The 57,671-nt window shown below is 51.9% G+C and carries 52 protein-coding genes (1 of these 52 running past the window's edge); 18 read left to right on the forward strand and 34 right to left on the reverse strand.

The window, feature by feature from the left end; genetic code table 11:
• Positions 1 to 189: 189 nt before the first annotated feature.
• Both F456_RS0115430 and F456_RS22770 read right to left on the reverse strand, forming a co-directional pair.
• The gene (locus F456_RS0115430) at positions 190 to 2,844 is read right to left on the reverse strand and encodes a cation-translocating P-type ATPase (protein ID WP_018977950.1); all 2,655 of its coding nucleotides are present in this window, start codon (positions 2,842 to 2,844) and stop codon (positions 190 to 192) included.
• A 121-nt stretch (positions 2,845 to 2,965) separates the two neighbouring features.
• Positions 2,966 to 4,468, reverse strand: coding sequence for a DUF4153 domain-containing protein (locus tag F456_RS22770; protein ID WP_018977951.1), 1,503 nt, complete (start codon positions 4,466 to 4,468; stop codon positions 2,966 to 2,968).
• A 144-nt stretch (positions 4,469 to 4,612) separates the two neighbouring features.
• On the opposite strand from F456_RS22770, the gene F456_RS0115440 reads away from it, so the two are divergent.
• Positions 4,613 to 6,460, forward strand: a complete 1,848-nt coding sequence (locus tag F456_RS0115440; RefSeq protein WP_018977952.1) for an ABC transporter substrate-binding protein — start codon at positions 4,613 to 4,615, stop codon at positions 6,458 to 6,460.
• 226 nt (positions 6,461 to 6,686) lie between these two features.
• Positions 6,687 to 7,727, forward strand: a complete 1,041-nt coding sequence (locus tag F456_RS0115445; RefSeq protein WP_018977953.1) for a zinc-binding alcohol dehydrogenase family protein — start codon at positions 6,687 to 6,689, stop codon at positions 7,725 to 7,727.
• Positions 7,728 to 7,821: 94 nt separating this feature from the next.
• On the opposite strand, the gene F456_RS0115450 is transcribed toward F456_RS0115445, so the two are convergent.
• Positions 7,822 to 8,844, reverse strand: a complete 1,023-nt coding sequence (locus F456_RS0115450; RefSeq protein WP_018977954.1) for a potassium channel family protein — start codon at positions 8,842 to 8,844, stop codon at positions 7,822 to 7,824.
• Positions 8,845 to 9,022: 178 nt separating this feature from the next.
• Between F456_RS0115450 and F456_RS0115455 the strand changes: the two genes are divergently transcribed.
• On the forward strand, positions 9,023 to 9,535 hold the full coding sequence (locus F456_RS0115455; RefSeq protein WP_018977955.1) for a DUF4178 domain-containing protein: 513 nt from the start codon (positions 9,023 to 9,025) through the stop codon (positions 9,533 to 9,535).
• Between the two features lie 78 nt (positions 9,536 to 9,613).
• Here F456_RS0115455 and F456_RS0115460 read toward each other — a convergent pair whose 3' ends face one another.
• The 6 genes from F456_RS0115460 to putP all read right to left on the reverse strand — a co-directional run bounded on the left by F456_RS0115460 (position 9,614) and on the right by putP (position 14,949).
• Positions 9,614 to 10,024, reverse strand: coding sequence for a DUF350 domain-containing protein (locus tag F456_RS0115460; RefSeq protein ID WP_018977956.1), 411 nt, complete (start codon positions 10,022 to 10,024; stop codon positions 9,614 to 9,616).
• Entirely contained in the window at positions 10,024 to 10,713 is a 690-nt protein-coding gene (locus F456_RS0115465; protein WP_018977957.1) for a hypothetical protein, read from the reverse strand. Before F456_RS0115465 ends, F456_RS0115460 begins: the two co-directional genes overlap by 1 nt.
• Positions 10,714 to 11,907, reverse strand: a complete 1,194-nt coding sequence (locus tag F456_RS0115470; RefSeq protein ID WP_018977958.1) for a glutathionylspermidine synthase family protein — start codon at positions 11,905 to 11,907, stop codon at positions 10,714 to 10,716. It abuts the gene before it with no gap.
• Positions 11,904 to 12,623, reverse strand: coding sequence for a hypothetical protein (locus F456_RS0115475; protein WP_018977959.1), 720 nt, complete (start codon positions 12,621 to 12,623; stop codon positions 11,904 to 11,906). The genes F456_RS0115470 and F456_RS0115475 overlap by 4 nt, the downstream gene beginning before the upstream one ends.
• 42 nt (positions 12,624 to 12,665) lie before the next feature.
• Positions 12,666 to 12,878, reverse strand: a complete 213-nt coding sequence (locus tag F456_RS0115480; RefSeq protein WP_018977960.1) for a hypothetical protein — start codon at positions 12,876 to 12,878, stop codon at positions 12,666 to 12,668.
• Positions 12,879 to 13,494: 616 nt separating this feature from the next.
• The gene (gene putP / locus F456_RS0115485) at positions 13,495 to 14,949 is read right to left on the reverse strand and encodes a sodium/proline symporter PutP (RefSeq protein WP_018977961.1); all 1,455 of its coding nucleotides are present in this window, start codon (positions 14,947 to 14,949) and stop codon (positions 13,495 to 13,497) included.
• Between the two features lie 280 nt (positions 14,950 to 15,229).
• Between putP and F456_RS0115490 the strand changes: the two genes are divergently transcribed.
• Complete coding sequence (locus F456_RS0115490) at positions 15,230 to 16,741, forward strand: peptide MFS transporter (RefSeq protein ID WP_018977962.1); 1,512 nt, start codon at positions 15,230 to 15,232, stop codon at positions 16,739 to 16,741.
• Between the two features lie 465 nt (positions 16,742 to 17,206).
• Here F456_RS0115490 and rhaM read toward each other — a convergent pair whose 3' ends face one another.
• From rhaM to F456_RS24865, 7 genes are all read right to left on the reverse strand, one after another.
• The gene (gene rhaM, locus F456_RS0115495) at positions 17,207 to 17,533 is read right to left on the reverse strand and encodes an L-rhamnose mutarotase (RefSeq protein ID WP_018977963.1); all 327 of its coding nucleotides are present in this window, start codon (positions 17,531 to 17,533) and stop codon (positions 17,207 to 17,209) included.
• A 177-nt stretch (positions 17,534 to 17,710) separates the two neighbouring features.
• Positions 17,711 to 18,805 (reverse strand): dual-specificity RNA methyltransferase RlmN, encoded by a 1,095-nt coding sequence (gene rlmN, locus F456_RS0115500; protein ID WP_018977964.1) that lies wholly within the window; start codon positions 18,803 to 18,805, stop codon positions 17,711 to 17,713.
• A gap of 220 nt (positions 18,806 to 19,025) precedes the next feature.
• Positions 19,026 to 20,321 (reverse strand): glycosyltransferase family 2 protein, encoded by a 1,296-nt coding sequence (locus F456_RS0115505; RefSeq protein WP_018977965.1) that lies wholly within the window; start codon positions 20,319 to 20,321, stop codon positions 19,026 to 19,028.
• On the reverse strand, positions 20,314 to 20,460 hold the full coding sequence (locus F456_RS24560; RefSeq protein ID WP_018977966.1) for a hypothetical protein: 147 nt from the start codon (positions 20,458 to 20,460) through the stop codon (positions 20,314 to 20,316). The genes F456_RS0115505 and F456_RS24560 overlap by 8 nt, the downstream gene beginning before the upstream one ends.
• Positions 20,461 to 20,478: 18 nt before the next feature.
• Complete coding sequence (locus F456_RS0115515) at positions 20,479 to 21,354, reverse strand: GGDEF domain-containing protein (protein WP_018977967.1); 876 nt, start codon at positions 21,352 to 21,354, stop codon at positions 20,479 to 20,481.
• Positions 21,355 to 21,357: 3 nt separating this feature from the next.
• Positions 21,358 to 22,326 (reverse strand): glycosyl hydrolase, encoded by a 969-nt coding sequence (locus tag F456_RS0115520; RefSeq protein WP_157060108.1) that lies wholly within the window; start codon positions 22,324 to 22,326, stop codon positions 21,358 to 21,360.
• A 236-nt stretch (positions 22,327 to 22,562) separates the two neighbouring features.
• Positions 22,563 to 24,095 (reverse strand): HD domain-containing phosphohydrolase, encoded by a 1,533-nt coding sequence (locus tag F456_RS24865; RefSeq protein WP_018977969.1) that lies wholly within the window; start codon positions 24,093 to 24,095, stop codon positions 22,563 to 22,565.
• Positions 24,096 to 24,298: 203 nt separating this feature from the next.
• Here F456_RS24865 and F456_RS0115530 point away from each other — a divergent pair, with 203 nt between their 5' ends.
• From F456_RS0115530 to F456_RS0115545, 4 genes are all read left to right on the forward strand, one after another.
• Positions 24,299 to 25,213 carry a TIGR01777 family oxidoreductase gene (locus F456_RS0115530; protein ID WP_018977970.1) on the forward strand — a complete coding sequence of 305 codons (915 nt, stop codon included), beginning with the start codon at positions 24,299 to 24,301 and terminating at the stop codon, positions 25,211 to 25,213.
• Between the two features lie 151 nt (positions 25,214 to 25,364).
• On the forward strand, positions 25,365 to 26,720 hold the full coding sequence (locus tag F456_RS0115535; RefSeq protein ID WP_018977971.1) for a hydroxysqualene dehydroxylase: 1,356 nt from the start codon (positions 25,365 to 25,367) through the stop codon (positions 26,718 to 26,720).
• Between the two features lie 92 nt (positions 26,721 to 26,812).
• Entirely contained in the window at positions 26,813 to 27,589 is a 777-nt protein-coding gene (locus tag F456_RS0115540) for a sporulation protein (protein WP_018977972.1), read from the forward strand.
• 162 nt (positions 27,590 to 27,751) lie between these two features.
• Positions 27,752 to 28,690 carry an SDR family NAD(P)-dependent oxidoreductase gene (locus tag F456_RS0115545; protein WP_018977973.1) on the forward strand — a complete coding sequence of 313 codons (939 nt, stop codon included), beginning with the start codon at positions 27,752 to 27,754 and terminating at the stop codon, positions 28,688 to 28,690.
• A gap of 86 nt (positions 28,691 to 28,776) precedes the next feature.
• Here the strand turns inward: F456_RS0115545 and F456_RS0115550 are convergent, their stop codons facing one another.
• Positions 28,777 to 29,772 carry an LLM class flavin-dependent oxidoreductase gene (locus F456_RS0115550; RefSeq protein WP_018977974.1) on the reverse strand — a complete coding sequence of 332 codons (996 nt, stop codon included), beginning with the start codon at positions 29,770 to 29,772 and terminating at the stop codon, positions 28,777 to 28,779.
• Positions 29,773 to 30,142: 370 nt separating this feature from the next.
• Between F456_RS0115550 and F456_RS0115555 the strand changes: the two genes are divergently transcribed.
• Positions 30,143 to 31,834 carry a methyl-accepting chemotaxis protein gene (locus F456_RS0115555; RefSeq protein ID WP_018977975.1) on the forward strand — a complete coding sequence of 564 codons (1,692 nt, stop codon included), beginning with the start codon at positions 30,143 to 30,145 and terminating at the stop codon, positions 31,832 to 31,834.
• A 190-nt stretch (positions 31,835 to 32,024) separates the two neighbouring features.
• Positions 32,025 to 32,666, forward strand: coding sequence for a uridine kinase (gene udk / locus F456_RS0115560; RefSeq protein ID WP_018977976.1), 642 nt, complete (start codon positions 32,025 to 32,027; stop codon positions 32,664 to 32,666).
• A 119-nt stretch (positions 32,667 to 32,785) separates the two neighbouring features.
• Here udk and F456_RS0115565 read toward each other — a convergent pair whose 3' ends face one another.
• A complete protein-coding gene (locus F456_RS0115565) occupies positions 32,786 to 33,142 on the reverse strand; it encodes a nucleotide excision repair endonuclease (protein WP_018977977.1) in 357 nt (118 codons plus the stop codon).
• 204 nt (positions 33,143 to 33,346) lie between these two features.
• On the opposite strand from F456_RS0115565, the gene F456_RS0115570 reads away from it, so the two are divergent.
• Positions 33,347 to 34,747 carry a DUF2252 domain-containing protein gene (locus F456_RS0115570; protein ID WP_018977978.1) on the forward strand — a complete coding sequence of 467 codons (1,401 nt, stop codon included), beginning with the start codon at positions 33,347 to 33,349 and terminating at the stop codon, positions 34,745 to 34,747.
• A gap of 209 nt (positions 34,748 to 34,956) precedes the next feature.
• On the opposite strand, the gene ypfJ is transcribed toward F456_RS0115570, so the two are convergent.
• From ypfJ to F456_RS0115585, 3 genes are all read right to left on the reverse strand, one after another.
• Positions 34,957 to 35,814, reverse strand: coding sequence for a KPN_02809 family neutral zinc metallopeptidase (ypfJ, locus tag F456_RS0115575; RefSeq protein ID WP_018977979.1), 858 nt, complete (start codon positions 35,812 to 35,814; stop codon positions 34,957 to 34,959).
• A 240-nt stretch (positions 35,815 to 36,054) separates the two neighbouring features.
• Complete coding sequence (locus F456_RS0115580) at positions 36,055 to 36,939, reverse strand: EcsC family protein (RefSeq protein WP_018977980.1); 885 nt, start codon at positions 36,937 to 36,939, stop codon at positions 36,055 to 36,057.
• A 72-nt stretch (positions 36,940 to 37,011) separates the two neighbouring features.
• Positions 37,012 to 38,541: a sigma-70 family RNA polymerase sigma factor gene (locus tag F456_RS0115585; protein ID WP_018977981.1), complete on the reverse strand. Its 1,530-nt coding sequence runs from the start codon at positions 38,539 to 38,541 to the stop codon at positions 37,012 to 37,014.
• Positions 38,542 to 38,723: 182 nt separating this feature from the next.
• Here F456_RS0115585 and F456_RS0115590 point away from each other — a divergent pair, with 182 nt between their 5' ends.
• Positions 38,724 to 41,429, forward strand: a complete 2,706-nt coding sequence (locus tag F456_RS0115590; RefSeq protein ID WP_018977982.1) for a putative bifunctional diguanylate cyclase/phosphodiesterase — start codon at positions 38,724 to 38,726, stop codon at positions 41,427 to 41,429.
• A gap of 172 nt (positions 41,430 to 41,601) precedes the next feature.
• Here the strand turns inward: F456_RS0115590 and F456_RS0115595 are convergent, their stop codons facing one another.
• Both F456_RS0115595 and F456_RS0115600 read right to left on the reverse strand, forming a co-directional pair.
• Positions 41,602 to 42,147 (reverse strand): GyrI-like domain-containing protein, encoded by a 546-nt coding sequence (locus tag F456_RS0115595; protein ID WP_018977983.1) that lies wholly within the window; start codon positions 42,145 to 42,147, stop codon positions 41,602 to 41,604.
• Between the two features lie 109 nt (positions 42,148 to 42,256).
• A complete protein-coding gene (locus F456_RS0115600) occupies positions 42,257 to 43,192 on the reverse strand; it encodes a helix-turn-helix transcriptional regulator (RefSeq protein ID WP_018977984.1) in 936 nt (311 codons plus the stop codon).
• Positions 43,193 to 43,529: 337 nt separating this feature from the next.
• Here F456_RS0115600 and F456_RS0115610 point away from each other — a divergent pair, with 337 nt between their 5' ends.
• From F456_RS0115610 to F456_RS0115620, 3 genes are all read left to right on the forward strand, one after another.
• Positions 43,530 to 44,153: a DedA family protein gene (locus F456_RS0115610; RefSeq protein ID WP_018977986.1), complete on the forward strand. Its 624-nt coding sequence runs from the start codon at positions 43,530 to 43,532 to the stop codon at positions 44,151 to 44,153.
• 94 nt (positions 44,154 to 44,247) lie between these two features.
• A complete protein-coding gene (locus tag F456_RS0115615; RefSeq protein ID WP_018977987.1) occupies positions 44,248 to 44,541 on the forward strand; it encodes a putative quinol monooxygenase in 294 nt (97 codons plus the stop codon).
• A 207-nt stretch (positions 44,542 to 44,748) separates the two neighbouring features.
• Positions 44,749 to 45,732, forward strand: coding sequence for a catalase family peroxidase (locus tag F456_RS0115620; RefSeq protein ID WP_018977988.1), 984 nt, complete (start codon positions 44,749 to 44,751; stop codon positions 45,730 to 45,732).
• 135 nt (positions 45,733 to 45,867) lie between these two features.
• Here F456_RS0115620 and F456_RS0115625 read toward each other — a convergent pair whose 3' ends face one another.
• Both F456_RS0115625 and F456_RS0115630 read right to left on the reverse strand, forming a co-directional pair.
• On the reverse strand, positions 45,868 to 46,794 hold the full coding sequence (locus F456_RS0115625) for a TIGR02452 family protein (RefSeq protein WP_018977989.1): 927 nt from the start codon (positions 46,792 to 46,794) through the stop codon (positions 45,868 to 45,870).
• Between the two features lie 45 nt (positions 46,795 to 46,839).
• A complete protein-coding gene (locus F456_RS0115630; RefSeq protein ID WP_018977990.1) occupies positions 46,840 to 47,802 on the reverse strand; it encodes an NUDIX domain-containing protein in 963 nt (320 codons plus the stop codon).
• Positions 47,803 to 48,022: 220 nt separating this feature from the next.
• Here F456_RS0115630 and F456_RS0115635 point away from each other — a divergent pair, with 220 nt between their 5' ends.
• Complete coding sequence (locus F456_RS0115635) at positions 48,023 to 48,868, forward strand: YkgJ family cysteine cluster protein (RefSeq protein WP_018977991.1); 846 nt, start codon at positions 48,023 to 48,025, stop codon at positions 48,866 to 48,868.
• A 192-nt stretch (positions 48,869 to 49,060) separates the two neighbouring features.
• Here F456_RS0115635 and F456_RS24045 read toward each other — a convergent pair whose 3' ends face one another.
• From F456_RS24045 to F456_RS0115650, 3 genes are all read right to left on the reverse strand, one after another.
• A complete protein-coding gene (locus F456_RS24045) occupies positions 49,061 to 49,222 on the reverse strand; it encodes a DUF3934 family protein (RefSeq protein WP_018977992.1) in 162 nt (53 codons plus the stop codon).
• A gap of 184 nt (positions 49,223 to 49,406) precedes the next feature.
• On the reverse strand, positions 49,407 to 50,987 hold the full coding sequence (locus F456_RS22780; protein WP_018977993.1) for a histidine kinase N-terminal 7TM domain-containing diguanylate cyclase: 1,581 nt from the start codon (positions 50,985 to 50,987) through the stop codon (positions 49,407 to 49,409).
• A gap of 244 nt (positions 50,988 to 51,231) precedes the next feature.
• Positions 51,232 to 52,248 (reverse strand): SDR family oxidoreductase, encoded by a 1,017-nt coding sequence (locus tag F456_RS0115650; protein ID WP_018977994.1) that lies wholly within the window; start codon positions 52,246 to 52,248, stop codon positions 51,232 to 51,234.
• A 278-nt stretch (positions 52,249 to 52,526) separates the two neighbouring features.
• Between F456_RS0115650 and F456_RS0115655 the strand changes: the two genes are divergently transcribed.
• Positions 52,527 to 53,705 (forward strand): hypothetical protein, encoded by a 1,179-nt coding sequence (locus tag F456_RS0115655; protein ID WP_018977995.1) that lies wholly within the window; start codon positions 52,527 to 52,529, stop codon positions 53,703 to 53,705.
• A 666-nt stretch (positions 53,706 to 54,371) separates the two neighbouring features.
• On the opposite strand, the gene F456_RS0115660 is transcribed toward F456_RS0115655, so the two are convergent.
• Positions 54,372 to 54,959, reverse strand: coding sequence for an NAD(P)H-dependent oxidoreductase (locus F456_RS0115660; protein ID WP_018977996.1), 588 nt, complete (start codon positions 54,957 to 54,959; stop codon positions 54,372 to 54,374).
• Positions 54,960 to 55,080: 121 nt separating this feature from the next.
• Between F456_RS0115660 and F456_RS0115665 the strand changes: the two genes are divergently transcribed.
• Entirely contained in the window at positions 55,081 to 55,509 is a 429-nt protein-coding gene (locus F456_RS0115665) for a MarR family winged helix-turn-helix transcriptional regulator (RefSeq protein WP_018977997.1), read from the forward strand.
• Positions 55,510 to 55,611: 102 nt separating this feature from the next.
• On the opposite strand, the gene F456_RS25030 is transcribed toward F456_RS0115665, so the two are convergent.
• From F456_RS25030 to F456_RS0115685, 5 genes are all read right to left on the reverse strand, one after another.
• Positions 55,612 to 55,950, reverse strand: a complete 339-nt coding sequence (locus F456_RS25030; RefSeq protein ID WP_308423388.1) for an NADPH-dependent FMN reductase — start codon at positions 55,948 to 55,950, stop codon at positions 55,612 to 55,614.
• On the reverse strand, positions 55,926 to 56,162 hold the full coding sequence (locus tag F456_RS25035; RefSeq protein ID WP_268238760.1) for an NADPH-dependent FMN reductase: 237 nt from the start codon (positions 56,160 to 56,162) through the stop codon (positions 55,926 to 55,928). The genes F456_RS25030 and F456_RS25035 overlap by 25 nt, the downstream gene beginning before the upstream one ends.
• A gap of 72 nt (positions 56,163 to 56,234) precedes the next feature.
• Positions 56,235 to 56,735 (reverse strand): SRPBCC domain-containing protein, encoded by a 501-nt coding sequence (locus tag F456_RS0115675; protein ID WP_018977998.1) that lies wholly within the window; start codon positions 56,733 to 56,735, stop codon positions 56,235 to 56,237.
• 2 nt (positions 56,736 to 56,737) lie between these two features.
• On the reverse strand, positions 56,738 to 57,058 hold the full coding sequence (locus F456_RS0115680; protein WP_026293920.1) for an ArsR/SmtB family transcription factor: 321 nt from the start codon (positions 57,056 to 57,058) through the stop codon (positions 56,738 to 56,740).
• 289 nt (positions 57,059 to 57,347) lie between these two features.
• On the reverse strand, positions 57,348 to 57,671 hold the 3' portion of the coding sequence (locus F456_RS0115685; RefSeq protein ID WP_018978000.1) for an LLM class flavin-dependent oxidoreductase. Its footprint extends 741 nt past the window's final position; 324 of the gene's 1,065 nt are visible here — the last part of the coding sequence; the start codon falls outside the window, past its right edge — the gene reads right to left on this strand; its stop codon occupies positions 57,348 to 57,350.

Here is a 57,671-nt window from a genome sequence, read left to right on the forward strand (position 1 = left end):
CGGTCGCGTGTTGAAATCGAGAAAAGGGATTAAATTTTATTGGAATTTTCTCGATTTCAAAGGCGAACGCTGGCGCTCCTTCACTGAATTTCCTCTTCCGCTCATTGGATTCTCACAAAAAAAGACTTTCTCGACACGTTGAGGAGGCCCTCCAATAGGGCCTCCTTCTTCCTTGTGCTTAGACAGATTTCAGACCTGCTCCTTGCCGCGCAGCATACGTACACGGATGACTTTGATGATTTCCATTAAGATTACGGAAGCCAGCGCCAGACCGGCTGCAATCAGCCACTGGTTTACGCCGAACTCGTCAGGGATCGAGAAGATTCCTCGTACCCCCGGCAGCAGCGTCACCGCATACAGCACAAAGCAGAACAATACTGCGCCCAATACATATTTATTGGAGAAGAATCCGGCACCGAATGCGGTCTGAACCTGCGACCGGGCTGCAAACGTCTGCAGCGTGCGGGCCAGGATGAGCGTTGTGAACGCCATGGCCACACTGATCTCCGGCGATTCTTGAAGTCCGATATACTGCGAGACGATAACTGCTGCGCCGATGAGTACCCCGCGCGTGATGACAGTCTGCAGTGTACCTCCGGCGAAGATCCCTTCGTTGATATCCCGCGGCTTGCGGCGCATCACGTCCGGCTCAGCTTTTTCCATGCCGAGCGCGATTGCCGGCAGCGAATCGTTCAGCAGGTTGATAAACAGCAGCTGAAGGGCCGTAAACGGATTGATCCAATCAAAAATTAGTGCAAACAGAATTGCAATGATTGCGCCCAGGTTGCCCGAGAACAGATAAGCGATCGACTTTTTAATATTGTCGAATACCGTACGACCAACTTCTACCGCACTGACGATCGAAACAAAGTTGTCGTCGGTCAGCACCATAGCGGCAGAGTTTTTAGCCACGTCTGTTCCGCTGCCCATCGCTACGCCGATATCGGCCTGTTTGAGCGCAGGAGCATCATTGACACCATCGCCTGTCATGGCCGTAATCTGGCCTTTCTTCTGCCAAGCCCGCACAATCCTGATCTTGTTCTCCGGCGAGACACGGGCGTACACGGCGATACGCTCAAGCCGGTTGTCCAACTCCTCTTCCGACAGAGCATCCAGCTCCCGACCGGTCAGCGCCTCGTCGCCTTCCTCCATCAGTCCGATATCTCGGCCGATGGCCTGTGCCGTCGTCTTATGGTCACCGGTAATCATGACCGGACGAATACCGGCGCTTCTCGCTTCTTCGATCGCTCCGTACACTGCATCCCGCGGCGGATCGATCATCGCGGTCAGACCGACGAAGACCAGATCATTCTCGTCGTCTTCGTTTACGGAGGCGCCGCTTCCAATCTCCTTATAACCGAATGCCAGAACACGCAGCGCCCGGTTGGAGAATTCTTCATTTCGTTCGCGAATCTGCTCCAGCCACGTATCCGTAAACGGTTCTTCCCGCCTATCAATCAGGATGCCGCTGCAGCGGCTGAGCAGTACATCGGGACCACCTTTAACAAGCAGCAGGCGGCGGCCGTCGATCGTGTGCACTGTCGACATGAGCTTGCGGTCGGAGTCAAACGGAATCTCGTCCTCGCGCTCGTACGTCCCGCGTACATTTTCATGGCTGCGATTCTTTTTCGAACTATAGGCGAGCAGCGCCGTCTCCGTCGGATCGCCGATCTCCTGCCCGTCTTCGTTAATACGGGAATCGTTGCACAGTACGGCGATTCGCATCAGCCACTGTTCAGATTCCGTCCATTCCGCAGGATCGTCCGGAACCTGCCCTTCGCGTCCTTCCGGCACGTAATCGTCGACAACCGTCATCTTGTTCTGGGTGAGCGTGCCGGTCTTGTCGGTACAGATTACGCTGGTCGATCCCAATGTCTCGACCGCTGGCAGACGGCGTATAATGGCATGGCGCTTGGCCATCTTGTTCGTTCCGACCGCCAGCACGATCGTCACGATCGACGACAGCGCCTCCGGAATAGCTGCAACCGCAACCGCAACCGCAAACATAAATGCATTCAGAATAGCGCCTGTCATATCATCGGTATCGGCAGAGAACCATTCGCGCCCTGCCTCAACGCTGAAGATGATGACACATAGAATTAGAATGAAAATACCCAACTTCTTGCTGAAGCTCTCCAGCTTGCGCTGCAGCGGCGTCTGTTTCGCTTCCGCACTTTCCAGCAGCCCGGCAATCTTGCCGATCTCCGAATTCGCGCCTGTCCCCGTTACAATCATCGTTCCTCGGCCGTATACGATCAGCGCACCGCTGAAGACCATATTTTTGCGGTCGCCGATTCCCGACTCTTCGTCGATGATCTCCACATGCTTTTCCGCCGGTTCTGATTCACCGGTCAGCATACCTTCATCCGCCTTCAGCGAGCCGCTCTCCAGCAGCCGACCGTCAGCCGGTACATAATCGCCGGCTTCCAGCAGTACGATATCGCCGGGCACAACCTCCCTCGCCTCGAGCGTCTGCACATGTCCGCCCCGCTTAACCTTGGCCGACGGCGCAGACATCTGTTTCAGTGCATCAAGCGAATTTTCGGCTTTGCGGGTCTGTACGACGCCGATGATCGAATTCATAATCAGCACCGCAAAGATGATGACCGATTCGATGACTTCGCCCAGAGCCAGCTGAACGATTGCGGCAGCCAGCAGCACAATGACCATCGGATCTTTGAAAGACTCGAGAATCAGTTTCCCTATCGAGTCTTTTTTCTTCTCCTTGAGTTCATTGTAGCCATGCTCCTCCAGTCTCCTGCCTGCCTCTCCCGGGTCCAACCCTTCCGGGCGGGATTTCAATTCCTCCAGCGTTTTTTCCCGACTTATACGGTAAAAATCCACAAAATCCCTCCTCACCATTCGGAGCGGCCGACTTATGTAAAACGAAATGGATGAGCCGACCGCTCTCTCCCTTCATGTTTACCCAGAAGAGAGGAGCTGGATTCTTATTTTTGCACACCTTCTAATTCATTAGGTTCTTAAGCAGATCCCGAGCATGCCGATCCGACAGATTCCACGACTGCCAGGTTAGCGTTTCGCCAATTTCAAGCCGTGCTTTTTCCTTCAACAGACGATTCAACTCCCCATCTCCGTACTGCCCGTATTCGACGAGCACAGGTACCGCATCAGACGACAAATTAAGCAAGTAATCAAGATCTGCGGAAACCTCGTTCTTCTCATGCCGTTCCAGGTTAAGCCGTGCAATGACTCGATCCATGCATGCATAGTTGAGTGCCAGATAGGCGCAGAGTCCAAGCACAACCATCCAGCGTCCCAGCGGCAGGCTCCTAAACCGAACACATAGTGCAAACAGAATCAGCAGCAGAAAGAGAAAGATCATGAAGGCATGCACAAGAAAGCGCAGCCGCGTATAGCCGTAAATCTCCTCGTACAGCAGCAGTCGGGAAAAAGCGGAACCCAGCATTGCCACCGAGCAGAACACAAGCAGATAAAGCAGTCCGTCCAGCATCCTGCGAATGATTCCTTTACCGCGCGAAGTCGCATACAAACCGATCAGCAGCATAGCGAAATTGATAAATGTGACACCGATCAGCTCACCGAATCCGCTGCGGGCATATTCTGCATAGGAAGCCGATTCCGGGAGCACGCCCTGCCAGGCACCGAACAAATATGAAAATTGAAACCCGACGAACAGCACGTAAACCAGATTAAGCACGATCAGCAGCGTAAGTATAACAAGTGCTCCAAGCTTCGCCGGCTCCCATTCCCATTCCGCCATTTGTGGCCCTTGTATCGGCGGTTGACGGCGCGGAAAGCGAAACCCTGCCAGATAAGCGAAAAAGAACAGCCCAGACACCAAAGCCCACAGCACTCTCCACATCCCGTTTCCGATCGTTAATTTATCAAACAGATTTGGGATTTCGCCTGCGATTGTCCGCAGTACCCCATCCGCCGAAAAGAGCAGGAAAAGCACAACTGCCAGCACCGGTACGGCGAGCAGCAGCCCGTACAGCACTTGTTTGAACGCTGTCTTGCCTTGTTCTTCCTTTTCGCCTTCTTGCGCTATGGCGCTGCGCCGCCAGACAGCAAAAGCATCCGGAATATGCAGGGTCGTCTGCTTCAGCACATGTCCAAAAGCATCGGTAATAAGCGCCGGTTCGTACCAACTTCGCCTGCGATCCCCCAGCATGTAAGTAAGATGCCAAGCAATCAGTATCGGCAGTGCAAACAAATTCAGTGTAAAAAAGACTGGATTATCGAACAACGCATACGTTAGCGATAAAGACAGGACGGCAGCAAACAGCAGTATTCCCGGCCGATCCGCCGAACGTGCCGCTTCCCGTCCAAACGTCCAAAAATAAGCGTAGAACAGCAGCAGAAACATCGGAACCGACACACCCGGCATAACGCCGAAGAATAGCAGTTGGTGCAGCCCGCCCAGCGCCAGCGCAGCTAAGATCGGCAGCAGCGGCTTCGTTTTCTTTTCCATCAATAATTCGTTCATTGCCATACTCCTCCATCGTTGGGCCGGTTTCGCCGGCGCACTGTATTCTTTTTCCATTCTAGATGATAAAATAAGAAGATATATAGAAAGGTTTTGAGCTCTTTTTTCTTATTTTATAAAAGGGATCGAATAGGGAGGATGGCAATGAAACGGCACAAACAATTTCTGCTGCTGCACGAGCGGTACGGAGAAGAAGGCTTTGGCGCTGAAGGCGCCCAGTTAACATTGGCGGAAATAGCGGAAACGCTGGACTGCACGCATCGAAGCGCTCTAACCGTCATCAGAGAAATCGCAGAAGCCGGCTGGATCGTCTGGTCTTCCCATCGGGGGCGAGGCAAGCGGTCGGGGCTCTCTTTTTGCGTAACGCCTCAAGAAATTGCAGCGGAATCCGTTGCCGATGCGATCGGGCGAGGCGACATTCGAGGTATTGCGGGTGAGCTTGGCGACGGCGATCCGCCGCCGGCGATGAGAGAAAGGCTTAGGGATTCGCTGCGCGCTTACTTCGGCCACCATTCCGAGACATCAACCGGCAGGCAGATCGACACCCTGCGGTTTCCGATTCGCCAGCAGCTGCACTCGCTTGATCCGCTGCGTATGAACCTGCTTGCCGAATCGTTCGTCGCCGGACACGTCTTCGACGGATTAGTTCGGCAGGAACACGGCTCGGATCATATTCTGCCGGCGCTTGCCCATCACTGGGAGTGCGGAGAAGACGGACGACTGTGGACTTTTTATCTCCGCAAAGGAGTGTCATTTCACGACGGAAAAATACTGACTTCCGAAGATGTGACGTATACGTTCGAGCGGATGCGCAGACTGCCGGAAAGAGTGCTGTACGGCTTCATGTTCCGGAATATTGAAGCGGTATCGGCAGCCGGACCACTCGTCGTAAAAATCCGCCTAAGAAAGGCACATACCCTGTTTCTGTCCTTTCTCTGTACAAGCCGGGCGGCAATCCTACCGAAAAACGCACTGCGGCAAGACGAGACCGCGTTCGGTCTTCGCCCGATCGGCACCGGACCGTTCCGGGTATCCGAGTTCGGACGCGACTTGTGCGTATTGGAGGCTTTCACACCTTACTATTTGGGAAGGGCGCATCTTGATCGCGTAGAGATCGTCAATATACCGTGGAGGATACAAGGCGGAGAGTGGAGCGGGAGCGAAAGCGATTCGCCGTTCCATATCCTGCCCGGGGGCGGGCCGGAGATTCCTGAGGCGGCGAGAGCCTCTTTGCGAAGTGAAGAAAGCGGCGAGGAACGCAGCAGCGGGTCGACAGTCGGAAATCCTAAGCAGAACCGTACGGCAGCCGAATTTGCTCAGGCAGAGGGCGCTTCGGGGGACGGCAAGAGAGAAAACGCAGGTCACGGCGAAGGTTGGAGCCGAGCCCATGCGGAAGTATTCTCCCGTAAGTTCGTAACATGCAACACGAAGAGCGGCCCGCTGCGCGATCCGGCGCTGCGAGCCGCCGTTATGGCTGCACTGACGGAACAGGAAGCTGCCCCAGCTGCGGAGCATGCGGCATGTCCGCAGCTCCGGCTGCTCACAATTCCGCAGTATCGCCAAGATGCTGCTCTCATTCGAGAGCGGCTGGAGCGGTACGGCTATTCCTGCCGGGTTATCATCGTTACGGTAGACGACTTCAAAGGCCGGACTCGGCTGGCGACCGACCTGCTTCTATTCTCGCTGATTCGCGATCGTGACGAACAGCTGCGGCTGTTTGATCTGTATCTCACCCTGTCCGAACATTCGGATTCGAAAACGCGGCTCTTTATTCGGAATGCTCTGCGCCGCGCATCTGCCAAATCGACACCTCGACAGCGGGCTGTGGAACTTGACGGCATTGAAGCCTACTTGATCGCCGGACACCAGCTGTGTGTGCTGTATGAGACACCGCTGCAGACCGGTTATCTGCCGAGTGTCCGCGGCGTCAGCTTTGGGGCGCAGGGCTGGATCAATCTGCGGACCGTGTGGTTTCCAGCAAGAAATGAATGACAAAAGACAAAGATTAGACCGCTCAAATTCTGAGAACAGGATGGTTCTGTTTCGACCTCCCACAGCTGCAGGATCAGTATGTGTTTAAAGATTGTCAGTCGATGCGGTGAACTTTATTGAATGGCTTTGGTTCTCACGATGTTTCTATATTACGCGAATATGCGTATTTACAAGGAGGATTCCGTTCTTCACTTATCCGAATATAAGTTAAAGGGAGGAATGCAGCATGACAAACACAGTATCCATGAAAGCTGTAGCTTTAAAAGAATACCTGCCGATCGAGCACCAGGACAGCCTAATCGACGTGGAGCTAGACAGACCCTCGCCCCAGGGACGCGACCTGCTCGTCCGCATCAAAGCTGTGTCGCTCAATCCTGTCGATGTAAAGATCCGCGCGCCGAAAGCCCGCAAGGAGGAACAGCCGCGTGTAATCGGTTGGGATGCCGCGGGAATCGTAGAGGCGGTTGGCGAAGACGTGACGCTGTTTCGACCGGGTGACGAAGTCTATTATGCTGGCAGCATCAAACGCTCCGGCAGCAATGCACAGTTCCAACTGGTCGACGAACGGATTGTCGGCCGCAAGCCGAAAAACCTCGACTGGGCCGAAGCCGCAGCGCTGCCGCTGACGACAATTACGGCCTGGGAAGCGATTTATGACCGCCTCGGTGTATCGAAGAATCCGGACCACAACGCCGGCAAAAGCATTTTGATCATCGGAGCGGCCGGTGGCGTGGGCTCTATGGCTACCCAGCTCGCCAATCTGGCAGGCCTTACCGTCGTCGGTACGGCTTCACGGAAAGAATCTGCCGATTGGGCATTGAAGCATGGTGCGCATCATGTCATTACGCATTACGAGGACTTTGTTCCACAGATCAAAAAGCTTGGCCTGAACGCGCCAGAATATATCCTGTGCTTGAACAGCACCGACAAGCATTGGGACAACATGGTGGAAGCACTGGCTCCTCAAGGGATAATCTGCTCCATCGTTGAAACCGAGCATCCCATCGAATTAACCATGCTTAAAGATAAGAGCGGCACGTTCGTTTGGGAATTCATGTTCACCCGTTCCATGTTCGAGACGAAAGACATGATCGCTCAGCATGAACTGCTGGACAATATAGCTGAACTCGTTGAAAAAGGTCAGGTATACACGACGCTCACCGACCGCCTGTCACCATTCAACGCGGCAAATATGCGGGAAGCTCATCGCCGGATCGAAAGCGGCAGTATGATCGGAAAACTGGTTGTGGAAGGTTTCGACGAGTAAAACCACTTATGACAAATCCAATAAAACCCCGCATCATTTCAGACAAAAAAAGCTCTGGCCAAAAAACAGGCCGGAGCTTTTGATTATGCATTCGTTAGGACCTTTTTCCCGCAATCTTCCGGTGCGTCTCCGCATCGGCCACCACATACAGCTTGGCTTCCGCCGGAAGCGGAGCGTCCAGCTTGCGGTTGATCGCGAGATCGTCACGGTCGGCAATCAGCGTCGCGCCCTGCATCAGCAGTGCATCGAAAGCATCGCGATACGTCTTCCACGAGCTGTCTACGGCCACTTCATACAGGTCGCTTCCATTGCCCCGGCTGAGCAGCTGGCTGATGACGTCGGAGCTGCCTTCCTGCAGCGCGGCTCGAACCGCCAGTCTCGATATGGCGTCATGCGACAGAATAAACTCGTTAACATGCGCATGCCGAAAGTTTGGAACATGCTGCTCCTGTGTGATCTCGACCGTCGTATGCACATCGGGCGCAAGCCGCTCAATACTGGATACGACCAGCAGCGACTTCCCATCGACCAATGCCGATTCTTCGATCCGCTCGTCCGCGAATACGATTGCTGCCCGGCAGTTCGCAATGCTTGCCTTGTTCAGCACATCGTCCGCAGCGGGATCGCCGCTGACAAAATGCACCTGCTCCATATGCTCAAGCGGATGCCGTACCGAATCGTCGATCAGCACGATATGCGCCCGAGGATCGTAACACAGAATTTCCTCGATGGCCGATTTGGCTTTTCTACTCCAATTCACAATGACAACATGATTCTTGCCCTGAAAGTTCAACAATCCGGCTCCTCTCTTACGCTGTATTTCCGCAAAGGAATCGACAACTTTGCCGATGACCAGACTGAGCAGGCCAATTCCGAAAATATACAGAAAAATAGTGAATATTTTGCCTTCGGCCGACTCCATAAAATAATCGCCGTATCCGACCGTCGCCATGGTAGTCAGCACCCAATAGAAGGCATTGAACCAATTTCCGAAAGTTTCCGGTTCGATCGAATAGGCTGCAGAGGCGCTGAACAGCACAAAGCCGCTAATAATAATTCCGATTGTCGTCTTACTCAAATGCATCAGCTTTGTTGAAAGCCGGATAAATAAATGCACGTCCGCTCCCCCTTGCTTGGAATTGCACCGCAGATCGTCTACGATAAAGCTTAAAAGCTTTTCGAAACGCGGTCCTTCAAATTACGTACTGACAGATAAGCTTGCATATCCGAACGGCGTGGGCGCAGACGCTCTCAAAACGCACGCCCCGCTTATCCTAAGGTTGGAGGTTACATTCATGTCCATGTTCAAACGCATTCGCAACATTTTTGCCAAACCGGAAGCCCCAAGACGGGAACCCGGCATCCTCGATATCGGTCCCGGCGACATCTGCGAAGTATCGCTGGTCACCTATGAAGTTGTCGGACGCACCCGGAACAGCCGCCGCAACAGCGTTGTGCTGACTTTGCGTGATGGAGCCAACTTGTCTTATCTGGTCATTGAAGAGCGCGAAGAGAACAAGTATGCGCTGTACCATCCGATCGACGGGCGTCTCAATTCGATCGAAGAAGTTCCGACGACGATGGAGCTCGACGGTACCGTCTACCATCTCGAAGAACAATACAACGGGCATGTCACGACAACCGGACGCACCCCATTCATGCAGGGCGGCGATCAATCCGTCTGGCAGTATCAGTCCGACAATATGAAGCTGCTGCGTATTGAATGGATGGACGGGCGTTTCATGCTGTACGAAGGCGAAGATATTCCGCCGGCCGACGCTCGCGTCATCCGCGGCGGAGGTGCCTGAATAGCTTCAAATTCACTCATTCGGTCAGCCCGACAAGGCTGCTCCCGCCAAAGCGGAAGCAGCCTTTTTGTCGAACTGTTAAATAATCAAACTGCTGATCGAGATCGCTGTCCCGATAAACACTGCGCACAGCATAAGGCCGACGGCCACATTGCCTTTTTGCAGCTGATCGGCAATTTTGAACTTTGGCGTAAGCAGCTCGAACACCCAATACACAATGACGAGGCAGACTTGTCCGACTACAAACCACAGCGCCATATGCCAGATCGACGTGTTGGTGTAAGCGGAAATGCCGAGAATGATACCTGTCGAGATAAATTTACCGGCGAGCGCAAGCCCTACCGCTACATTGCCTTTTTTTAATTCGTCCATATCGTTGAACGGCGTTTTGATGAAGAAAATCAGCATACCTACTACCTGCAGTACAATAATCGCAATCAGACTGATCACCAAGTTGTACAAAACAATCCAATCAAACTCGAAGTCCATTAGTTCGCCCACCCCCGAAATTTCGCATATGCCAAATCATATTCTTCAAAGTCGTGCACTTCTTCCAAAACGACGGAAGCCGTTTTAGCTTCTTTCAGTTTACCGTAACGCGTCTCGTTGATCGGCTGCTTCATCCGGTTTCCCGAAGGCAGTTCCAGCACGACAAAGTGACGAGCATCTCCTTGATATTCAGTCTTGTATACGCCGACCACATCGACATCTGTCCTGACTGATACCTTCAGCCTCTCCAGGTCTTCCAGCGCCGCAGCTTCGTTCGGATACGACTTGAGCGTTGTCCAAGCGGATAAACGGACATCGTTGCGACCTTCTTCATCCGTAGTCAGCTGAGCGTTCATGTACTGCAGGGTCCAGACTTTTTGCCCCGTTGCGTAATTGTTGTCGTTCGGCAGCAGCTCGTTGTCCGGAAGAATGGTCATGTCGCTCCCGATCAGATCGCCGACCTCGCCTTCCTGAATCCGGTAATCCCACGGTACGGTATTTGTTCCCGGTCCTTCGTCCGCATTCGTGCTCAGCACAGAATTGTTGTTTGAACAGGCACCCAATACCAGTACGAGCAGCAGCAGAACAGGCAGCAGCCGTTTGGCTCGTACGCTTCGCGGCGCATGTTCCCCGCGTTTCTCCGCTTGGCCGCCTCGAACTGCGGACATCTCATTGATATCTCGCCGCATTCATCTCACTCCCAACGCAATAAAATGACTGGCATTGCCGGTAATCAATCCGCCGGCGCGGCCCAGCATGCCGCATGGAACGCCGTTGATAACAAACATGCCGGTGAGCAGATGGAGCTCTCCTTCGGCTGTCGTCACGCGCGGCAGATCCGCTCTTTTTTGATATACGACCGGAAAGAGAGCGCTCGTATCGTAACCTTCTTCGTCCTGAAGTTCCAGTTCGCCTCCGCCTCCGTACATGCGTACGGAACCGCCTTCACGGCCGAACATCGACTTGGAGACGTAATCGCCGGAGAACAGCGGTTTGTTATATGTAGGCAGCATGTACCGACCAATCGCTTCGCGCTCTTCGTCGTTGTACAGCATACCTAGTTCGTGCAGGCCCCAGACCACAGCCATCATGCCTTTGGACTGCAGCAAAATGGCATGTGGATGATTGAAAAGCTTGAGCTGCCCGCTCTCGACCGCATAAGCCAATGCTTCTCCTCCGTCGTCTACCGACATCCATTCCTTCGGATACAGAGCGAACATTCGGGAGATCGGATTGCCTTCGGCATCCTTCACCAACCCGTCGTCGATTGACAGATCCAGGCAGTCGACCAGCCGCATATCGCGGCCGCTGTGCTTCACCAGCGCTTCGATCGTACCGGAGTCTTCCAGGTGCTCGCCGTATGCGATACAAGCTGCAGTTTCCGGCTTCTCTGCTTCCCAGGCTAAGCGTACCTGTTCAGGCATTCCGCCGTTCATATTTTGAATGCCGGATTGCTCGCACATCCAAGGCGTGGCGATCGAAGCTTCCACATAACCGGTGGGCGTGTCCGCATTCAGCTCCAGCAGCTTGATTCCGCTGTCCTTGGTCACGGCAAAGTCAAACCGCGCATAGCGGCTGACGACCGGTCCATCTGCCATTGGGGCTTGATCGAGCATATTCCACAGTACCGGCGGAATGCCGATCAGCTCGTAGAGATCTCGGCGGCGATGCACATAGCGGACCGCCTTGTCGAACACATCCCACAGCCGGCGTGATGCCTCTTCCAGCTCCGTATAGACGGTCTTGTCTATCGCGGCGGCCTGATCGATCCAGTATCGCTCGTCTTCGTAATTCGCCCAGGTAAAACCCAGTTCGCGCAGCTTCTCAACGCGAGCGGCGCGATCCGGTGACGGCTCCCCAACAATTTCGAATAGACTGCTCATCCGCCGAAAAATCCTCCCGATTTCGAGCCCGACGAGTTCGAGCCCGAGGAGCTGAGGCCGCTCGATCTGCCGCCTACGCTGCCTGATCCGGCCGATGTGGAGCGCCGGGTAATCTTGCCTGTCGAGTTCGACGTTTTCGGCCGTACGGACGATCCGGCTACCGGACGATTCTGGAAGCTCCCGCTGTTATAAGAACGCGGCGTATACGGCCGATTGGTGCCTGCATAATAGCCGCCCCGGTTGTTGTACCACCCCCGCGAGGAATAAACACCGGCATTATTGAACAAGAAATGATACAGCAGCAGATCGCTCCAGCCAAAGCCCGACCCGTAACCGCCATAATAATTGTTGACGACCGTTGTTCCATCGCCATTCTCGGAGGACGGAGGCGCCGTCTGTTCCTGTTCCTGCAAATCCTCCTGCGTAATCGGCAGACTCCAATCGATCGCGGGGTCGAAATACTGTTTGACTTCATCGGACGACCATTCAACCAATTTCGGCTCTGTAGAGCCCGAAGACGTATTCGAAGCAAGCGCTCCTGCCGGCACAAGCGCCGTATTGGCGATCAGTGCCAGACCCAGCGACGTCGAAAGTACCTTGATCGGCCGACGGGTAACCGGTTCAGACGCTTGGCCGCGACTGTCGGTCTTTTTGCGGGAAGTCCGCTCCGGTTCGATCGACTTCCGATCTTCGTGTTCGTTGCTTTTGTGATCCACCTTTCATTCCCTCCCTCTAAACCAAACGTCTCTGCTCTGTCTTCAGCCGTGCATCGGTACAAGCAGAAGTTCCAGCTTGCCCGTGTCGATGTTCAAACGTCCTTCGACGGCTTCATACTCTTTACCCTGTACGACGAGATAATTGGCATGTTCGAGCGCCGCTACCATGTTCATGCTCCAAGAGCGCTCTTCGATCTGCCGCAGCTCTCCTCCAACCATTTTTTCAAACAAAATGACACCGATATCCTGCTGCATTCAATACTCCCCTCTTCTCCATTGGATAGTTTGTTGAAATGCGGTCTGTCAAAATCAACCGCCATGTCCATATGGACACGGTCTGTATAGACGTACGTCTCTTCTATACGTGCTCCCCAAAGATTCGTTGCGCAAAGTCTCAGAGACGTCCTTCTTTTCCCGATATTCCCATTCAGCATACGATTTCTTGGTGCTTGAGACAATACCTGAGGAAACCTTCGAAACCTTTTAGGTCACACACAGGTTCTACACCTACCCTGCATTTACCCATCATCATACGATTCAAAAGACAAAAGACGCATACGCTCCGGGCGCGTGCGTCTTTCCAGGTTGTTGAGAAAGTCCTATTCGCTTTGGAAGCTTAATGGCTGCGAGAGAAATTCGTTCCGGTCGCGTGTTGAAATCAAGAAAAAGGATTAAATTTTAGTGGAATTTTCTCGATTTCAAAGGCGAACGCTGGCGCTCCTTCACTGAATTTCTCCCTTCGCACATCCGCTTCACTTTGAATCAAACTTTCTCGACACGTTGAAAAGACGCATACGCTCAGGGCGCATGCGTCTTTCTTTGCTTTTAAATGCCGATATTTTTAATTTCCGCTGTCGCTGCACGCTTCTCTTCAGGCTTTGCGCTGCATGGAAGAAAAACTTGTACCCGCCCGGCCGCCTGTCAGCAGACTGACAACGACGATAGCAATCAGACTTATCGCAAATCCGGGAACAATCTCATACAGCATACTCTTGAGCGCCGGAACGTTGGACCAGATAATAACCGTAATTGCACCTGCGGTCATCCCCGCCAATGCCCCCCAGCGGTTCATCGACTTCCAGTACAAGCTCAGCAAAATGACCGGTCCGAACGAAGCGCCAAAACCGGCCCAAGCATAACCGACCAGCGTCAGAATCGTATCATTCTTCGTGTAAGACAGCATCAGGGCCACTACCGCTACGGCCAACACAGCCAGACGGCTAAATGTGGTCAGCTCGCGATCAGACGCGCTGCGCCGAAGCAGCAGACGGTACAGATCCTCGGTCAGTGAGCTGGATGTGACCAGCAGCTGCGAGGAAATGGTGCTCATTACGGCGGCGAGCAGCGCCGCCAGCAGGAATCCGGTAATAAACGGATGGAACAGAATACGGGACAGCTCGATGAAGATGGTCTCGGGATCGCCCAGAGTTAGGCCTTGGCGTGAGAAGTAGGCTGCTCCGATCAAGCCGGTCAGCATGGCGCCGCAGACCGAAAATATCATCCAGCTCATCCCGATCTGACGGGCACGCTTGATCTCTTTGACCGACGAAATCGCCATAAACCGGACAATGATATGAGGCTGTCCGAAGTAGCCGAGTCCCCATGCGAGCAGGGAGACAATACCCAGCGTGGTTGCATCTTTCAATGGGTCAAGCAGCGACGGATCCAAGGCGCGAATCTCGTTCAGCGTACTTCCCGTTCCTCCGTTGCGAATCAATGCAGTAACCGGGACAAGAACCAACGCCAGAAACATAATGATTCCTTGAACAAAGTCTGTCCAACTTACAGCAAGGAAGCCGCCGAACAGCGTATAGGCGATCGTAACGCCGGCTACAATCCACAACCCCGTTCGATAATCGAGACCGAAGCTGGACTGGAACAGTACCCCGCCCGACACCATGCCTGACGAAATATAGAAGGTGAAAAAGATGATGATAACCAGCGCGGATACAAGCCGGATGATACGGGTTCCGTCGCCGAATCGATTCTCTAAGTAAGACGGAATCGTCATGGCGTCGCCCGCCTCTTCCGTATATGTCCGCAGACGCGGTGCCACATACAGCCAATTGGCATAAGCGCCGATCGTAAGACCAACCGCGATCCATCCTGCGCTTAAGCCCTGTGAGAACATGGCTCCCGGCAATCCCATGAGCAGCCAGCCGCTCATGTCCGAAGCTCCGGCACTCAGTGCGGTCACGGCCGGGCCGAGGCTTCTGCCTCCCAATACATAGTCGGACAAGCTCGACGTACGCTTGTACGCCATCCAGCCGATTAACAACATCCCCGCCATATAAATGACAAGCGATATCCAGATTTGCGAATTCACTATAACTTTCCTCCGGTTTCTTTGCTGACTCTCTTTCGTAAATCCATTTTTAGATCGTAATAGATTTACTGCGGTATCGCAATAAATTTATGAAGAAAATGATGTGACATTGATCAAAAAAGTGTTCGGTATGATATGATCGATTTCGCTGCAAAAATAATTGATCGGATTGGCAGTACAATCAAACCGATTAATGTCGGACTTTGATGTGTATTCCTTGTCCTATTGGTTATGTAAAGATGGTAATATGATCTTATACCTAAGTATTTGGAGGAATTCGATGAAAGGAAACATGGAAAAAAACGCCGAAGCCACCCGGCAGGCAGTAGTGAACAGTGTACCGCAGCGGGGGTTTTTCGGGCATCCTAAAGGACTGCTGACGCTGTTCTTTACGGAGTTCTGGGAGCGTTTCTCGTATTACGGTATGCGGGCGCTTCTTCTGTATTACATTTACGATACGACCATGAACGGCGGATTGGGCTTTACCCAGTCGACCGCGGTCGCGATCATGTCGATCTATGGATCGCTTGTCTATATGTCCACGATTATCGGCGGCTGGCTGGCGGATCGAATGCTCGGCAAGTCCCGCTCTCTGTTCTACGGCGGCGTATTAATTATGCTGGGACATGTCGTGCTGGCTTTTCCCGGCGGAGCGAATACGCTGTTCGTTTCAATGGGGTTAATCATTATCGGTACGGGCATGCTCAAACCGAATGTATCGAGTGTCGTCGGCGAGATGTATGCGGATAACGACAATCGTCGTGATGCCGGATTCAGTATTTTCTACATGGGCATCAACTTGGGTGGGTTTATCGCTCCTCTGATTGTCGGCACGGTTGGACAGAAGGTCGATTACCATCTCGGCTTCTCCTTGGCCGCAGTCGGTATGTTGGCGGGACTGCTGGTCTATCTGTTTACGCGCAAAAAATATCTTGGATTGGCCGGTACGACGGTTCCTAATCCACTGACCCGCGAAGAGCGGAAAAGCATCCTCACCCGAATCGGCCTCGGTACGCTGGTTATTGCAGCAGTAGTAGCGATTGCCGCTTGGCAGGGTTGGCTGACTATTCAATCGTTCACGATTACGATCAGCGTTCTCGGTGTGCTGATTCCGATCGCTTATTTCACCGTTATGTATCGAAGCGGCAAAACGACAGATATCGAACGCTCCCGACTGCTCGCTTATATTCCGCTGTTTATCGCGGCGGTCATGTTCTGGTCAATCCAAGAACAAGGCTCGACGATCCTCGGCGTGTACGCCGATCAGCGGACGCAGCTCGACTTTGCTGGATTTCGGATTGAACCGTCCTGGTTCCAATCGGCAAACCCGCTGTTCATTATCGTATTGGCACCGATCTTCGCCTGGATCTGGACAGCGCTAGGTGACCGACAGCCAAGCGTTCCAGTCAAATTCTCGTTTGGTCTGCTGTTCGCTGGCCTATCATTTCTCGTCATCCTGCTGCCGGCCCATTTCGGCGGTGGTGGACTCGTAAGCCCGCTGTGGCTCGTGCTCAGCTATTTCGTCGTCGTGCTCGGCGAGCTGTGCCTATCGCCGGTTGGTCTATCAACGACGACTAAGCTGGCGCCGGCCGCATTCTCCGCTCAGGCGATGAGCCTGTGGTTCCTCGCTCCGGCGGCGGCGCAGGCGATTAATGCCCTGATCAGCCAGCTGTATTCGGAAGAGAACGAGATGCTGTACTTCGGCATTATCGGCGGTGCGTCGGTTGCACTTAGTATTGTGCTCTTCCTCCTTGCCCCGATCATCCGAAAAGCGATGAAAGGAATTCATTAATCATTAGGGTTAGCAGAAAAAGAGGCCTTTCCACAGGAAAGGCCTCTTGCTATCGAGAAAGTCCTATTCGTTTTGCAAGCTCAATGGCTGCGGGAGAAATTCGTTAGCTGATGCTTACGATGTGCCTTTCTTCGAAAGGCTTTAGGTCGCGTGTTGAAATCGAGAAAATGGATTAAACTTTACAATTGGGTTTTCTCGATTTCAAAGGCGAACGTTAGCACTCCTTCACCGAATTTCTCCCTTCGCCTCCTCGTTTCACTCGAAATCTGACTTTCTCGACACGTTGAGGCCTTTCCACAGGAAAGGCCTCTTTGTCCTGAGGTTTATGATCGGATAGCCGCCTATCTGCTGCGATACATTTGCCGCCATTAACGCCCCAGCAGCTTGTCTCAATCAGATGAACGGTTTCGTTTGGTGGAATCGCACTTAAACCGTGTACGTTTCCACCAAACGAAATCCGACTATTCAAGTGAGACAAGCTGCTAGGTGAAAGACTTCCTTCAACTCTCGCGCTACCGGGCTGTTGTCCGGATTCGTCTCCATAATATCCTTCATATAATCCCACCATTTCCGGCAGATTTCTGTATCTGCCGACTTGGCCCACAGCTCTTCGTCTTCGATTTCCAGATAAGCAAACAGACTGTCCGTCTCTGCATCCAGAAAAATCGAATAGCTCAGCATGCCGTGCTCCTTCAGCATGCTCTCCATCTCCGGCCATAGTTCATCATGACGACGGCGGTATTCTTCATGGTGCTCCCTGAACACTTTCATTACCGAAGCTTTACGAATCATCTTCCTCTTCCTCCCTATACAAGTGTAGTTTGCAGGTGTGTTCGCGACTCTAAAGGAAGTATAGCGCTTTCAAACCAAGAAAACGAATCGGCAAAAAGCACGCCCTTGATGGACGCGCTTCAAATCCTGCCGATCCCGCGATGCTCTTCCACTTCAATTGAAGAACATCCGATGAAATTATACTGCCGCGCTTGTTCCTTTGCGGGCTTTCTCGTCTTTGCGGATCTGCTTGCTGCGCAATTGACCGCATGCCGCATCAATGTCGGTGCCGTGTTCCATGCGTACCGTTGCGTTGATTCCGCGCTTCTTCAGTACATCGTAGAAGCCGTTGATTGCTTCCGGCGTACTGCGCTGATACTGGCTGTGTTCATCGACCGGATTATAAGGAATCAGGTTGATGCTTGCCAGATCCTTGAATTCGTCCAACAGGTCGGCCAGCTGTTCGGCCGTCTCGCGGCTGTCATTTACTTCGCTGAGCAAAATGTACTCAAACATGATCCGGCGGCCCGTTGTATCGAGATAATAACGGACGGCGTCCATCAGCTTCTCAAGCGGGAACGCGCGGTTGATCATCATAATCCGCGTACGCAGGTCATTATTAGGTGCATGCAGCGAGATCGCCAGATGCGTCTGGGTGCCAAGATCTGCAAAGGCGCGAATCTTGTCCGGAATACCGCTCGTCGAAACGGTGATCCGCTTCGCTGCGATTGCCAGACCTTTGCGGTCCTTGACGACGTCGAGGAAGTGGATCAGATGCTCGAAGTTGTCGAATGGCTCGCCGATACCCATCACAACAATGTTGGTTACCTTCTCGTTCTTGCCTGCCGCATCCAAATAATGCTGTACGGTCATGATCTGCTCGACGATCTCGCCCGCCGTCAGATCCCGGCTTTTCTTGATCAGACCGCTGGCGCAGAAGCTGCAGCCGATATTGCAGCCGACCTGTGTCGTTACACAGACGGACAGTCCGTATTTCTTGCGCATCAGAACCGTTTCGATCAAGCTGCCGTCGTGCAGCTGCAGCAGGAACTTAACCGTGCCGTCAGACGCTTCCTGCTTGACGAACTGAGTCATTGTATTAAGCGAAAATCTTTCCTGCAGCAGTTCCAGGCAGGCGGCATTAACAGCTGTCATCTGCGAGAAATCGCTCACTCTTTCCGTATACAGCGCCTTCCAAATGTGTGCGGCACGGGATTTCTTCTCCCCGTTCTGCGTTAGCCATTCGGACAGCGCCTCCAAAGTTAGTCCATAAATGGACGGTTTGCTGTTCATGGTGGGTTACCCTCTTTTCAAAACCGTGATCCGTCGGATCCGGTACGTATAGATATGCTGTATGTCTTGCAGACCAGAGAATCGGAAAATTAAAATTCTTTCTTATTGTCCCAAATTTCAAACGCAAGCACAAGCGGATTATTGAAGCATTGGGCGAAAAAACAACCTCCAAAACCTGCCGCTGTACACGGAAGGCTCTGAAGGTTGGCAGGAAACGTTCTTAACCGAAACGCTGTGTTTTGTACCACTTCGTTTTACGACCTGTCAGCTTATTGACCGTAAGGTTCCATACCGCTTTAAGAGACAGGACGATAAAGAGCTGTGAATACGTGAAGTAAGACAGACACGACAGGATGAAATTTCTCGTCGTACTCTGACCGATATCGGAAGCGAGCGCCAGGTTGATCTGCAGCACGTACAGGTAATACATGAGAGCGCCCGACATCATCAGGTAGACGTAGAGATCTTCCGCAAAACGAAACGGAGAGGTCAGCGACGAATCGAACAAGCTCAATACAACGAAGATCAGATTTATGACGAGAATAAAATCCGATGCCAAGATAGCAAGCATAAACCAAAGATAACCCATCGCATAATATAGAACCAACAGTTGGACTCTCCAAGGGGAACCATTGAACAGGTGTTTGATATTGGTCATAATGACGTAGAAATTCCCCTGCGCCCACCTGGTTCGCTGCTTAATATATACGTTCAGATCTTCAGGTTCCTGCTGATAGGCTTCAGCCCGTGAGGCAAGAGCAATCAGTTTGCCCCGCTGCATAATTTCGAAAGACACCGCCGTGTCTTCCGTCAGCGCATTGACATCCCATCCGCCAATTTCACGAATCAGGTCCGACTTGATAATAAAGTTGGTTCCGGGAATCGTTCCAATTCGGAACAGCTGCCACATCCCCGTGTGATAAATCCGCTGTACCGTTACCAATTCAAGATTTATAAATTGGGAGAGAAGATTTTGCCCCCTGTTGCGCGCCTTGTTGCGTCCAAAGACTGCTCCGTAACGCTCGGGATCTTCCAGTGCTTTTGTAATCAGGAAGAACAGTGTATTGCGTTCGGGCGCCGCATCCGCATCAAAGATACAGATCCATTCTCCGGTCGCCTGCTCCAATGCGTCGTTCAAAGCTCCGGATTTGCCTCCGGTCCCTTTTCTCTCGAAAACAGTAAAATTACGATCCTGATAAGGGGCCATCTTCTTGAGTCGGTATAGACGATTAGCTGTCGTATCGGAGCAGTTGTCCGCAATTACAATCAATTGGAGTTTTTCGGGAGGGTAATTCAGATTAAGTACGTTTTCCGCGGTTGCGGCGATAACCAATTCTTCATTATGTGCGGGGATTAATACGGTTACGGTGGGGAAATGGCTCATGTCCTGCGAGGCGTCCCATTTTTCTTTGCGTTCTTTCATCAAAAAGCGGATCGCTCCTGCCATGAATACGATCGACTGGAGAACGGCCGCCCAGATGCTCAACATCACAAACAGCATCAGTCCGTCACTCATGGGACTTCCCCCGGTCGTAGCTTCGATTGACAGCGGCTCTAAACCAAAGCGTCATACCTGTGAGAACCAGCACACATGTCATCAAAAACAAATTCACTCCGCTGCACAGCGGGAGGAACCATTCAATGTAACTTGTCATTTCATCTCCCTCTTCCGCTTAAATATATTCGCCGATCAGATCGGTTTCCGAATTTCGGACAAGTGCAGCCACAACAGCATCGGCATCACCGTATTTGCTGAACTGTTCTTCATGAAAAACAAGTCCGCCCGCACGTACGACAAAATTGACAGGAAGTCCGTTTTTGCCTTCGATCCGGTGATCCATCATAGCCTGCTTGATGCGCCCCTTCAGCATCTGAAGATCATCCGCCCGGGTCATCGGACAAATCACCACAAATTGTCCGCCTTCGATCGAAAACTTATAATCCTCAAATCGGATCTCTTTTTGAATAACCCCAGACAGTTCAACCAGCAGCTGCGCATATCGCCGGGAACCGAGCAACTCCTGGACAGCGGGCAGAAAATCGATCTTGAACAGCATCATGCAGAATCCGTAATGCTCCGAGTAACGCCGTGCCAGATTGGACTGCTTGATCAGCGTATCCTGCAGCGCCAACCGGTTGCCGAGGCTCGTTTCGGGATCCACTTCGGGATTCAGCGTCTGCAGCGCATCCAGCCGTTCGAGCAGCCTTCGACTGCGAATCAATCCGCGGCCCAGCAGCCCTGCAGCGAGCAGGTCGGCCGGTACCAGAAGCAGCCAGGAAACGCCAAGGACATCGACCGGACCGTATGTAGTCAGCCAGACGAAGTAAGCAACAATAAACACAAAGACCAGAACAGCCGATACGCCTACCGGAATGAAGAGACCGGTTCCCAGCGCTACCAAAGCCAAGCTCCCCAACACGATTTCTCGCGTATGAGGGCCGTCAATCTGGTAGATTTGCCAATTCAATAGAAGGGTCTGTACGATTGCCAATGCGATCAAAGCAACATATCCCAACGAAAATTGACGAACAAAAAGTGCATTTTTCATGAGTTATCGATTCCTTTTGTCAGTTTTCCACTGCTGCTCTGCAAGAAGCGGGAATAAATTATCGAATGCATGCGTATCGCCACCAAATACGTACCCACCGGGATAGCGAGAGTCTTGGTCTCGGAACTGCAGCATTCGTTCAATCATCTTTCCTGCCCATTTGGAATCATTCGAGTCCATGAAGAGCATCGCTGCCAGTGCGTAGACCGACGGAGACTCATAAGGAACGGTTCCTTTTAGACTGGATCGATCGTAACGCCCTACGATCTTGCCCTGCTGTTCATACTGCTGACGCAAAAAATCCAACAGCTTGGTAGGCATCTGGCCAGCTTCATGAACATGAATAGCCGCAATCAACTGTTCGGTCATATTGACCTCTTCTACAGATTCATACTGACCGGTTTTTACATTGTATCGTTGAGGATAAAAGACAGAATCTTGAGGCAGGGATTTAAGCAGGGAGGTGTAGCGCTGAAGTGTGGCATCGTCCATCAATTCATAGAAGTTCATTCTCTCGAAAGCTTCAATATCGATGTAGGCGAGATTAAGCGTGGCTGCCGAAGTTCCATCGGCGAAGTTGTGGTAATCGACCAAGTAGCCGTTTACTGCGGTTTCCTGCTGCAGAGTTTGCGAGATTAAGCGGGCTTCCTTCAAGTAAGCTTCATTTCCCCAAACGTCATAAGCATGCAAAAGCACATTAAGCAGACGAAGATCGTCGCCCAGTGCATTGGTTGTTACCTGGGAAGTTCCGTCGGGCTCCAGCTTCCAGTACCAGTAATGCTCGGGAGCGGTGAAAAAAGACTGCAGCGTGTTCAGATTCTTGTCAAACTCGGTCTGATTGTTCTGCTTCAAGTTGTAAGCCATCCACAAACCGACGGATTCCAGTAAAGCTTCCTTGCCGGCGACGATATCGGGATTTTGCGAAACAGAGGGTTTTAAATAAGTGGCGATCGTGTGATTGGGGTTCATCATGTGTGAAGCGATAAAATCTTGAGTCGGGGAAACATAACGTTGTCGAAGAAGTTCCCATCCACCGCAAATAGTGGCAACCACCACAAAAATGGATGCTATAAGCACACAGGTGGATTTAGTCCTTTTTTTTAGAAACACCCGGAACTACCTCCAATTTTTACTTGAAGTTCTTATAGAGTACTTTATACCTAATAATAAGGAATTAAGCAATACCTAACAAGGAACTTCTTTCATCATTATAAGAGTTTTGTATGGGAATTAGAATACTTTTCGTCAACGTAAAATGCCCGAATCTCAAGAAATTCATCCAGATGCTCCAAAAACAGATCAGTAAGAACAGGGTCAAAATGCTCGCCTCGTTCCTTATGGAAAAATTGAATAATTTCGGGAAGAGGCCATGCTTTCTTATATACACGGTCGCTTGCCAGCGCGTCGAATACGTCAGCGATTGCAGTAATCCGGGCATACAGATGGATTTCTTCGCCCATAAGCCCCTGCGGATAACCGCCGCCTCCATATTTTTCGTGGTGCTGCAGTGCGATAATGGCGGCTGTCTTAAGAATGGGACGGCTTGAATGCTTCAGCATCTCATAGCCGGACCGTGCATGATCTTTCATAATGGCATATTCTTCATCCGTCAGCTTGCCCGGTTTATTGAGAATGGAATCGCTGATGCCGACTTTGCCGATATCATGCATCGGGCTGGCCAATGCGAGCAGATTCGCTTCTTCTTCCGGAAGTCCGTATTTGAGCGCCAGCAGCTTCGTATATTCCGCTACCCGCTTCACATGGAACCCGGTCTCCTGCGAACGTGTCTCTGCGATGCCGCCAAGCGTGTAAATGATTTCTTTTTGCGTACTCTCGATCTCGTGGCGCAGCTCCAAATTCTCGAACACGGCATCTGTATTGGCGCAGTAAGACTCGGCCAAATAGTACTCCCAATCACTCGGTGTACGAAGACCGTCGATAAAAACCAGCCGCTCGGTGCCTACACTGCTCGGCGAATAGAAACTGAAGCCTTCCATTGACGGTGAATTCGAGCCGAACGAACGCAGCAGCGGTAGCACATTGTCGATTTCTCGAGGCAGTGTCTCCGCGTCGACGCCCGTATATTTGCCGGTTGCGGCCAACTTGTTCCATTTCTGATGAACTTTTTGCAGAATCAGTCCGCTGTAAGCGTTCTTTAGATTTAGAATCGAAGCGAGATGACGTAGAACATCCTGTGCCATTTCTTCAAGAGAATTAGCATTCAGTACGAGCGACGAGGACAGTGCCACATATTCCAGACTTTTCTTCTCGTCGTCTGTTTTTTTGAAGTCCCGATAAGCTCGCAGCGCTGCAACAAGGGAGGCCTTCAAACGCCCTTCCTGCTGATCAAACTCTCCTTTGATGCGGAAAGTATTAATATCGTAGCCGAGCATGATCTCTTCTTCTTCTTCCGCCCAGATTCGATCCGCTACAATCACGATACGGACAGCCGCATTTTGCAGAGTTTGACGAATATAGCTGACCAAAGACAGAGGACGCCGATCTCCCGATTCGTCCAGCTCCAGCATTACAGATGCAATATTCGGTTCCTTTTCAAGCAGCAGACGTGCCTCGTCGATCCCTGCAGCATGGATTAGACGAACACCCCGTCCTTCAAAACGAAAATCGCTAAGTATATGTGAAAGCCCCAGCAGTTCTTCGCTGCGGTGAGCAACTAATAAAATGTTCCATGCGATCTCGTTCGTAAGTTCGCCCTCTCCATTCTCCCGGTAGATGTCCATTGCATTTCTCCTCCAGCTTATTGTCAATCCGCTTTCCAAATATTCCGTACATAGTTAGCTTTCGCCCTTATCGCTTTATCGTCAACTTAGCGGGTAATGTGAAGAGAACAAGGGTACTAATTTTATGAAAATGATGCAGAAAAGACCGGGCGGTGCAATTCAGGTCCATATTACGCTGTCCGGATGCTGCAAGGAGGAAATTCATGACAAGTCCAAACGCCTTTTCAACATCGAATCCAAAAATTGTCCTTGCCGGAGCGACGGGCTTTATTGGAAGGGCACTTCAGAAGCGTTATGCGGAAAAAGGATACGATCTACGAATGATTTCCCGCCGCACCGGTGACATCTCCTGGAATGACCACGCCGAAATGACGAATGCTCTCAACGGAGCAGCTCTGCTTGTCAATTTGGCGGGCCGCTCAGTCAACTGCCGATACAATGAACATAATAAACGCGAAATCATGAACTCCCGCACCGAAACGACACATGCCCTTGGAGAAGCCGTTATGTCCTGTTACAATCCACCGGAACTATGGATCAACTCCGGCACCGCCACCATTTACCGCGATGCCCGCGACCGTCCCATGACTGAGGAGGACGGCGAGCTCGGAAGCGGCTTCTCTGTCGAAGTCGCCAAAGCCTGGGAAGAAGCCTTCTTCTCCTCTTCCACACCGGCCACTCGAAAAGCAGTGCTGCGCATTTCCATTGTGCTGGGACGCGGCGGAGGCGTTATGACTCCGTATATCAACCTCGTACGTTTCGGTCTTGGCGGCCATCAGGGACCGGGCGATCAGCGCTTCAGTTGGGTGCATCTTGAAGATCTATGCCGGATGATCGAATTTCTTGAAGAGCGAAAAGATCTGTCCGGCATCTTCAATGCCTCGGCGCCGGAACAGGTCACGAATGCCGAGCAGATGAAGATTATGCGCGAAGCTTATGGGCGCCGACTCGGCCTGCCGGCGCCCGCTTGGATGCTGGAAGTGGGCGCCGTGGCCATCCGCACCGAGACGGAACTGATTCTGAAAAGCCGCTGGGTCGCACCGGAACGTATGCTTCGCGAAGGTTTCCAATTCCGTTATCCGACACTGCGTGAGGCGATGGCGGAGATCGCCAGATAAGCGTCCCCCGCTTGAACCTGCACGAGAAAGTCTGACTTTATCCAAGTGGTCCGCCTGCCTTTTCGCTTTCGGCATATTCAACCCGGGTAGATACGCCCAATCCGGGTAATGATAAGCAGGAAACTCCCTATACGAAAGCGAGGAAAATCCATTGTCGCCAACTCCAAACGCTTCACCCGAAGATTTGACCCTTGTAATTGGTGCCGGTCTTGCCGGTCTGACCTGTGCATTCGAGCTTGCCGAAAAAGGCAAACCCGTGCTTGTACTCGAGGCTGCTCCGTACGTGGGAGGCCGCACAGCCAACTGGGATGAAAACGGTATGGAAGTCGAATCGGGCTTCCACAAATTCATCGGTTACTACACGCTTCTGCCGGAACTGCTGGAACGAGCAGGCATCAAGCTGAACGACATGCTCTTCTGGGAAAAATCGATGGAAGCCCGGCATCCCGAAGCCGGCGAACCCGGTGTATTCGGCTTGGACGTCGTTCGTGCACCGCTTAAAACGCTGCTCGGAGCACTGGGCAACAACAGCTATCTGACACCGGCCGACAAGGCTTCCCTGATTCCATTTTTCACGGCCGGCTTCAAAGATTATCTGTCCAACCCCGAAGAGCTCGACGAAATCCCGGTAAAAGAATATGCCGAACGTTACAACGTGACCGAGCAGGCGCTGGAACGGATTCTGCAGCCGCTCTCTTCCGGAATCTTTTTCCTGCCGCCGGAGCAGTATTCGTCCTATGCTTTCTTCGGATTGTTTGCACCGGGTATCCCCCGTCTGCATAAGATGCGTATTGGCGCTTTCAGCGGCGGCATGACGGACGTCATGTGCAAACCATTGGCCGATGCAATCGAGAGGCTGGGAGGCAGGGTTCGCACTTCCACACCGGTCCGCAGCTTGATTGTCGAAAACGGTTCGGTTGTCGGCGTGGAGCTGGAAAACCTGGTGCGTATTTCCGCCGCTCGCGTCGTCGTCGCAACGAACATCCGCCGCTCCCAAAAGCTGCTGACGGAGCATTTCCAGGACGTTTCCTGGTTTGCACCGTTCTTCGAACTGGATGCCATGCCGCATGTGACGGCCCAATTCGAGATGCCGCAGCCGCTGCTGCCGAAAGACCGGACCACATTCGGACCGGGAACTCAACTTGGATCGTTCGGCGAGCAGTCTCGTACGACTTTCCGGGACCAGGGTGGCCGAACGTCGATCATTCTCGTCAATCCCGATGAGCTGATCGATCTCCCGGAAGAAGAAGTATGGCAGCGTACCGTTGACAGCCTTAAGGAAATTGGACTGGACGGCGTCGAAACGACTACCCAATACCGGATTATCCGCGGCAACGAGAACTTCTATCGTCTGGCTGCAGGGAATGAAAAGAAGCGTCCCAAGCAGGTCACGCCGATTCCGGGATTATTCCTGGCCGGCGATTATACGAAGCAGCCTTTCTTCGCTACGATGGAAGGCGCCGTTATTTCCGGTCAGCGTGCAGCAAGAGGCATTTTGAAAGAATAAACTCACATTAAAAAATAATATTGAATTGACTTGAAACCACCCTCCCGAATGCCGCGTATATCTGGCATCAATCAAATGGAGGGTGAGATTTCATGTCTTTTTTTAAAAAGATGCTGGCCAGCGTAGGAATCGGTAATGCCAAAGTAGATACGGTGCTCGACACGTCAGAGGTACCGGTAGGAGGGGACATCTCAGGTATCGTCTACATAGAGGGCGGCCAGGTAGAACAGTCGGTCGAACGCATCTATCTGTTCATCAAGTCGGAATATATCCGTGAAAAAGACGACCGCAAAGTCCGCGAGACGGCAACAATTACCAAGTTTTTGCTGACGGAACGCTTCACCCTCCGTGCCGGAGAACGCAAAGAAATCCCGTTCCGCTTCACACTGCCGGAATACACGCCGGTTACGCTGCGCAGTTCAGGAGTCTGGGTTGAAACAGGGCTGGATATTCCGAGCGCCGTCGATGCAACCGATCGCGATGCACTGAACGTAACTCCAAGCGACGAAATCCAGGTCGTTCTTGATGCAATCGAGACGCTCGGATTCCGGCTGCGCGAAGTGACGAACGATTATGCGCCGCGTCTCGGCGGGCCGCTGCCGTTTGTACAGGAATTCGAATATGTACCAACAACCAAATTCCGCGGCCGTCTCGATGAATTGGAAGTTCTGTTCCGCCAGCAGAATGGAGACCTGGAACTGCTGCTGGAAATTGACCGACGCGCACGCGGTCTCGGCGGATTTTTCTCGGAAGCGCTGGGCACGGACGAAAGCCGGGTACGCCTGAATCTGTCCCGCAGCGACCTAACTCGCGGTCCGCATCATATCGCGAATATTTTGGAAGATACGATTTCGCGTTACGCCCACTGATTTTTAATTTGACCGCCCTTCAGGGCGGTCTTTTGCGTTTTCAAGTGGGGTATTATCAAAATGTTCGTTTGGATGGGTTGGAACACGGGTTAAGTCAATGTCCCGGCGGGTATGGGTTAGAAAACGAAAACTCATTCCCCCATCCCAAAGGAGGGCAAGACGATGAAAAACAAAATCCCGTACAGTCTGCTGACCGTCGTCATCACCGGAGCTTCAAGCGGCATCGGCCGCGGCATTGCCAGAAAACTGGCTGCCGAAGGTGCCCAGCTTGTGCTCGCCGCACGTCGCACTTCGCTGATTGAAGAACTAGCCTTGGAATGCGGCAACGCGATTGCGGTAACAACCGACGTTGCCAAGGAGGAGGATGTAGCCCGTCTATTCCATACAGCCATCGAAAAGTACGGAAAGATCGATGTCTGGATCAACAATGCCGGCGTCGGAGCAATCGGACCATTTACAGACATTCCGCTGAAAGATCATATTCGAGTCGTCGAAACAAACCTATTTGGTATGATTTATGGCAGCCATTACGCACTGCGTCATTTCAAGGAGCGCGGAGCCGGTACACTCATCAATATGGCTTCCGTCACCGGTAAAATATCGTTCCCCTACTACAACACCTACTCTGCGACCAAGTACGCCATCGCCGGCCTGAATGGCTCCTTGTATCAGGAGATGGAGCTTGAAGGACGGGAAGATATTCATGTCTGTGCCGTGCACCCTTGGGCGACCGACACGCCATGGTTTGAGCATGCCGGCAATTACAGTGGGCATGAAGCGCAGATGAAACCGATGGACGATGCCGGAAGCGTCGTCAATGCCGTCATCAAGCTGATCGACGAACCTCAAGAGTCAGTCGAAGTCGGCGTGAAGACCAAGGGATCGACCATTTCCAGCAATCTGATGCCGGGTCTGACAGAGAATCTGAACGCCAAGTATTTGCAAAAAGTGATTCAGGACGCTCCGCCTACCGAAGCCACTTCAGGCAGCATCCACAAACCGATGGCGACAGGCGTCGGCGTCTCCGGCGGCATCCGCGACCGGATGAAGCGGCAAAAAGATTTGGATGGAGCGACCCCGGACGATCAGGTATCGCCTTAAAGACGGGAGAAAGCGAATTCCCATCACCTCCTCTCCATCAAACCATCGCGCACAAAAAGAGCCGGAAGCATTATTCCGGCTCTTTATTATGTCTCTGAAAGTCTAAATGTCTCCGCCAGCATCTCGTACATCCGAAGTTTCATCCCAAAATCCGGCGATACCGTCGCCAACATGAACTCGTCGGCTCCATAAATATCAGACAGCGCGATCAGCTGTCTGCGAACGCCTGCCGGATCACCGACTACCATTCGGGTACGGCCTGCGCGGATCTTGCTCTGCTGCTGGTCCGTGTAAGAACGGGCCTCTATCTCTTCAATTGACGGTACACGGTCCAGATGACCGCCCTCCGCAATATCCAGCAGATAATCGTCGAACACACGAGCCAGAAGCTCTGCCTCCGCTTCGTCTCGGCCGCACACCGCAAACAGCGAGACAAGAACCTTAGGCTGCGTACTCCCTGCCGACGGTACGAACTTGTCGCGGTACGATTTTACGGCTTCGCGCCCCGCCCGACCGCGAATAAAATGTCCAAATGCCAGCCCCATGCCGTTTGAAGCGGCAATCTCCGCTCCATTCTCGCTGGAGCCGAGCAGCCACAGCTCCGGCGCAGAAGCTGCACGGGGCGTTACCGCAGCTCCGGCACTGTCACTGCCACGAATGTAAGCGGACAGACGCGCCGCCTGCTCCGGATACTTGCGGAATGATCCGCTGCGTCCGTCGAGGAGTGCGGCGGACGTCTCGGCACGTCCTCCTGTCGAGCGGCCGACACCGAGGTCAATTCGGCCGGGATACAGTGCGGCAAGAACGGAGAAGCTTTCCGCGACCTTGAACGGACTATGCATAGGCAGCATGACGCCGCCGGAACCGATTCGCATTTGCCCCTGTGTGGAGGCTGCCAATGCGGATACAAGAATTTCGGGAGCGGATCCGGCCAGCACGCGATTGCCATGATGCTCGGATACCCAGTAGCGCGAATAACCCCATCGTTCGGCAGCTTGCGCCAATGCGATGCTTTCGGCCATCGCACGCTCGGAAGAGCCTCCTTTGCGTATTTCCGAATAATCCAGAATCGATAGCTTCATGACCGTTCCTCCTTTTATAATCTTATGTTCTGCAGCCCCTCCATTATAAACGATTCGGCGCAAGCAACAAAAAGCCCGGGTCCAGCTCGAAGGGTCAAGCCGTTTGACACGTGCTGCAGTTCGGCTGTCTACAATAGTAACCACTCAATTCTGCCCTCATATTTACGTCCACTGAGCAAATCCCATCAGCCTTTCATCGCTAACCCTATCGGTTCTTCAATTCAAATCTCTTAGTATTTTTTAAAAATTATCTAAAAAATTTCACCTCCTCCTTCATTACCAGTCAAAAAGCCCTAAAATTTCGACTGTTTTTGAACGATATTAAGTCTGTATGCCTAAATCACTGAAGCCAAGGAGGCGCAAGTACTACATGAAATTGAATATTCGCCAGAAAATGATTGGAAGCTTTCTAATCGTGACTCTGATTTTTGGCCTGGCCTCATTTGCGTCGTTTCGCACAATGAAGAGCACAAACGAAAGTTACGATTATTTGATCGATACTGTCACCGAACTGCGATCAGATGCTCAGTCTGTCGAGACAGGAGTCGCTCTGCAGATCGGATACTACCGGGCTTTTATGCTGTATGAAGATAGCCAATTCCGTGATCGGTTCGACGAAGCCAATGCACAAGTCAGCACTATAGTCGCAGCCGCGAAACAGACAGCCACGCTCGAGGAGACTCGCAGCCGGCTCGACAAAATTGCTCAAACGAACGAAAAATTTCAACAGGTAGCCAATGAAGTCATGGATTCGGCTGCTGTTAACAAACAGAAGGCAATCGACGATGGTCTTGCTTCTATCGTACCGCTCAGCAGTGATCTGATTGATCAGACCTATTCATTGAACACTTGGCTTCGCGACGATATCCTCGCCCCGAGATTGGAAGAAGCTCGTACCGCTTCACGTAACGGCCTCATCGAAATGCTGGGACTAAGCGTTCTGGCCGCTCTGATTGCCTTAGGAAGCGGGCTGCTGATCTCCGGTATGATTGCCAAGCCGATCGTCAGACTGGAACGTTCCGCACGTCTTGTTGCGGAAGGCAGATTGGATATCGAACCGCTGAAGATTCGCAGCAGAGATGAAATTTATAATCTCAACGAATCTTTTGTTCAAATGACAAATCATCTGCGAGAGACCATTCGCGGCATCTCCGACAATGCCGCCCAGCTCGCCGCTTCGGCGGCGCAGTTGAACATCGGTGCCGGACAGTCGAGTCAGGCCGCAGAATCCGTCGCTTCCTCCATGTCGGAAATTGCGAGCGGCTCTGATTCGTCCACCGCTATGCTGAACGATAACTTCGCTGCGCTGCGTGAAGTTGCGCAGGGAGCATCCAACGTTTCGGCCGGTTCTGGCGATGTGCTGGAGCTGTCTCGCCGGACAACGCTTGAAGCCGAAGAGGGAGGCCGATACGTGGACGACAGCCTCAAACAAATGCAATTCATCCGTGACTCCGTCCACCAATCCAACGCGGTCATCGAAGTGCTTCACAGCCGCTCGCAGCAAATTGACAGTATTCTCGGCGTAATTGGTACAATTGCTTCTCAGACCAACATGCTGGCATTAAACGCCTCAATCGAAGCGGCAAGAGCCGGCGACGCGGGCCGCGGATTTTCCGTCGTTGCCGGTGAGATCGGCAAGCTGGCAGAGCAGTCGCAGACATCGGCCCGTTCAATCGGTGAACTGGTCGCCGAAATACAAAAGGATACCGCAGAATCGGTCAATATCATGATCGAAGTTATGAAAAATGCCGATGACGGAGTAGGCTTATCTGAACAGATGCAGCACAAGTTTGCTCAAATTCTGCAAAGCACGCGGAGCATGACCCCTTATCTTGAAGAAATGACCGCTACAATTAACGAGATTTCTGGAGGAATCGGAGCAGTTTCCGCCGCCTCCGAAACCATTGCCGATCTTGCACAAAAGAATACCGTTTCTTCCGAAACAGCCGCTGCGGCGACAGAGCAGCAGCTGGCCTCCATGCAGGAGATTACGGCTTCTGCCCAGGCACTCTCCTCAATGGCCGATGAATTGAACATATTGGCGGGCCGCTTCCAGCTTTAGCTTTAATAGGCATGGCTTTAGACTGTACGATAAGCAAATAATGCAAAAAGGAACGATCCGCCTGGCGCAGACCGTTCCTTTTTCCCGTAATCCAACAAAATCAAGTGAAAAAACGGCCGTGCTGTGCTACAATACTGAAATTGCAATCAATTGCAATCGGCCATCATTCTAGGGAGGTTTATCGATCGCCATGCTTATTATTGGTATCGCCGGCGGCACCGGTTCCGGCAAAACAACGGTTGCAAAGTCCGTTATTGACCGGCTCGGCGCAGGCAAAGTCACTTTCATATCTCAGGACAACTATTATAAAGATCATCCTGATCTTACCCTCGAAGAGCGTGGAGCCATCAATTATGATCATCCCTTCGCGTTCGACAATGACCTTATGGTCGAGCATCTGAACGATTTGAAAGAAGGCCGTACGGCTTATGCTCCAGTTTACGACTTTACCGTACATGCCCGCTCTGCGGACAAAACGGTAGAACTGAAGCCGAACAATATCGTCATTATTGAAGGTCTGCATGTGCTGTCGGACGAACATCTGCGCGCGCTGCTCGACATCAAGGTATTCGTCGATACAGATCCGGATGTACGCATTTTGCGCCGCGTACTGCGTGATATCGAAGACCGCGGTCGCAATATTCGTTCCGTGCACGATCAGTACCTCACGACGGTCAAGCCGATGCATGAAGCGTTCATTGAACCGTCTAAGAAATATGCCGACCTGATTATCCCTGAAGGCGGCCATAACGAAGTCGGCATCCAGCTGCTGTCGATCTTGACGGAGAAATATTTGTCGGGCGACCACAAATGGAATCATCATTCGTCGTAAAGATCGAGCTTCGATCTTCATTGCAAAAGAAGCTTATCCCGGGCAGAAGCGCATACTGCGCCCTGCAGGGGATAAGCTTCTTTTTACATTTCGTCGGCATAGCGGGTCTTGACTCCCTCTTACTTGTAGAACACCTTGTCGACATTGTATTTGGCACGGCCTTCGTTGATGATATACGTCTCATATATTTCGCGCTCCGTCGGGTCCGCAACCAAACATACGTCGATCCGGCGTACCTCGTCCCGATGATTTTTCATCGGTGATACATTGTCTTCAAAATGCTTTTTGATACGGGGTCTGAGCTTGCGGGCTTTGCCTACGAAGAGCAGTTCGTCATTTTCGCCGTAGAACATGAAAATGCCGCCTTCCTCCCGCGTAATCAAATGAAAATCGGTGAATCCGTAAATATGACTGAGCTGCGGGTTTTCCTGTTTCTCGATGGAAACATCCGGCTTCGGTACGGTAATTTGAATCATGTCGATCACGTCCTCTGTATAATATGGCCGATCGGCCCTCCCGCCTTTGCAGATACAGGGCGGGCGCAGCCCATCCTACCACAGAATATCGCACGACGCCATGAAAATCGTCGACCTTTCGTAACCTTCTTCCCCTTTGCATCGTATGTTTCTTTATGCAGCGAACGGCACACCGGCCGAGTTCGAATCCGAAGGAGTGAGTTTATGTCCACTGTTAATGCCAGCATTACCGAAAGCGTCCTACGCACACGTAAAAAACTGCGTCTGAATACGTTGATTTCAATTTTCGAAGAATTCGACGGTGAGCGTATGAGTTTGGATGAGTCCAAGCGCTTGGAGAAATACCGTAAGATGGCGCTCAATCCGTTTTCTTTTTATCGCGGCAGCGCTTATCTCTTCTACTTCGACTTGACCCGCCAGTACTTCCCTTATCATACGCCGCAGGACCGCCCTACTTGGATTCAAGGCGATCTGCATTTCGAAAATTTCGGCGCTTTCCAGAGCGAGAGCGGACGCATTGTGTATGACGTAAACGATTTTGATGAAGGCTATGTCGGCTCCTATCTGTACGACATTGTACGCATGGCTGTCAGTATCGTGCTCGTTGGACGCCAAATCGGCTATTCCTCGGAAGAACAGATCGAAGCTGCGGCACACTATGTGAAGTCTTACTACAAGCAGATCGACAAGTTTGCGTCCGGCAAGGACGATCCGGGCGACTTCATTGTTGATTCGAGCTGCGCCAAAGGCCCGGTCCGCAAACTGCTTCGCAAATTGGAAGAGCGCCAGCAGGGACACTTTTTGGAAAAGGTAACTGCACGGATGCAGGGGGAACGCGCTTTCCTTGAAAATGACGAGCTGGTGGAGCCGACGACAGAAGAGCAGGAAGGATTGCAGCAGGCTTGGCCATTTTATACGAATACTCTGCTGTGTCGGCGCTCCGATGAAGAACATTACGAGATTAAAGATATCGCCGTCAAACACGGTTCCGGCACCGCTTCGATCGGTCTTGACCGATTCTATGTGTTGATTGAAGGCGGCACTGCCCAGACGACAGGCGACCGGGATTCCGACGATACGGTGCTGGAAGTCAAAGAAGTTCGGGTACCCGTGCCAGCCTACTTCATGCCGTATTCCGAATCGTTCTGGGACGTGTTTGAGCATCAGGGCAAGCGGGTGACTGCAACGCAGCAGGCTATGCATCATGAAGCGGATCCTTATCTGGGCTTTCTGACAATCGACGATCGTCACTTCTACGTACGAGAGCGTTCGCCTTACAAGAAACGGTTAAAAGCAGAAGCGCTAAAAGAACCGGAGGATATGCAGCGGGTGCTGACACTGATGGGACGCCTGACCGCCAAAATGCATGCCCGCGCTGATTTCGACGACAGCCTTGGCATTCTGCCTTATCACAGCGAAAAAGAAATCGCCAAAGCAATGGGCGAAGACTGCGGCGTATTCGCCCAGCATATTTCGCAGTTTGCCCATGCTTACGCAGATATCGTAGAGCGGGATTATGCGCTCTTTACGGAATGGACGGCGCAGCGTTTTTCTGATATGGAAAAGAAGGACGCGGAAGGAAGTGCCAAGTCCGGCGAAGAGTAAAAAAGAGTAAGAAAAACAGTACGTGAAATAGCATATACAACAAAAATCCCTATGTTCAAGCGTCGTTCGCTTGAATATAGGGATTTTGTATGAACGGTTGAGTTCCGGTTCTACCCGCAACGTGGGGCCTGATTCGATCCGGTTCTCGGATTGGCACAGCATCAAGTAGTATCAAGCAGCATTGATCGGTAGGCCAGACTCCTCTATGATCACAGGCTGCCGCCAAACGTATCTCCACCCTCGATCGTCCCGCTTTGAAAACCTTTATAGAACCAGCTCTTGCGCTGCTCGGACGTCCCGTGCGTAAAGCTGTCCGGCACTACATGGCCTCTGGACCGAAGCTGGATGCTGTCATCGCCGACGGCACTGGCGGCCGTCAACGCTTCTTCAAGGTCACCCTCTTCGAGCAGGTTCCTGCCCTGCTCATAATGCGCCCAGACACCCGCATAATAGTCTGCCTGAAGCTCGAGCCTAACGGAATACTTGTTGTACTCCGTCTCGCTCAGCGTACGGCGCAGCCGGTCGACCTTATCACTTGTACCAAGCAGCTTCTGGACGTGGTGGCCGACTTCATGCGCGACCACATAAGCCATCGCAAAATCGCCGGGCGCCTGGAAGCGCTGCTTCAGTTCGTCGTAGAAGCTCAAGTCAATGTACAGCTTCTCGTCACCTGGGCAGTAGAACGGTCCTACAGCCGAACTGGCTGTGCCGCAGGCAGATTGTACGCTGTCCGTAAACAGAACGAGCTTAGGGTTTCGGTAGGTCATTCCGTTCTCGCGGAAGACATCTTCCCAGACCTCCTCCGTATCGGCCAGCACAACGGATACGAAATCGGCCAGTTCTTCTTCCTCAGCCGTTCCCTGGTAGTTACCCGCCGTCTGCGTTTGTGTTGTTGTCGAAGTCACTCCGTTCAACAGACTGCCGGGATTGCCTCCCAGCAGCATGACGATAATGACGATGACGATTCCGCCGACACCAAGGCCGCCGCCCAGCATCATGCCGCCTCCGCCGCTTTGGCCTCTTCGATCTTCAACATTGCGGCTTCCTTTTCTGCCCTTCCACTGCATGAATGTTCCTCCTTGATGTCGATTCCTGAATGGGTTCAAAGCAGCAAGAATCTTCCCTCTGCAGCAGAGAAGATTTTCTCCGCCTCGCTCTCTTCCAAAATATTAACCTATACAGCAGTGTACAACGCGAGACAGCACAAACAGGCTGCCCGAAACTACCCGGCAGCCTGTTTGAAAGAGTCGAAAAATGCTGTAATGCTTCTATTTTTCACTATTCGAAGCGGAACTCCGTAAAGCTGCTCATACGGTTCGCTTCTGTTCCAGCGCATCAATTCTCTCCAGAATGCGGCGCTTGCGGTACAGCATATTGGCCGCTTCCGACACGTCTCCCAAAGCTTGGCGATTGGCGAATGCTCCAAACACAATCCCGGCAACCGGCACAGCCTGCAGCAGCTTTTTCCAGCCCCAACTATCCCGGTACGTCGTAATCACTTCACGCCAACCCTGAATTTTTGACATGGCGGTAATGGCCGGAGGCAGCTTGCCGTCTTCGCCTGCCTTTAGATTCAGTTCCTCTAATACTGCTTGTTTGCCCACAAGATCAGAGGAAGCGAACTGCAGAACTTTAATGGCGAATACGCGCTCGGCCTTGTCGCTTGCTTCGTAACCGTAACAAAGTCCGATCTCCTGAATAACTTTGAGCGACAAGCCCAGTACCGCCGGAATGTCGGCCGCCAGCGTAAAGACGCCTCCTACTCCGGTTGTCGCACCCTGAGCTGTTGCCAGATTGCGACTTTCCCCGGACAGGCGTCCGGCCGCTTCGTCCATAACCACAAGCGGATAAGGTCCCGTTTCCGGTACTGCCCGTTTACGGGCGATATTCTCCAGCATACCCATAACTCGGCGGCGAGCGATCAGGTAACTGCCCCCGCTCTGTACGTAGTTGCCCAGTTCATCAAGCAGAGCACCGATTTTCTCATGAATGAATTTGGGTGTAACCTTATCAAGGATCTTGAACGGAATTCGAGAGATTCGGTCCCAAATCGATATTTTCCGCTGATCCTTCATCCACTTCTCTACCTCGACCAGCGCTGCCTGAAGCTGAGCGCGGCTGTCGGGTACAGGGTTCGACGGTTTGTGCTCGGTTTCGTCAGTCTGACGGATTTCGTCCATTTCTTTCGTCATACAATTTCCCTCCCGGCATATTCTGTCGCAATCGATATAGATTACCCATTATACGCACGAAGGGATCTTCGGTTACGAATATCTCAGCTGTCCTCCGGTAAGGCGCAGACCTCCAACCCAGTCAGGGAAGCCTCCATCTTCCGCAGCAGCTTCCCCCTCGAGTACACGCCGTCCGAGCTCTGACAGGGAAAAGCGCGCCTGAGTGAAGTCCGACTGTGACTGACCGTACTTGGGGAATCCGTTCGATCCGCTGCAAATCAACAGCGGATGCGATCCGGCAGTCATCAGTTCCAGATACCGCCAGAATTCGAGATCGCCTATTCCCAGCAGGGACAGTCTGCCGGAGACCTCCCGAAACAGTTCGCCCGGCGCGGCCGCGCCGGAGGCGGCAGCTTCAAGCGTCGTACGTTGAATGATGCCCAGACCGCTTTCGGGCGAAGGCAGTCTTGACAGATGCGCTTCAAACGCAGCATGAGCAAACGGCAGAGCCGAACTGTCCATCTTGAGAAAACGGGCATGTTCTTCCGGGTCGGGCGAGCTGTAAGCTTTCCAAAAACTTGAAGATAAAACATACTGCTCTTCACCGACCGGCTGCCACGTTCCAGATAGCGTCTTCAATTGATCGGCGCGAAGCTGTCCGAGTCCATGAAAACATTCAATGCCGGGGAATTCGCCGATGCACAGTAGACTGACCCGAGTTCTCCCTTTCTGTAACCGTCTGATTCGATCCAGCAGCAGAGTCAGCATCGTCTGGTCGAACAGATCGTGCTCGAACCAGAGCACGACTTCTTCATAATTTCCCAACCCCCGGAGCTTTCGCTCCTGTTCTGCACAGCCTTCCAAGTAGACCGAACGGGGGATACCCAGCTCTTTCTCCAAATAATCGGCCCGCGAGAACTTTGCCGAAGCCTCTTCCATATCGGCGAAAACCGGCCCGAACGGATACAGCTCACGCCAAACAAGAACTTCCCCCTGAATTTCCGCTTCGCGCAGCAGCGCGGCAGTACGATCTCCGTTCACAATATGCAGCATACCTTTTCCTCCTTCATAAAGATCACGGAACGCAGCGGAAAAGTTGGAAACATGAAGCGCGGATTTAAGACGAATTCGGGCGTCGAACAGCCTTTTTTTGAGTGCAGACTCCGACAGGTCCAGAAAACGGGCAATATCCCGGATCGAATAACCTTCAAAGTAGTACAGACGGACCGCAGTTCGTTGTCCTTCGGAAAGCTCATCTACCGAGTTGTACAGCTTCCTTTTCAGCTCGCGGAACTCTACAATCCTTTCTGTGTTCGAGCCTTCATCAGCTGCCCTCTCGGCTTCTTCTCCAATCGGCAGTGTCGAGAGTTGTTTGCGACGGAAAGGACGAACCGCTTTGCGTTTAACAATCGTTCGCAGCCATCCGGGAAAGGCTTCTGCATGCTCCAACCTTTTCAACCCATCAAAGACTTCGGCAAAAGCTTCCTGTACAGCGTCCTCTGCCAGTTGAACATCACCAATTCGCTCGTAAGCCACAGCGAAAGCCATCCCCCGATACTGCTCAAAGATATGTTCCCACGCAGCGGGGTCTCCCCTTTTCGCCTTTTCTATCCATTCATCCACATCGTTTCTCTCCTTTTCCTGCGCTCCTATATGTACAGTGCCGGTTAACCGTCTTTCGGTTACCTTATTTCCGTTCTCTAAGGCTTTTTCTAATATTTCTTGCTTTCATACCGATTAAGAGAGAGATAGACTATTTTAATTTTAAAGCTAAAGTACTATATATTGTAAAAGAGGGAACAATCATGCCTATTCTTACTAAAAACATCGCTACCCTTCTTTTTATTCTGTTCTTTGTTTTTTCCTATTATGCATGGGTTACGATATGGGATTATGATGAAAATATCGCGACTTGGGGAGGAAATATCCTGTCGCTGGCCGGCAGCTTAATTTCTGCTTTATGGTTAATGGGAGCTGCCAGACGGACATTCGGCGAGAAGCGAAAGTTCTGGATGCTGCTGTCGATCGGGTGCTTCAACTATTTTATCGCCGAAATTATTTGGCTGTACGATGAGAAAGTGCTCGGAATCGAGCCTCCTTCTCCCGGTTGGACCGATTTCTTTTATATTATGCAATGCATCTTCTATTTGGCCGCGTTTATCTATCTGTTCAAACGGTTGAAGAAAAGTTACGGAACCGTTAAATTGATCTTCGATATTCTGATTGTAATGACGGTTGCCGCCACTTTCAGCTGGCACTATCTGATTGGTCCTATTCTGGCCGATGTAGAAGTTCCGGATCTTACTCTCTTGGTCAACCTGTCCTATCCGGTCATTGATCTCGCACTGCTGTTTGGAGCTATGAGTCTATACTGGGGCACACGCGGCATGTTTCCCAAGCGGCTTATTCTATTTATTTTCCTCGGTTTAACTGCACAAGCTCTGGTCGATTCCGTCTATCTGTATCTGCTGTCTACCGAAACCTATGATTCTGGCAGCTCGATCGACCCGTTCTTTATGCTCTGCCTGATGTTGGTCGGCTACGCCGGTTTCCTGCAGCAGCCGGAGAAACGCAGTGAGCGGGTACAGAAAACGAAAATAGAAGAAATTCATGTCGAATCTATCGATATCCCTCGGATTACCCTGCCTTACCTGAACGTTATGGTTCTGTTTATTTTTATGATCTCCGGTTCGGCAGGCATTGACGCTTTTACAATCGGAACCGGCTTGTCCATTGTGCTTGTGATTGTGCGGCAGCTGCTGATCATATTGGAGAACCATCAGCTTGTACTCAGTTTGTACCGCAAAACCGAAGAATTGGAATTCAGCGAAGAACGCTACAAGTCGCTGTTCGAATATCATCCGGACGCCGTCTATTCGCTTGATATGAACGGCAATTTTGATAGCACCAACACGGCATCTTCGAAACTGCTGGACTGCGGACGTGAAGAGTTGATCGGTGTCTCTCATGCCGAATTTCTGGACAGCGAGAACCGCAGCGCAGCCGAGCGTTCTTTGGCACTGGCCAAGTCTGGATATCCTCAACGTAATGAAACTCAAATTTACAGCCGCAGCGGACGAATCAGTACCGTTAGCTTAACGCATATCCCCATTCGTGTCCGCGATCGGATTGTAGGAATCTTTGGCATCGGACGAGATATCACGGAAAATAAACGTAATGAAGAACGAATCCGTTACTTGGCCTACCACGACGTGCTGACCGGCCTATCCAACCGGGCGGCATTCGACGAACAGTTGAAGGCCGCGACCGAAATGGCTGGGCTGTCGAACGAGACGTTTGCCGTTGTCATGATCGATCTGGATCGTTTCAAAAATGTGAATGATACATTGGGCCACGATGTAGGTGATCGTCTGCTTGTTTCGGTCGCAGAGAGACTTAGACTCTGTGTCGGAGAATCGGATATGGTCGCCCGGCAGGGCGGAGATGAATTCACACTGATTCTGCGCAGTATCGACGGCCGCGAAGGAGCACGGGCTGCCGGCCAGCGAATTCTGGAAGCGCTGAGCCCGCCGCACTCCCTTGGCGAGCACGAGATCGTATCGCTGCCCAGTATCGGTCTATCCGTTTATCCGATCGACGACGTCACACCGGTCGGCTTAATGAAGAAAGCGGATATTGCGCTGTATCAAGTCAAATACGGTGGACGGGGACATTATCGTCTGTACTGCGAAGCCGATCCCGGCCTCTCCCGAAAGTTTCTGCTTGAAAAAGATCTGGGGCAGGCCATCGAAGAAGGTCAGCTGTTTCTGCATTACCAACCGCAGATTGAATCCGCCTCTGCCAAGCTGACGGGAGTCGAAGCGCTTATCCGCTGGAACCACCCTCAGTTGGGAGTTATACCGCCTACCGAATTTATTCCGATTGCGGAGGAAAGCGGACAGATCCTGACGATCGGCGATTGGGTACTGAAAGAAGCCTGCATGCAGGCCAAGCGATGGAGCGATGAAGGGCATCCGATCAAAATCGGCGTTAACTTGTCTCCGAAGCAGCTGTATCAGCCCGATATCGTAGAGCATGTACAAGCTGCATTGAGCGAGACAGGACTTTCCCCGGAACTGCTGGATCTGGAAATCACAGAATCGACGGCGCTGAGCAGACAGGACCTCGTACTGAGCAGGCTGCAGGGGTTGAAAGCACTAGGTCTGACGATCTCCATCGACGACTTTGGCACCGGTTATTCCTCCCTTTCTTATCTGGAGAGCTTTCCGATCGACAAGCTGAAGATTGCCCGGCAGTTTACCAGCAAACTTGAAAACCGTCAGGTCAATCGAAAGATCGTCTCCCACATCATCGACTTGGCCCGTACATTGGAAATCAATGTGATCGCCGAAGGCGTTGAGAACGAAAGCCAAGCCGCTATCCTGCGCGCGATCGAATGTGTGGAGATGCAGGGATTCCTGTTTGGACGACCGTCATCGGCCGAAGAAATTGGACGGCTTTTGGTGCCTTCTCCCCAAGAAGAAGCACTGGCCGATCATCCGGGCGCATGAAGAAGCCCTGCCGAATCCGGCAGGGCTTCTTTTCGCATCTCTTTTGATCTTTTTGCACTTCTTGCATCGTCTCATGCTTTTTTCATCGTGTGGTACCTTTTTCATCGTCTCGTACCTTTTGCATCTTATGTACCTTTGCCTCTCTTTGCCGTTCTTCTCATGATCGTTCCGTTCAGCGAACAGCGATATAAATAAGGACCTCGGCATTTTCGGGATCGAACTCCCGGGTGTCGTATTGTTCGAAATCTCCCGTATAGGCTCGTTGTTCGGAAGATCCTTCAAAATGGGCCCATATATCTGTCCAAGCTTCCGCGACCACCTGCCATACCGGACCGCGCCGAGTCTTGAACACCCGGTAGCGGCTCTCCGGTACCGATGCCCAGAAGCGTTCGTCCCCGAACGAATCTTCCTTATCGCTGGACGGCAGTGCGCTGGCTGCGGGAGCACATTGATGACCGAGCACAACCGTGTAGGCGCCGGATGCATCGCTCTCATAATCGGTATACAGAGCGTAGATCAGGTGCGGATCGCGAACTTCCGCTTCCTGGACAAATCCGCTTTGGTTATAAACCTGCCATAGTCCGGAGAGTCGTCCGTCAGACTCTGCTTCGTCTGCGTTTCTTGTGCGGACTGCGTAACCGGTTAATGTAAAAGCTTCTCGAGTAACAAAATCCGCATATTCGTTGTTCGTTATCGGGTTGAAGATATCGGCATTCATCAAAAATCTTCCTCTCTTCGATCAATTTCCTTTAATATATCGCCCTTTAGTGGACAGCTTACTGTCCAGGTTATCTATTTTCAGAAATTTCTCCGAAAGGATCTTTCGTTCATATACAGTCTCCCGTGTAGGCTTCGACGATTCCAAGTGCACGCCGTACTACTTCTTGTGCCACTTCGCGCGGCGACTCGACAATTACCCCGGTGCCATAGCTGAGCATCCTTCCGTAAAACCAGTCGTCCGCTGCAAACAACCCTTTTACTCTTATACTGCCGTCCGCAAGCTCTTCAGTCAGTGCCGTATCGAATTCATCCGTTACCCGCAGCCGCACTTCCGGTTGGAAGCGCAGCGACATTTCAATCCTTGGAGCCGGATCCCAATCATCGCTCCATTCGTAAGTATCCAGCGGCGGAGCCGGCTTGGGCAGGAACGGCTCGCCCGTCTCACACAGCTCCAGCATCCTGGACAGTCGGAAAATACGAAACTCTTCCCGCAGCAGACAGTATGCCTGCAAATACCAGATACCGCCTTTCATCAGCAGCATGGACGGCTCCAGAATGCGCCGGCTCTCGCTGCCATTCATATTCAGATAGCGAACCTCAACCCGCAGCGATTCCCGAACAGCGCTCCGCAGACGTTCAACCCGGCCTCGGACCGACTCGCTGCGTCCCCATGGATTAAAATCAAAAACTACCCCTGGTCCGCTCGCTTCGCCGCCGCTGCCGAGCAGGGCCTGCACTTTATCCGTCAGATCCGTAAAAGTCCGATCGTCCAACACGGTAGCCGCTCCTTTTACTGCAGTGCGCAGGGCGGCAATCTCTCCGGAACTGAGCATCTGCCGTCCAATCGTATACCGTTCCATCACTTCGAAACCGCCGCTCACCCCCTGATGCGATACGATCGGAATACCGGCACGGCACAGCGTCTCGATATCACGGTATACAGTCTTGGTGGATACTTCGAATTTCTCGGCTAACTCCGCCGCGCTGATTCGCTTGCGGTTCAGCAGCAGAATAGTCATTGCCAACAGACGGTCGATTTTCATTGCAGTCTCCTTCCCTTGCCCTCTGTTCTTTCTTGTCTTCCTCTATTGTAAGGCAAGTACAGGTTCCTGACAGGATGAAATATCACCTTTTCGGGGTAAACTTGCAACCGGCTTCCCCCATCCTTTACTATCAGGTGGAGGACATCACGGCGGGCGCCGGGCCCCCTGCCCTCAGGCCGTTTCTTTTCAACCGAATTGAAAGTCAATTTATCTTTCTGAAAATATACTATCATTTACATACTTATCACTTATACAAACGCCGCAATCGCTACCCAAATATTAGATAGGTACGTCCGGGAACCGGAATCCCGTCAAATTCAAAATTGAGGTGATCGTAATGGAGAATTGGATTACCAACTTTATGAACGATTGGGGTTACTTCGGGATCTTCCTGCTGATTGCGCTGGAGAATATTTTCCCGCCCATTCCGTCGGAGGTCATTCTGACCTTTGGAGGATTTATGACTACACAGACAGATATGAACATTGCCGGTGTCGTCATTGCCTCAACGCTTGGTTCGGTAGTGGGAGCCGGCGCTCTATATGCGGTTGGCGCCACTATGAAGCAGGAACGAATGGAGCGACTTATCGAGACACACGGCAGGTGGCTGCGGCTCAAAAAAGAAGATGTCGGCAGAGCATACGGATGGTTTAACCGCTTTGGAAAATGGGCTGTATTTCTCTGCCGCCTCGTACCGTTGGTACGCAGCCTAATCTCCGTTCCCGCAGGCGGTGTGCGCATGAATCTGGCCTCCTTCCTCATGCTGACCACGATCGGTTCCCTGCTTTGGAATACGGTGCTGACGTTTATTGGAAGTGCCGTTGGCGAATCGTGGGAAAGCGTCGTCGGTCAAATGGACAGATTCTCGAATATCGTCTATATCGTGCTGGGTCTGCTGCTTGTGACGGGAATTATATTGTTTGTCCGAAGAAGAAACCGTGAGGTAAAGAACGAATCATAACGCTTGGGAGTGTCAAAATTGCCGATGGGTGTTACTAAGAAATAAGCGCAGCGACCTTCGCGGCAGCGCAATTTTATAATCGGAGGTGCGCAGTATGGAAGCCATTACCGTTACAGCCGTTCTCAAAGCAAAGCCCGGAATGGAGCAGCAGCTGCGGGGCGAATTGATCCGAATGATCGGGCCGACCCGTGCCGAGAGCGGATGCTTGGAATACGTGCTGAACGAATCGATTGAGGATCCCCGTACATTCGTATTTTATGAACGTTGGGAAAGTCCGGCTGCCGTACAGAGTCATCTGGACAGCGAGCATTATCAGGAGTACCGACGGGCTATCGAAGAACTCGTCGAAAGCCGGGAAGTATATAAGCTTCAGCCGATAACTCCCTAAAGACAAGTATCGAACGGAACGTCTTGACTGTGCTGTCCACACATTTGCTTATAACGCCAAACTGCCCTTCGCCGAATTCGGCAAAGGGCAGTTTCTGTATGCTTCCTTTTCGGGTAAGAATGTTTCAGCTTGTAAATTCGTGAATGCATTTCGATGATCTTATAATTTGATGATTTTATAACAGGAAGCGAGAGGTGAACGATCACCATGTCCAGCGAATCCGAAACTCATTCAGCATCCGGCGCTCCATCCGAGCGATCGGATGGACGCGAGACTTTATACATCTCGCCGGCGGAAGAAGCTGTCGATGAAATGGAGCGTGTATCCGGTATTCATCCGGGTTATCGTCGTGCACATGCACGCGGCTTCTGCTGCCGCGCTTCGTTTCTCCCAAGCGGCAAAGCGGCTCCTTTTACAACCGCTCCGCATCTGCAGGAACATGAAGTAAAAGCGATTGTCCGCTTCTCGGGCAGCTCGACCGACCCGGCTTTGGCGGATCTGCTGTCGCCGGCCAAAGGCATGGCGGTTCAGTTCCTGCTCCCGGAAGGCGGACGTTCCACTCTCGTCGGCGTTACCGTACCGGTATTTTTCGCCCGTACGCCGGAGTCTTTCATGGAGATGCTGACGACGCTTAATCGGACCAAGACCGGACGGATGCCCAAATCCGAAGCACTGCGCCGCTTTGCTCGCCATTTTGGCGAGAGCCGTCAGAGCCTCTTGGCGCTTAAGCGATTGAAGCCGCCTGCCAGTTACGCGACCAATCTGTATTACTGCATCCATGTTTACTTCCTTGTCGACGAAGAAGGACGTCGCCGGCCAGTCAAGTTCGAATGGATTCCGGACTCGGGCGTACAGACCCTGTCGATTCACGATGCTGCCGCGATGCCAGACGATTATCTGGAACGCGAGATGGAGCTGCGGCTGCAGGCGCACCCACCTTCCTTCAAGCTCAGCATCGTATTTGGTGAAGAAGGCGATCCTACAGATGATCCCACCAAGCGCTGGCCGAGCAATCGGCGCCGTATTGACGCCGGGCGGCTTGTGCTGCTGGAACCGATCCCTGAGCCGCACGGTCTGATCATGGATCCAACTTCCATTACGGAAGGGATTGCTTTGTCCGATGACCCGATTCTGAATTTCCGGCGCGACACCTATGCCGAATCGCTGAAGAGACGCAGTGGAGGGCACTAGTTGTCCTACACCGAACTTTTCACCGCTGATCAGACCCTTCCAAGTGTTATCGGAACCGGGTCTGTTTGTCCTGCTTTTGCCGCATTAAGCTTCCAAATTCTGCGACCGGCGACCTGTTGACGATAAAATCAGCAGTTAAAAAGCCCGGCCCCAGATACGCTCGAACGGACGAATCGTACGCCGTTCTTTCGACCGGTCCAGAACCGCAAATACAACACGCTCAAAGTGATCGGCCCAGCCTTCTCCGTCCAGCAGACGCCGCCACCAGTCGGCGACGGAAGCCGGATCATTGCCGAATACTCCGCATCCGTAAGCACCAAGTACAAGTGTACGATCGCCCCGCTCGGCGAAGATTGCAAGCACCAGACGCATACGTTCGAGCATAATGGACTTAGCCAATTCGGGGTCTTCTCCCTTAAGAAGCACTTGGGCATAGTTGACCGCGGGCAGTGTCAATACCGAGGCGTACACGGGAGGGGCCGTAAGCTCTAAGCGATCGTCGCGAAAGAAAACAACATCAGGCGCATAAATGGCGTGATGGGTATACATCATGGTGCCGCTGGTCCGATTGGCATCGTAATAACGGGGATGCCGAAGCTGCGCGGCGTACAGTCCGCTTGCGATAGCAAGCTTCTCTTCCTGTGCGTTCGCTCCGTTTAAGAACCCTCCTCCCGGATTTTTTGCACTGGCAAAATTCAGCAGACCGATACGCTGTGAACCGCTTTCCGCCAAATCGCGCACTGTCTTGACCGCCGACTCGTTAACGACTCGGTAATCGATACGCGGACGCGACATTGTCGCTCCAACCTCGGTTTCTCCGCCCCCGTTCTTCGACCGTTTCCCTTTATCGAGTGCCCGTGCGATGGCTTCCCCTCGTTCAGGTGTGATCAGCAGGCTGTCTTCCTCTGTACGCCGCTGCGCTTCCCCAATCTCGATCCGTTCTCCCCGATAGACGTACGATCCGCTGCGTGCGATTTCTACCGTCTCGGCGGCAATACGTTTCATTCGATCACGTGCTGCCTCACGGCTGCCTTTTATTTGTCCGTTCATCCGTTCGTTCATCTTACCCTTTCTTCCTCCTTCAGCAGCTCTTCGAGCGTGTAAGTATCAGTAGTCGCCCCATTCTTCTCGTCTCCGTCTATATAACCTGGAAGGACGATGCCCCGCGTTTTCGGTATACCGATCCGTCTTCTCCACCAGTGGTTCCGCTTTGCGGCGAAAGGCTGCTTTCAGCAGTTCCCGATCCAAGATCGCTTCGTACACCTGTTGAAATTCTGTCAGAGTAAAAAATTCCGGCATCAAGTGCAGCGCCAGATCCGTCTTCTCTACTTGACTGCGCAGACGCTCGATCGCCATCGCAATAATCTTGGCATGATCAAACGCAAGTCCGCCGCCCTCTACAATCCGGTATTCTTCGGACGACGCCCGATTTGTTCGAGTACACCGCTGCTCAATGATTGCATTCAATTCGATTCCGTCAGCTGCCTCATTATTGTCCGCCCTTGCCGCCAGATTTAACTTCAGCTCATAGCGCCGAACATGCAGCATACCGCCCTCATCCAAGAGATTCCGGCTTTCTCCGACCATACGATAAGTCAGTCCAAACCATTCTGCCCGATCCGCATCGTCGCCGCTCTGAACGCTCATCTCCTGGCTGTCCACAAGCGCCATATAAGCGCAGCTCATCACCCAGGTACGCGGATCTCGCCCGACATCGCTGAACGTATGCAGCTGTTCCAGATACACCCGATCCACCCCGGTCTCTTCGCGAAGTTCTCTCGCAGCAGCTTGATCGGCCGTTTCGTTTGGGCGCACAAAACCACCGGGCAAAGCCCAATGTCCAAGGTAAGGGTGAGCGCCGCGTTTGATCAGCAGCACACGCAGCGAGCGTTCCGGCAGCCTGCGATAATTCTCTTCCTTTTCTCCCGCAACAGTAAAAATGACCATATCCGCCGCTACCGATGGACGTTCATAGTCGCCCGCATCGTACGAACCGAGAAACTCTTTCTCCGTCAGTCCGTCTTGATCGCGAAGTTCAGTATCTCTGTCGATTGGTTCTGCATCTTTCATTTTGTTCCTCCCGTCCGTCGGCAGATGGCTTTATTTAAAGTCGGATTGTTATATACACTCTGTTAATATCTAAAAGTTACTATTGATAATAAAAAGAAAGAGGAACCCTGTCAAGCTGCCCGCCTATCGAACAATGCATATGCATATTGGAGAATTCGAATAATCGCAGCTTCAGGCGTATAATGGGAACAGAATCCAAATTTAAGGAAGTGAATCCCCCATGCCCAAGACACCCGAAGCCGGGATACTTCCGCTGCCTCCGGGCGATAACGAGCCCTGCTTCTGCGGAAGCGGACGCAAATTGAGAACTTGTCACAAGACTGCTTCGCCGGACAGCCGGGCAGCACATATAACCCGGTTATACCGGGAAGTCGAGCGTACGATTGACGAGTTCCGGGCGGATCATCCGAAGCAGCCTCCATGCCGCGAAGGCTGCAGCTCCTGCTGCTCGGATTATTTCCCAATCTCTCAAGTAGAATTCGAACTGCTGCTCGTATATATGGAAAGACACTGGAGCAAGGACGAGGTTGCCGAGGCATTTGAGCGGGCGGAGGAAAACCTGCTCTTGCTGAAGCAGGAAAATGCGCAGCTGTATGCTTCGCTGACGCATACGATCGACCGCAAGGGTGAGCTGGATGCTGTACGCCAGCATGCCGGACGCAACAGCTTTCCCTGCCCGCTGCTCGATCAAGCGACTGGCCGCTGCCGGGTTTATCCCGTCAGACCGTTCATCTGCCGGACACATGGCAGCTCGCACACCTTCTATGGCAGCTGGCGCGAGCGTCTGCAGCCCGAACGGGTCTGCGAGTACATCGATGGCGGGCGCTCACATCGTAAGATCACACCGAACGTCGCCGATTTCTGGCCGCATTACGAAGCATTGTCCGACGTTCGGGTCGGACCGCAGCGTCGACCGCTGCGCCAGTATCCCATCTTTTACTGGCTGGTTCTATACGGGCGTCATGGAAATGGCAGAACGACAGAACTCGGCAGCCGGGATAACTTTGATATGCCGCTGGCCGAACATAATGCGCAAATGGCGTCGCACGGAACGACATCAAAATAAGCGGATATTTGAAGTCGGTCCCCCGCAGATCATGCCTTTCTTTACGGACATAACTTACGGATACAGCAAAAAGGACTGCTTCCCGCCATCTTTATGATGGCTGCGGAAACAGTCCTTTGCCTTGCAATCCATACCTTCTCCATCCGGCGTTCCACCGGATCTATGTCTATCGACCATGTCCGGATAAACGGCTTACTTTCCGTCCGAACCGCCGTTTTCGGATTTTGTTTCATCTGTTTTACCCTTGCTTTTATACGGCTTGGGTGCGCTTTTTTTGCGATTTTCCGCCTTCTGCCAGCGGTTCCATCCCTTTTTGCCCGTGCCCCGGCCCGTGCCGCCTTTCTTACTAGCCATTTCTGTTCGCCTCGCTTTCGCGCTCCCGCCTCCCGAACAACCTCAGCGGCCGATCGATGCGCATGAACGTCTGTCATTCTATCGTACGTGAGGGAGCGTCCCGACACAAGAGATAATGCAGTGCCTTTTTCGGATAAATGTTTAAAACGAAAGGCAGGACATGAATTCTCTTGTTTGCGATACATCACTGTGCCTCTAACGGTTCCAAAACGGCAGGATTCTGATATAAATTTACGCGATTGCGTCCAAGCTGCTTGGCCCGGTACAATCCTTTGTCCGCATAACGCATGAGGGCCTGCATGCAGTCCGTCTCATTGTGGATCAAAGCATCCGTATGTGACACACCAATGCTTGACGTGACACGCACTTCCCGCCCTTCTACCACAATCTTCATCCGTTCAACACCTACACGAATACGCTCTGCCAACATCCAGGCTTCTTTAGGGAGCGTATCCGGCAGGCAGAGCACAAACTCGTCTCCGCCGTATCGTCCGGCAATCGCTTTTTCATCCAGTTCGCGGCGAATTACGTCAGCTACTTCGCTCAGTACCCGGTCTCCCGCTTCATGCCCGAACGTATCATTCACTCTCTTGAAATGATCCACATCAAACATAATCACCGATATGCCGCTGCCGCATTGTGTCTGCTCTTGGAGCGCCTGCTTGGAATGCTCAATCAGGGCATTTTTGTTAAACAATCCCGTCAGGCCGTCTGTACTGGCAAGCCTTTTCAACTCCTGCTCCAGCAGAATGCGATCCGTAATATCGACAAATGTGACGATCCGACCAGAGCAACGGCTGCTGCGCCCATTTATCGGAGAGAAGCGAACATGCGCATATTCAAGATCTGCCCGATCAAGCTTCAGATCGCACTCATTTCCTGCGATAATGCACTTCGCAATCTCCGGATAGGGTACCATCGCCGCTTCTACTTTTCGCCCGATACTGCGCTTGGTCAGTTCCGGAATAAATCTGAGCACAGCGCGGTTATAATCGACAAGAACATTTTGTTCATTCAATACCAGCACTCCGTCGCCCATACTCTCAAATACGCTTTCTCTGGCAATAGGTACAACATTGAACATCTGATAACGAAACAGAGCCATACTGTGAAAAACAAAAGATATGCTGATAAAAACGGGACCAAGATCGAGCCCGTAAGGACTGAGACCTGCCAAATAATACAAATTGCCGACTACCGGGATCAACAGTCCCGCCGTCATCGCCAATATTTGCAGGCGGAAACGATTGCGTACCTGCCGCATCCGCATGAGCAGCAGCGCCATCGACAAGATGAGACAACCGTATAAGTAAATCGTATGCACAGTATACCAAGGTCCCCGCTCGAGATCGACAACTAGAAAACCCAGTCCCGGTTGAAGTTCGATCGACGTATAATACAAATGGTGCAACTCATTAGTATGCTGCAGTACGAAAGTTAATGCAGGGATTACGTACAGAGCCCGCCGCTTCCATGGTCCCAACGACATCCCTACATATTCCAAACACATCAACAGCGTAAAAACAGGCAGGAACGGAAGGGCGAAGTATTCAATTCCAATCCAAAATTTAATTTGTTCAAGGTCAGGACTTGTCAGCTCCAAAGCATAGCCAAAGGACAGGATAGAAACCATAAGCGCCGCCAGTATATAATATCCGCCTCCGGGTGCGCTTCGAAAACGAATCAATGCGTAGAGTGCCAGAAAAAGGCTCAATGCGCCTCCAAGAAGAATAAGTATTACATACACGAGTAATTGATGCGCCATTTACACCTACTCCATTCAGAATGGCCAAACGATTTCGTCCGTTTAGACCGTATTCTCACATGATTCGTTAATCCCAGTCATTATTTACTCAATAAATATTTATATGCCCTCTATTATATAGCAGTTTATCATTCTACTCCCAAACAATAATTGGGTATCATCCCAGTTAGAATACAGGTGTTCTATCTAAATACATATCAAAAACCGCTTCGCTAAAATCGCGAAGCGGTGCGGCTTTATCAGCTTATTTTTTGATTTCCTCGATCGCTCGCTCCAGTACAGCTGCAACCTTGTCACTCCAAGCATCGAATGCCGGATCTTCCTGCTGCGCCTCGGGAGTAGACAGCATATACTGCACCGCTTCCCGCAGTCCCTGGTCCGCCCGCGTCGTCGCAGCAAACTCCGGTACCAGCCGCTTCAGTTTCGAATTATCGAATACGACCGAATTAGCTTTGTCACCAAGCAGACTGCCGCGGTAATCTTCCTCGCTGCATGCATCCAGAAACGTCGAAGGCACATGCAGAAAATTCGGCTTAACTCCAAGTGCTGCTGCTATGATTTCATGAATTTGGTTCCAGGTTACGGATTCATCAGACGTAATATGCACCGAATCGCCGATCGCATGAATATTGCTCATCAATCCGACAAATCCTTTTGCAAAGTCCCGGCTGTGTGTGACTGTCCAGAGCGACGTTCCGTCTCCATGAATAATGACTGGCTTGCCCTCCTGCATCCGCTTCAGCACCTGCCACGGTCCCCGGCTTCCATGAACACCGACCGGCACAGACCGTTCACTGTAAGTATGGCTTGGCCGTACAATCGTTACAGGGAAGCCATGCTCACGGTGCTGCTTCATTAAGTATGCTTCACAGGCAATCTTGTTGCGGGAATACTCCCAAAATGGATTTGCGAGCGGCGTACCTTCCGTTATTCGGTAATCCATCGGCGGCGATTGATAAGCGGATGCCGAACTGATAAATATATACTGCTTCGTTTTATCCTTGAACAATCGATAATCTCGTTCAAGCTGCTCCGGTACGAAAGCAATAAAATCGGCGACAACATCGAATTCCAGGTCTGCGATCAGTTCCGCCACCTTGCTCTCGTCATTGATGTCGGCCTGTAAAATTTTCGCTCCCTCCGGCAGCTCATTATTGCGATTGCCCCGGTTAAGCAGATATAACTCGTGCCCCTGCTGAAGCAGCAGCTTCGTAATTTCCGTACTGATTGTGCCCGTTCCCCCAATAAATAGCGCTTTCATAACTTCGCCTCCGTTTATAGGTCAGATGCAGATATAAGTCAGATGCAGATCTCGGTTTTCGGGACTTTACGGCCTATACGATAGCACTTCCCGAAAAGGAATACAACTTTTTACCCGCTCCTACGCTGCTGTGACAGATTCATAAACAACGCTCTGAACAAAGAGAGTCAAATCATTTCCATAAATCCCAAAAAAAATCGTTTCTTATGGTTCAACTCTATGTTTTTTCTTTAAGGTTTTATCGGTACGTACAATCCCAGGACAAAGGAGACCCAACTATGAAAAAGCCGCTTCGCCCTCTCTTCTTGCTGATGCTTTGCCTTGTTCTTACCGCCCTGCCTGCAACCGCTTTCGGTGCTTCTTCTCCGACGACCAAGACGCCGGCCGCAGACCTGCGGACGACGATGGCGAAACTTCACGGGGAGCACGCCTACTACACGATCATCGCCATGCAAAAAAGATTCGACAATGCACCCGATGCGGCCGCAGCTATGCGCGTAGTAACTGCCAATTCGAATGCGCTGACGACTATGGTATCGGATGTGTACGGTCAGACCGCTGCCAAGAACTTCCGCAGCGGATGGGATGAGCACGTTGCCCTGCTGATGAACTATGTGGACGCGACGATTGCCAAGAACAGCAATAAGCGCCAAGAAGCCAAGTCCGCTTTGGAAGATAATGCAGAAACGATGGCCGCTCTGCTAAACAAGCTTAATCCAAAACTTGACCGCGAAACGCTGGAAAAACATCTGCTGATGCATGAGCAGCTGCTGCTGCAGTCGTTCAATGCCTATGTAACCGGCAAATATGATACAGCTTACACTACTGCACATAAGGCTTATGTGCATACCGCCACGATAGGCGCCATGATGGCGACCGGAATTGTGAAGCAGTTCCCGAATGAATTTAAGGGAACAACAACCCAGACAGATGCCGCTTATCTGCGACAGCAGATGGGACAGGGTCTTGGCGAACATACCATTCTGTCGATCCTCGTGCTGCAGAAAGCTCATGACAAAGCGCCTGACTATGCCAATGCCAAAGCAGCACTGGATAAAAACACAGCTGCATTGACCGCTACTCACCGCAACCTGTTCGGTGCCGGAGCTGCCAAGACGTTCAATGAGCAGTGGAACCGCCATATCGCCGATTATCAGGCTTACCTGCAAGCGACATTGGCCGGGAACGAAGCGGGCCGTAAAGCCGCGAAAGCCGATCTCGGCGATTTTGTCGCTACCATCACCGCTTTCCAGGTCGGCCGTCTGCCGCTGGATAAGACGATGACGTATCAGGCTAACGCCATGCATGGAGCTCACGTAATTACGGCGATCGAGTCGTATCATAACACCAACTACTCCAAGACTTACGAAGCGCTTCGGATTGGCTACAATCACATGTGGATGACAGGCAACGTGCTGTCGGAAGCGGTAGTGAAGAAGATGCCAGGGGAATTCTAAAAGATTGAGGAAAGTGCCAGGAGAGAGCGGCGGGCAGCTTTTGGTTCGCTCGCTTATAAATATAAAAAGGAACAGCCTTATGACTTGTGAGGCTGTTCCTTTTTTGTAGGCCAGGATTTCTATCCAAATACGGGATGTCAGGCGTTGGATACCGGGCGTGCTGGGTGCCAGGTAGGCTGGGTGGGGTGACAGACATGCTGGTGCCAGAATATGCTGATACTAAAATAGGCTGCATCTTTATATCCTACAAAGCCGGACAGATACAGCGGACAGAGAACCCATATAAGTGCGTAAGAATAACTTCACTTCGTCCCTTTTGCATTTTGAATTAAATAAGTGCGTAGATACACCTATTCCGCCCTTTTCATGTTTTTGAGCGAAATAAGTGCGTAGATACACTTATTTTCGCCCTTTTTGTGCTTTCAAGCGAAATAAGTGCGCAGGTACACTTATTTCATCACTTTTCCTCGTTCCACCTTCTTTTTTCGCCAAATAGTTGTACTCACGCACTTATTTCGCAGTTTGCTACAAATATTCGAGCAATAATTGCATCTATGCACTTATTTAATTTTCCAAACGTTCTTGTCGATGCTCAGATCATTTTCTTCGGACGCACGACCCGCTTCTCTGATTTCACCCTCTGCTTACGAACCAAGTCTCTGCCGTTTAAACCGATACTGTTCGAAAATATCGATATACTTTCTCCAGCTTCTGCGCATGCCTGCCTTTCGGACTCTCCATGCTGCCGAACTCGAAAAACTTCACTTTCCGAATCCCCACATAATTGAATAATGCTTTCCTCATCAGCGCCCGGTGAGCATTGTTCAGCCACAGCTGCAAATAGCCAGCCGGCCCTTTCATCACGGAGACGCAGACGACGGATTTGCCTTTGAGCAGCCCCTCCGGCATCAGTCCCCCCTTGTCGCGATAAGCGAAATTCGAAGCGAACATCCGGTCGATGAAACCCATCAGCATGGCCGGCGGACGTCCCCACCAGATCGGATAGATCAGCACAATTTTATCAGCCCACAGCAGCAGCTCACGATGGCGCTTCAGCTCGGGATCAAGGTGCATATCGCGTCTTCTTTTTTCCTCGTTAAAGACCAGCACCGGATCGAAGCCTTCCTCATACAGATCAAGCACGCGCACTTCCTGTATTCCCTTGTTCTCTCCACTTCCTCGCAGCACCTGCTGCCTAAAAGCATAGCTCAAACTTTGGTGATTGGGATGGGCGTAAATCAGCAGCATGTTCATCATAGCACCCTCTTTTCATTATCATTTGATAATAAAAAGATAGCATAGCGCCTATATAGTTGTCAAATGATAATTGTTTAAAGATAACTTTTTTGCTATGTTGAGAGGGAGAGGTGAGAACATGGATCATAATGCGTTATTTCAAAAAGTCGTCGCCTTCGCATCTTCCGTGCACGAGGTTACCCATGAGATGACCCGAGGCGTGAAGAACGAAGACGTCACTCCCGTTCAATATAAAATTCTGGAGTATATGATGTTTGCTCAACCGGTCACTCCGAGCGAGATTGCGGATTGCGTCGACTTGTCTCTGCCGAACACAAGCCGGGAACTGCGCAAGCTGCTGGAGAAGGGGCTGTGCAAAAAAGCAGTGGACGACGCCGACCGGCGGCGCCAGCTGTTCCGGCTGTCGCCCGACGGACAGTCGCTGATGGGGCGCGTATTCGCACAGGCGCAGCAGGGGTTCGAGCAGCAGATCGCGGGGCTGTCAAAGGAAGAATTAGAGAAGATCGAGGGAGCGCTGGAGCTGCTTCGGGCGAAAGTGTTTAAGTAAGAAGGCTGCGACAAACAATAAAAAAGCACGGCTGCCCGAAGCTTGTTCCGCTTCCTGCAGCTGTGCTTTTAATTTTTCTTGTTACTCATTATTGGTCTTTCTTCAGTCAATAGCCGCTAGCAGTGTTTGGACCAGCTCTTTCATTGCAGTTTCGGTTTCGGTATCGTCTAGGGCTCCGTCCTCTCCAAACTTTTTCGTTACGAACGGAATTCGAAGCTCGGCTCCTTCCGGAACGACGGCGCTCATCATTTTAAGCGTTCCGACCAGCGAATCTAACGCTGCCGATCCGCCCTGCGGATGAGGAGAAGCCCCGATCGCCGCCGTAGGCCTGCCGACGAAATTGCCCGAGGAAACGGACCAGTCAAGTGCGTTCTTCAACGAGCCGGGAATACCGCGGGCGTATTCGGGCGTGCAGATTACGGCAGCATCGGCCGAAGTGATCTGTTCTCGTCATTTTGCACCGCTGCATGAACCGGGGTATCGCTGCCGTCCAGGTCGGGATTGAAGTGCGGCAGATCCGCCAGCCCGTTATACACTTCGTATTGCGCATGCTGCGGCAGCATCTGTTCGAAAGCCTTCAACAGCCGCGAATTGGTCGACTGCACGCGAAGGCTTCCCGAAATGCCCAGTATCTTGATTGCTCGCTGATCCACTTACGTTTCACCATCCTTCGCTTAATAGATAATTATAAGGTCAAAGTAAAGCATCAAGCAGTAAGTTTCAAATCACCCCAAATACTCCTCCAACCGATCCCATGTCTCCCGAATACCCTGCTCCATGCCCATTTCGATTACCGTCTTGAGCGATTCTTCCGAATCGTACTTGGTCCGCGCTGTTATTTTGGTTCCGCCTTCAACCTCTTCAAATGTGGTCGTTACTTCTGCAGGCGGCATATCTTCGTTCACCCCGCCTTCGGCATCTGAAAAATAATCGGTGTAAACGAACGAATCCGGCGCGTTAATCGAGCGGTAAACGCCTTTTCCCCATGATTCCATACCAAAAAATTCGCCTTGGCTTTCATCCTTGCACGTCATACAGTAATGCCAGACGCCTTCCGGACGGAAATCCAATGTGCACGCAGTCAGCTCCCAGCCTCTTGGACCCCACCAATGCTTCAAATGTTCACATTTTGTGAATGCCTCGAACACTTTCTCTTTCGGCGCGGAAAATACCCGTTCCAGCACGAATTCCAGCCCTTCGGTTTTTACGATCATATTGTCGGTCATGCTCATTCCTCCTCATTTCGTAAATAGTCGTCCAGTCTGTCGAAACGCTCGTTCCACAACCGCTGATAACCTGCCAACCAATTCTCCATTTCCTGAAAAGGCTCGGACCGAAGTCGGTAATGTCTTCGGTTGGCTTCCGCCCTTACTTCCACCACGCCCGCCTGCTGAAGCACTTTCAAGTGCTTGGAAGCCTGAGGCTGACGCATCTCCAAGCGTTCTGCGATCTCGCCTACGCTCAATGGCCCGCTTCTCAGCAGTGAAACGATCCGCATGCGGCTGGGCTCTGCCAGTGCAGCGAACAAAGTCGTATTTTCTTCATCCATATCGTCTCTGCGCAGTCGTACGATCCAAGATCCCTTGTTCTGCATCTTGTTCAAGTCTGCGCAAGATCACCTCTTTCACGCTTCAATCTTGTGTTGATTCCAATATAACCCAATTGAATATTCCTGTAAAGGAATATTCTAAATCTTGTATTATTTTCTTTGCACATTCCGGTAAACGAAAAAAAGACTCGCGCCGGATGGCACGAGTCTTTGTATAGCAATTTCAATCAGAGAACCTATTTCTATAGTCTTAATCCCGCTTCTATAGACTTAATCCACTTCTATAGTCTTAATCCTGCGGCTGACCTGCGGCTTCCCAAGCTGCGACCTCTTCGCGCACGATCGGAGCGACCTTGGTACCGAGCAGTTCAACCGAACGCAGCACGTCGTCATGGTTCTTCATTGTACCGACCGGTGTATGCAGCATGAAGCGCGTAATTCCTACCCGCTTGCGCAGGTCAATAATTTTCTTCGCCACCGTCTCCGGGCTGCCAACGTACAGCGCGCCTTCCGGACCGCGCAGGGCATCATAACCTTGACGAGTGTATGGAGCCCAGCCCCGCTCTTTGCCAAGCACTGTCATCGCGTAGCGCATGGACGGGAAGAACTTGTC

The organism is Saccharibacillus kuerlensis DSM 22868 (assembly GCF_000378145.1).
GTDB lineage: Bacteria > Bacillota > Bacilli > Paenibacillales > Paenibacillaceae > Saccharibacillus > Saccharibacillus kuerlensis.

What these genes read in the sequence shown, in the direction of transcription:
- F456_RS0115580 (WP_018977980.1), bottom strand. Translation starts at nt 36,939, where the DNA reads ATGACGAAAGAAATGGACGAAATCCGTCAGACTGACGAAACCGAGCAC.
- udk (WP_018977976.1), top strand. Translation starts at nt 32,025, where the DNA reads ATGCTTATTATTGGTATCGCCGGCGGCACCGGTTCCGGCAAAACAACG.
- F456_RS0115465 (WP_018977957.1), bottom strand. Translation starts at nt 10,713, where the DNA reads ATGCGGCGAGATATCAATGAGATGTCCGCAGTTCGAGGCGGCCAAGCG.
- F456_RS0115445 (WP_018977953.1), top strand. Translation starts at nt 6,687, where the DNA reads ATGACAAACACAGTATCCATGAAAGCTGTAGCTTTAAAAGAATACCTG.
- rhaM (WP_018977963.1), bottom strand. Translation starts at nt 17,533, where the DNA reads ATGATTCGTAAAGCTTCGGTAATGAAAGTGTTCAGGGAGCACCATGAA.
- F456_RS0115595 (WP_018977983.1), bottom strand. Translation starts at nt 42,147, where the DNA reads ATGAATGCCGATATCTTCAACCCGATAACGAACAACGAATATGCGGAT.
- F456_RS0115600 (WP_018977984.1), bottom strand. Translation starts at nt 43,192, where the DNA reads ATGAAAATCGACCGTCTGTTGGCAATGACTATTCTGCTGCTGAACCGC.
- F456_RS0115515 (WP_018977967.1), bottom strand. Translation starts at nt 21,354, where the DNA reads ATGAAAAATGCACTTTTTGTTCGTCAATTTTCGTTGGGATATGTTGCT.
- F456_RS0115625 (WP_018977989.1), bottom strand. Translation starts at nt 46,794, where the DNA reads ATGAACGAACGGATGAACGGACAAATAAAAGGCAGCCGTGAGGCAGCA.
- F456_RS22770 (WP_018977951.1), bottom strand. Translation starts at nt 4,468, where the DNA reads ATGAACGAATTATTGATGGAAAAGAAAACGAAGCCGCTGCTGCCGATC.
- F456_RS0115615 (WP_018977987.1), top strand. Translation starts at nt 44,248, where the DNA reads ATGGAAGCCATTACCGTTACAGCCGTTCTCAAAGCAAAGCCCGGAATG.
- F456_RS0115620 (WP_018977988.1), top strand. Translation starts at nt 44,749, where the DNA reads ATGTCCAGCGAATCCGAAACTCATTCAGCATCCGGCGCTCCATCCGAG.
- F456_RS0115630 (WP_018977990.1), bottom strand. Translation starts at nt 47,802, where the DNA reads ATGAAAGATGCAGAACCAATCGACAGAGATACTGAACTTCGCGATCAA.
- F456_RS0115550 (WP_018977974.1), bottom strand. Translation starts at nt 29,772, where the DNA reads ATGAAGCTATCGATTCTGGATTATTCGGAAATACGCAAAGGAGGCTCT.
- F456_RS0115675 (WP_018977998.1), bottom strand. Translation starts at nt 56,735, where the DNA reads ATGACCGACAATATGATCGTAAAAACCGAAGGGCTGGAATTCGTGCTG.
- F456_RS0115480 (WP_018977960.1), bottom strand. Translation starts at nt 12,878, where the DNA reads ATGCAGCAGGATATCGGTGTCATTTTGTTTGAAAAAATGGTTGGAGGA.
- F456_RS0115655 (WP_018977995.1), top strand. Translation starts at nt 52,527, where the DNA reads ATGAAAAAGCCGCTTCGCCCTCTCTTCTTGCTGATGCTTTGCCTTGTT.
- F456_RS0115610 (WP_018977986.1), top strand. Translation starts at nt 43,530, where the DNA reads ATGGAGAATTGGATTACCAACTTTATGAACGATTGGGGTTACTTCGGG.
- F456_RS0115665 (WP_018977997.1), top strand. Translation starts at nt 55,081, where the DNA reads ATGGATCATAATGCGTTATTTCAAAAAGTCGTCGCCTTCGCATCTTCC.
- F456_RS0115635 (WP_018977991.1), top strand. Translation starts at nt 48,023, where the DNA reads ATGCCCAAGACACCCGAAGCCGGGATACTTCCGCTGCCTCCGGGCGAT.
- F456_RS0115660 (WP_018977996.1), bottom strand. Translation starts at nt 54,959, where the DNA reads ATGAACATGCTGCTGATTTACGCCCATCCCAATCACCAAAGTTTGAGC.
- F456_RS22780 (WP_018977993.1), bottom strand. Translation starts at nt 50,987, where the DNA reads ATGGCGCATCAATTACTCGTGTATGTAATACTTATTCTTCTTGGAGGC.
- F456_RS0115490 (WP_018977962.1), top strand. Translation starts at nt 15,230, where the DNA reads ATGAAAGGAAACATGGAAAAAAACGCCGAAGCCACCCGGCAGGCAGTA.
- rlmN (WP_018977964.1), bottom strand. Translation starts at nt 18,805, where the DNA reads ATGAACAGCAAACCGTCCATTTATGGACTAACTTTGGAGGCGCTGTCC.
- ypfJ (WP_018977979.1), bottom strand. Translation starts at nt 35,814, where the DNA reads ATGCAGTGGAAGGGCAGAAAAGGAAGCCGCAATGTTGAAGATCGAAGA.
- F456_RS0115590 (WP_018977982.1), top strand. Translation starts at nt 38,724, where the DNA reads ATGCCTATTCTTACTAAAAACATCGCTACCCTTCTTTTTATTCTGTTC.
- F456_RS24560 (WP_018977966.1), bottom strand. Translation starts at nt 20,460, where the DNA reads ATGACAAGTTACATTGAATGGTTCCTCCCGCTGTGCAGCGGAGTGAAT.
- F456_RS0115505 (WP_018977965.1), bottom strand. Translation starts at nt 20,321, where the DNA reads ATGAGTGACGGACTGATGCTGTTTGTGATGTTGAGCATCTGGGCGGCC.
- F456_RS0115565 (WP_018977977.1), bottom strand. Translation starts at nt 33,142, where the DNA reads ATGATTCAAATTACCGTACCGAAGCCGGATGTTTCCATCGAGAAACAG.
- F456_RS0115680 (WP_026293920.1), bottom strand. Translation starts at nt 57,058, where the DNA reads ATGGATGAAGAAAATACGACTTTGTTCGCTGCACTGGCAGAGCCCAGC.
- F456_RS0115545 (WP_018977973.1), top strand. Translation starts at nt 27,752, where the DNA reads ATGAAAAACAAAATCCCGTACAGTCTGCTGACCGTCGTCATCACCGGA.
- F456_RS0115650 (WP_018977994.1), bottom strand. Translation starts at nt 52,248, where the DNA reads ATGAAAGCGCTATTTATTGGGGGAACGGGCACAATCAGTACGGAAATT.
- F456_RS0115470 (WP_018977958.1), bottom strand. Translation starts at nt 11,907, where the DNA reads ATGAGCAGTCTATTCGAAATTGTTGGGGAGCCGTCACCGGATCGCGCC.
- F456_RS24045 (WP_018977992.1), bottom strand. Translation starts at nt 49,222, where the DNA reads ATGGCTAGTAAGAAAGGCGGCACGGGCCGGGGCACGGGCAAAAAGGGA.
- F456_RS24865 (WP_018977969.1), bottom strand. Translation starts at nt 24,095, where the DNA reads ATGGACATCTACCGGGAGAATGGAGAGGGCGAACTTACGAACGAGATC.
- F456_RS0115530 (WP_018977970.1), top strand. Translation starts at nt 24,299, where the DNA reads ATGACAAGTCCAAACGCCTTTTCAACATCGAATCCAAAAATTGTCCTT.
- F456_RS0115440 (WP_018977952.1), top strand. Translation starts at nt 4,613, where the DNA reads ATGAAACGGCACAAACAATTTCTGCTGCTGCACGAGCGGTACGGAGAA.
- F456_RS0115570 (WP_018977978.1), top strand. Translation starts at nt 33,347, where the DNA reads ATGTCCACTGTTAATGCCAGCATTACCGAAAGCGTCCTACGCACACGT.
- F456_RS0115555 (WP_018977975.1), top strand. Translation starts at nt 30,143, where the DNA reads ATGAAATTGAATATTCGCCAGAAAATGATTGGAAGCTTTCTAATCGTG.
- F456_RS0115540 (WP_018977972.1), top strand. Translation starts at nt 26,813, where the DNA reads ATGTCTTTTTTTAAAAAGATGCTGGCCAGCGTAGGAATCGGTAATGCC.
- F456_RS0115460 (WP_018977956.1), bottom strand. Translation starts at nt 10,024, where the DNA reads ATGGACTTCGAGTTTGATTGGATTGTTTTGTACAACTTGGTGATCAGT.
- F456_RS0115520 (WP_157060108.1), bottom strand. Translation starts at nt 22,326, where the DNA reads ATGATGAACCCCAATCACACGATCGCCACTTATTTAAAACCCTCTGTT.
- F456_RS0115455 (WP_018977955.1), top strand. Translation starts at nt 9,023, where the DNA reads ATGTCCATGTTCAAACGCATTCGCAACATTTTTGCCAAACCGGAAGCC.